Source organism: Janthinobacterium aquaticum (assembly GCF_009208565.1).
Lineage (GTDB): Bacteria > Pseudomonadota > Gammaproteobacteria > Burkholderiales > Burkholderiaceae_D > Janthinobacterium.
The window spans coordinates 173,015-214,414 of sequence record NZ_WFLK01000013.1; the positions used below are offsets into that span (position 1 = coordinate 173,015).

A 41,400-nucleotide genomic window follows, 5' to 3' on the forward strand; every position below is an offset into this window, starting at 1 on the left:
GAGAACGCCACGCTGTAGGAGATAAAGGTGGCAATCGACAACAGCAGCAGCGCGCGCACATAGCGTGACAGCAGCACGTCGAGGTCCTCGATAATCGCGCCCCACAGTTTCCTGTTCGGACGGTTCAGCAGCGACAGCAAGCCGTCGCGCATGTCCGGGCCTTCCTTGATCAGCAGAAAGCTCAGCACCGGCACCAGCACCAGATAGATCAGATTGCTGGCCGCATGCATGACCGTCAGGCCCAGTTCCTTGGCCAGCGGCATTGCCTGGCCCGAGCCGCTGCTCAGCTGGGTCTGCAGGAACGACAGCAGGCGCGCACGCAGCGGCTCCATGAATTCCGGCAGCGGAATGCGTTCGGCAAAGTTATTGCCGTGCAGTAGCGTTGGCAGCTGCTCGCTCAGCTTGGTTGCTTCCTCTTCGATGCGTGCGCCAAAAATTGATCCCAATATGGCCACCAGCAAGATCACCACCAGGAATACGATCCCGATATTGACGGTGCGCGGCAGGCGCTTGGGGCCATATTTTTCCAGCAGGCCGATCAGGGGATAAACCAGATAGCTGAAAAACACCGCAAACACCACCACGATCAAGGTCGACGACACCTTGTAGATAATGAACAGCAAGAAAGCGACAAGAAACGCCGTCCACACCATCTTGGCGACGCGCAAATTAAATCCGAACATAAAAGTTTCCTTGGACAAAAGGTCGCCCGGGCTTGGCAAGGCTGGGGCAAAGAGGTGCGCAGGGCAGGGGTTGGGCAGAGCAGCACGGATGGGAAATCATACCGTAGAATGTCAAAATACCATGTTCATTTGCGTAGCGGTAACAGATGACGCTTCAGCTAGCCGCCAGCTCATAGCGGTTCTTGCCATTTTTCTTGGCCAGATACAACGATGCATCGGCGCGCCGGTAGCTGTGTGCCAGATCCGTGCCCTTGACCAGTTCGGCTACACCGATGCTAATCGACACCTTGCGCTCGCCGGCAAAGGCCGCCTCGACAGTTTCGATCAGCTGCGTGGCAAGCAGGCAGGCACCATGCTTGTCGCCCTGGTAAATCACGGCAAACTCCTCGCCACCGAGCCGCCCGCACAGATGCTCGCCAGCTATCCCGGCAATCACCTCGGCCGTTTTGCGCAGGACCTCGTCGCCCACGTCATGGCCGTGTTCGTCGTTGATCTGCTTGAAGTCGTCGATATCGATCATCAGGAAATACGCCGGCGCCAGCGCGCTGCGATGCAGCTGGCGCGCGCTTTGCGTAAAGCGGCGCCGGTTGTTCAGGCCGGTCAGGCTGTCGGTATAGGCCATCGTGGCCAGCTCGCGCTGAGCCTGGTAATTGTGGATCCGCAGCACCAGGAAATACACATTCAGGGACAGCCCGATCAGCATGCTGACCACCACCGCCAGCATCGGCCAATACTGGTCGGCCTGCTGCGGATGCGCCGGAAACTGCTCCCAGCCCAGCATCACCCACACGCACAGCGACACGGCCAGATACCAGGCAATACCACTGAACAAGGGCGCAATCGTCAGCGTGATCAGCACGCCCAGCGGCAACACCCAGAATGAAGGATCGTCGGTAGCCGCAATCAGCACCTGAAAGCCATAGGTTACAAACAGCACGCTGGCCGACCCGCTGACGACAATCGCCAGCAAGCTCTTGCCCAGCGCCGTGATGGTCACGCCTGCCACCATGCCCACCAGCGCAAGGCTGGCGCTTTGTGTATCGAGCGCATGCCGGTGCTGCATCAGCGCCACCGTGACCAGCCAGCTGGCCACGCCAAAGCTCAGCGTCACGATCGAAATGAAATGCAGCTCCTTGAAGAAGCGCTGCTGCTGCTCCGGCTCCCCCAACAGGAACAGATAGGTCCAGATAGACGAGCTGCTGCGCGAAGTCGGCATGGCGTATGTCCCGGCTGGCAAGGCTAGACGACAGAGGTGCCGCCAGCTCACTGCCGGCGGCGCACAGATGCATGATGCTGCTTGCAAGTGTACTGGGTTCTTTCAGGAAAGAGGAGCGCAGATTCGACATTAGCCGTGCCCCACAGGTCAGATTAGCGTGGCAACGCCACGCGTAATCTGACAACGTTCGCCCCTGCGACGCGGCCCCCGATCTGCCACCAGGACGCCGCCACCTGCCAGCAGTTCAGCCTGTCGAACCGTGCTTTCCTGCAACCCCGGCAATATAGGCATCCATATCAATTTCACCATTAGCCCAGCGCAGGCCGTGCTGCCACTCTTCTTCGCTGATCTTGCCGCCCGACAGTTCAACATTGGCGCGCGCAAAGTCGAGCGCCTCATGGCGTTCCCGTTGCTCTGCACTCATCGACTGGCGTTCGATGTTCTTCTGCTTTTGCGCAGCGTCATAAGCCTGCATGTCGGCATCGTATTGCTCACGCAGGCGCGCAAACACGTCCGCCTTAGTGCTGGCGGCCAGACCAATATCTTCGCGTAGCTGCGCGGCAAGCGGGGATGATTCGTCTTGTATTTTGGTCATACGCTGTTATTCCTCATTAAGCCAGCTGGTGCAGCCGTGCATGATGAGGATAGTGACACCGTTTCGTAGTCCATGTCGGATGGTTGGTGCAGCGTGCCGCCAGCCGTGTAATTATTCCAAGCTAAATGTAACACTCATCGGACTACTGCCTGTATGGCTCACATAGCGTAGTGGCCCGTGATAAATAAAGGGGGCGCCCTTACCATTCTGAAGCTTAGCTTCACGCACAAAAAGGTGAATCGTCAGACCTTTTTGCTCATGTTCGATAATGTCTCGACCCTTTTTATTGGTCGGCGATGTGGAGTTCTGGCTTTGCCAATGGAAGGTGCTGTCATCGATCCAATGATCGAGGTAACGATGATCCGCCGCCTTGCCTTGTTTATTGAGCGTTACCAGTAACACTATCGCTCTCTTATTGGCGAGCGTCACATGCCCCACATTCCAGTTGCCAATACTGTACGTCTCGCCAAACAGTGGCGCAATCTCCTCGCGCATGAATGGTTGTCCCACGGCTAAATCTAGCGGATTGATAATGGCTTTGAAGCGCGCCAAGGTGTGCATGTCTTCGGTGGCAGCCATATCTTGGAAGTCCAGATTAGTAGCACGCAGCACATAACCACCGTCCGGCGTTTTGACGATGTGACGCAACAAATACTGAAAACCATCACCAGATTCATCTTGACGCTCAATGGCCATCACGGAGCCAGTAATCGAACCTGCATTGGTCGCTGTGATATGTTCCAGTAGCAGATAGTCGCCGTCCTGAATCGGGTGCTTTCCACCATTCATGGAGTTGCCCGAGGCGCGGGCGATGAAGTGCCGATGCGGATCGATATTTCCGTAGCTGGTAGGAAGATAACGGTATTCCTCGACATCCACCGTCCCGGTCTTAAAGTGTCCGCAAGCGATTTTCAAATTTGGAAAATAGGGTAGCGATGTGAGATTGTTGGCCTTTTCGCTGCGAACAAACGGAATCACGTTACTTGATGAGTCCGTCTGGTCGCGACGAACTTCATAGGCGGCCAAACGATAATCGATGATTTCCTGGGCCATCAGTTTGAACTTCTCAAGATGATCGTCAGCGGGTTTAAAGACGGCTTCAAATCGACCACTGTTGATGCGGAAATCGCTATTCTTACTTGTGCTATTACCGCCTATCCAAGCATTGATCGGATTGTTGGACCAGTAGCGTACCCATGCTTCCGACTGCCCATTTGCTGTGCGGATGGTATCAGGAAGATCTGCTAGCAGAGCAGGTCGACGTTGCAACACCTGCCATGAACGCTCAGCCAGTTCGGCGACGGTCGGTGGCGTACGCCAACCATCCAATTCCTGAAATGCCAAAAGTAGTACCATCTTGAAGCTCTTGGTCATTGAGGTTGTTTCTAGTTCGCGCAAGAAGCTGCGATGTCTGGCCGCGATAACTTGCTCATCTGAATCGAGGTCATCCATGGAATGGACGAGAGCATACCAATCGCCATATTCTTTGCGCATTGCTGGCATGCTGGCACCCCCCCGGTAAAACTCGGCCAAAGTCGGCCGTCGCCCAAAGCTGTCGCGCAAGGCTGTGTATTCGTTCTTTGTGCCCTCGCTATCCAAGGACTTGAGAAATTCGATCAGTTGCAAATCGTAGTTGACGAAGCAACCTTCCGGCAGCTCCAGTTGATTCGCTTCTGCTTTACGTGCGAAATCCGCTAATTTTTTGTAGCTAGGGTCGATCTCAAACAAAGCCTCTGGCTTATGTAGGAAGCTCTTGTGATTACCGATAAAGTCTAAGATGACCAAATGCTCTTTACCCTCGCTTTTACGCAAGCCTCGGCCCAATTGTTGGAGAAACAGGATTTTTGATTCGGTAGGGCGTAGCATCATGACGGTGTCGATGGCAGGAAGATCGACGCCTTCATTAAATAGATCGACAGAAAAAATCACCGAAAGGCGCCTGTCACGCAGGCGCTCCAACGCATCGGCCCGGCTCATTGACGAACCGGCGTACACCGCAGCGCAAGCGATATTCGCTTTGGAAAACTGTGCAGCCATAAATTCGGCATGAGCGACAGAAACACAAAACGCCAACGTGCGTTGCTGTTTATAGCGTTGCCACTCCGTCAATGCATGTCTGGCGCGAGCCAGTGTTGCCAGCTTGGTGCTGAGCTGATTGAGATCGAATCGCCCGCTGCGCCATGGTAGTTCAGCGTAGTCCACAGAACTATCGAAGATGCCATAGTAGTGAAACGGCACAAGCAGTTTGGCCGTAATGCCATCGAAAAGCCCACGCGTAAAGACGAGATTTTCATCGCATAGTGACAGAATGTCGGATTGGTCGGATCGATCTGGCGTTGCTGTTAGACCCAACAAAAATTTTGGCGAAAAATAAGCGAGCAGGCGACGATAGGTAGGCGCAGCTGCATGATGAAATTCGTCAACGACGATATAGTCAAAATGATCTGGCGCGTATTGCTCCAAGTGCTTTTCTTGCCCCAGCGTTTGAATAGAAGCGCAGAGTATTTCTGCCTCTATATCCTTGCTCTGGCCTGCATAAAAGCCCACGCGTGCACTCGGACGAATTCTCAGAAACGTCTCGGCCGCTTGATTCAAAATTTCTTCGCGATGTGCGACAAATAATACGCGGCGCGCGCCCAACTGCTTCGCATCGAAAGCAGCTAGCCAGGTTTTTCCAAGGCCGGTTGCCAATACTACTAAGCCACGCCGGAACCCTTCATCGCGCGTTGCTCGTAAGGCAAATAAAGCCTCGATTTGCACGCTTGACGGAGTAGGCGGCGCATCTTGTTCCAGGCTGCCCGGTGCTACGGCCATTGGCAGCGGAACTCGGCGCGCATCATACTGTTCGATCCATTCATCTGTTAGAACAACACAGCGAGGATGGACAAACAGTTCTTCAAATTTAGCCCGTGCTTCAAGATAGCCATTGTCGCCCGGATAGTTAATGCGGTAATTCCACTCTAAGCCATTGGTTAGTGCTTGCCTGCTGATATTGCTGGAACCGATAAATGCCGTGCCGCTCAGAACGCTCTGGTCGGTAAGTTGTGCGAACAAATAGGCTTTCAGATGAAAACTGCTGCCGGCAGACTGGTATACTTTTACCTCTGCTCCTTGCGCTTGCAGTAGCATTAGTAAGCGCAAAGCCTCTGTATCGGTCACATCTAAATAGTCGCTTGTCAGGACGCGTACCCGCGCCGGGGCGCGTTGTAATTCACCGTCGCCTTTCAGTGCACTGTGCAAGTCTGGCAGCAGCAGCCTCAGCCCAGTCGTCTTAACAAAAGCGACAGCTAAATCAATCTCTGACGCTTGATTGATTGAACTACTCAGGTGCGGCAAAAACGGATCGCTGCCGCCGGTAATCAGATGATTTTGCGGCGTGGCTACGCGGTGCACCATAGCATTAAGCCATTGCTCTGTGCGGCCTGGCCGTTGATCGATCGATTGCCAGCACTCGATCCTGTCAATATCTGGCAAGTGGGCAAACCACTGGCGCAACTGTGGTTCTTCAACGTCCGTGAAGTGGCGCCCATCTTGAACGCGTTCAGTCGTTCCCAGTTTAAAACTAAGATAAAACGCACCGCCCGGCTTCAGTGCATTCCATAAGCATGCCAGCGTGGCTGGCAATTCTGCTACTGGAACATGCAACAAGCTAGCGCAGGCCCAAATGCCGTCGTAGCATGACTGCTCTTTCACTTCGGTAAAAGTACGCAGCTGAACTTCAAGGCCGGTATGCTCTTTTGCTAATTGTACTAGCTCATGCGATGCGTCAAAAGCAGTAACCCGATAGCCCTTGTCGAGAAAAACTTTGGCATCGCGTCCTGAACCACAACCTGCATCTAATATGCTCCCGCTAGTACCCACCGCTGACAGAAATCGATGATGCAAGACAGACATATCAACATTGGCAGTATTGTTAAAGAAATGACTAGCGTTTTGGTTGTAGTAGTTCAGAGTTGATGTCATCGCGCGTATTAATATGCTCAAAAAAAAGGCGACACACAGTGTCGCCCAATCTATCCAAAATATTGCTTAAACGTCGATATTCCCCGCCCTTAACGCATTCGACTCAATAAAGTTCCTGCGCGGTTCCACGTCGTCGCCCATCAGGGTGGTAAAGATCTGGTCGGCGGCAATCGCGTCTTCGATCTGTACCTTCAGCAGGCGGCGCACGGTTGGGTCCATGGTGGTTTCCCACAGTTGTTCCGGGTTCATTTCGCCCAGACCTTTGTAGCGCTGTTTCGAGACGGTGCGTTCGGCTTCGTCGCGCAGCCATTGCATGGCCTGGTGGAAGTCGTTGACGGCGATTTCCTTAGTGCGCTCGCCTTCGCCGCGGCGCACGAACGCGCCGGGGCCCATCAGGCCGGCGAAGGTGGCGGCGCCGCTGGACAGCACGGCGTAGTCGGGGCCTTGCACGAAGTCGGCGTCGATGGCGGTGACTTTGACGTTGCCGTGGTGCATGCGTTCGATGCGCAGGTGGTGTTTCTCGGCCAGGTCGTCGGAGCGTACGTGGACGGTGACGGCGCTGTCGTTGATGTTGTCCTGCAGGGCGCGGGCCGAGGCTTCGGTGGTTTCCAGGGTCGACAGGTCGAGCTGGACGCCGGTCATGATGGCGGTCAGGGCGGCGCGGTCGATCACTCGGGTCAGGCGCGTCATGATGCTGTTCGACAGGTTGAACTTGCGCACCAGTTCGGCCAGCGTGTCGCCGGAGATGCCGTCGGCGCCTTCTTTGGGCACCAGCACGGCGGTGTTCAGGGCCACCGTCATCATGTAGCTGGCTTCTTCGGCGTCATCTTTCAGGTAGCGCTCGTCGCGGCCGGCCTTGACTTTGTACAGCGGCGGTTGCGCGATGTAGATGTGGCCGCGCTCGACCAGTTGCGGCATCTGGCGGTAGAACAGCGTCAGCAGCAGGGTGCGGATGTGGGCGCCGTCGACGTCGGCATCGGTCATGATGATGATGCGGTGGTAGCGCAGTTTCTCGACGTTGAATTCGTCCGGTCCGATCGAGGTGCCCAGGGTGGCGATCAGGGTGGTGATCTGCTCCGAGGACAGCATTTTTTCAAAGCGCGCCTTTTCCACGTTCAGCACCTTGCCGCGCAGCGGCAGGATGGCCTGGAACTTGCGGTCGCGGCCCTGCTTGGCCGAGCCGCCTGCGGAGTCACCCTCGACGATGTACAGTTCGGACAGGGCCGGGTCTTTTTCCTGGCAGTCGGCCAGCTTGGCCGACAGGCCCAGGCCGTCCATCACGCCTTTGCGGCGGGTCAGGTCGCGTGCCTTGCGGGCCGCTTCACGGGCGCGCGCCGCTTCGACGATCTTGCCGCAGATGATTTTGGCGTCGTTCGGTTTTTCCTGCAGGTAGTCGGCCAGGGTCTTGGCGACGATCTCTTCGACCGGGCCGCGCACTTCCGACGACACCAGCTTGTCCTTGGTTTGCGACGAGAACTTCGGCTCCGGCACTTTCACCGATAGTACGCAAGTCAGGCCTTCGCGCATGTCGTCGCCCGAGATTTCCACTTTCGCCTTCTTGGCGAACTCGTGCTCGTCGATATATTTGTTGATCACGCGCGTCATCGCGGCGCGCAGGCCGGTCAGATGGGTGCCGCCGTCGCGTTGCGGGATGTTATTGGTAAAGCACAGTACCTGTTCGTTGTAGGCATCGTTCCACTGCATCGACACGTCGACCGAGATATTCGTGCCCTGGTCCGACAGTCGCTCGCCGGTGGCCTGGAAAATGGTCGGGTGCAAGACCGTTTTGGCTTTGTTGATGTATTCCACAAAGCCGCGCGTGCCGCCTTCGAAGGCAAACACTTCTTCCTTGCCGGTGCGCTGGTCACTGAGCTTGATGTTGACGCCATTGTTCAGGAACGACAGTTCGCGGATGCGCTTGGCCAGGATTTCATAGTGGAATTCCACGTGCGTGAAAATCTCTTCGTCGGCCCAGAAGTGCACTTCGGTACCGCGCTTGTCGGTCTCGCCGATGACTTTGATGGGTGAGACGGCCACGCCGTCGCGCATTTCGATTTCACGGTGCTGCGGCACGCCGCGCACGAATTCCATGTAATGGACTTTGCCGTCGCGGCGGATGGTCAGTTTCAGCAGTTTGGACAGGCCGTTGACGCACGATACACCCACGCCATGCAGGCCGCCCGATACCTTGTACGAGTTCTGGTCGAACTTGCCGCCGGCATGCAGTTCGGTCATCACGATTTCAGCGGCGGAACGCTTCGGATCGTGCTTGTCGTCCATTTTCAGGCCGGTCGGTACGCCGCGGCCGTTGTCGGTGATCGAGATCGAATTGTCGCTATGGATCGTGACGTGGATTTCCGTGCAATAGCCGGCCAGCGACTCATCGATGGAATTGTCCAGCACTTCGAACACCAGATGGTGCAGGCCGGTGCCGTCCGAGGTGTCGCCGATATACATGCCCGGGCGTTTGCGTACGGCTTCCAGGCCTTCCAGGATCTGGATGGAGGAGGCGCCGTATTCTTCCGTTTTGGCCTGGATCGGGGTGTCTTGTGGATTCTCGGACATGGACTGCTTTCTCAAATAGCGATTACTGATTGATTCGGGGCTGCTGGCGGATGGGCGTGGGTCGGGTTGGATGGAGCGGTGTAGCTAAGTGTGTCGGATTACGCTGCGCTAATCCGACCTACGCGACCTGCCCGACCTACCCGACGTAACTCATTGCCGGGTCTTTAGATGCGCATCGGCATGACAACGTACTTGAAGTCGGCGTTGTCCGGGATGGAGATCAGCGCCGACGAGTTCGAGTCGCCGAGTGCGATGTTGACTTGTTCGCACTTCAGGTTGTTGAGCACGTCGAGCAGGTAGGTGACGTTGAAGCCGATATCGACCGAATCGCCGCCGTAGTCGATTTCCAGTTCTTCCACGGCCTCTTCCTGGTCGGCATTGGTCGAGCTGATCTTCATGCTGCCTGGCGTGATAATGCAGCGCACGCCCTTGAACTTGTCGCTGGTCATGATGGCAGCGCGTTGCAGCGAGCGCAGCAGTTCATCACGGCCGATGGTGAAGTCGTTCTTGTAGCCTTTTGGAATCACGCGCGTGTAGTCGGGGAACTTGCCTTCGACCAGCTTCGAGATCAGCTCGATGTCGGCAAAGGTCAGCTTGACCTGGTTGGCGGCGATGTCGAGCTGTACCGGCTCGTCGTTTTCTTCCAGCAGGCGCTGCAGTTCGATAATCGTCTTGCGCGGAATGATCACTTCCTGGCGGGCAAAGGTCTGCTCGGTAGCAACCTGGCAGAAAGCCAGGCGGTGTCCGTCGGTGGCCACGGCAATCACATTGTTGCCATCCAATACCAGCAGCAGGCCGTTCAGGTAGTAGCGGATGTCTTGCTGCGCCATCGAGAAATGCACCATGTTGAACAGGTGTTTCAGCGTTTTCTGGGGCAGGGTGACGGTGGCGTTGTAGCTGTCGGCCTGTTGCACGGTCGGAAACTCTTCGGCAGCCAGCGTCTGCAGCGCGAAGCGCGACTTGCCGGTTTGCACCGTGAGGCGCTTGTTGAGCAGCGTCATGGTCACGTCGCCCGATTCAGGCAGCGCGCGCAGAATGTCGAGCAGCTTGCGCGCGGCCACGGTCGTGCCGGTCACATCGGCGCCCGAACCGATCTGGGCGTGCGTGGTGATCTGCACTTCGGTGTCGGTCGACAGGAAAGAAACGTGTTCACCGTCTTTGCGGATGAGGATATTGGCCAGAATCGGCATAGTGTGCCGACGCTCGACAATACCGCTCACGATCTGCAGTGGCCGGAGAAGCGTATCTCGGGTGGTTTTGACCAATTGCATAGTTATCCTCAGGTTGGGTATGAAGTTGAAGGTAATAATTTAACAATCATTGCAAGGTTGGCTTCCGGCAGGCCAGCTGCGGCGCGCCCCCAGATAATAAGGGTAAAGCACGATTTGAGCCAGCCTTGCCAAGATGCCGTGTTTAACCTTTCAAGGTTTGTTCCAGCACATGCAACTCGTGGTTGCATTCCGGGTTTTTGGTGCGGTCCAGCGCGATCTTGCGTACCGCATGCAGTACGGTGGTATGGTCGCGTCCGCCAAACAGTTCGCCGATTTCCGGCAGGCTCTTCTGTGTCAGTTCCTTTGCCAGGTACATGGCGATCTGGCGCGGCCGGGCAATATTGGCGGGGCGGCGCTTGGAATACATGTCGGCCACCTTGATATTGAAGAAATCAGCCACCGTTTTCTGGATGTTTTCTACCGAAATTTGCCGATTCTGTACCGACAGCAAGTCTTTCAGCGCTTCTTTCACGATATCGATCGTGATGTCCTTGCCGTGGAAACGCGAGTAGGCCAGGATCTTGCGCAGTGCGCCTTCGAGCTCGCGCACGTTCGAGCGCAGGTGCTTGGCGACAAAAAACGCCACGTCGTCCGAGAAAGATACGCCTTCCTGCTTGGCTTTCTTGAGCAGAATGGCCACGCGCATTTCCAGCTCGGGCGGCTCGATGGCCACCGTCAGGCCGGAATCGAAGCGCGAGATCAGGCGGTCGTCCATGCCGGTAATTTCCTTCGGATAGGTATCCGAAGTGATGATGATCTGCTTCTTGGCCGCGATCAGCGCTTCAAACGCATAGAAAAACTCTTCCTGCGTGCGGCTTTTGCCGCCGAAGAACTGAATATCATCGATCAGCAGCATGTCGAGCGAATGATAGTAGTGCTTGAAGTCGTCAAAACCCTTGCGCTGGTAAGCGGTCACTACGTCGCGCACATATTGCTCGGCGTGGATGTAGCGGATCTTGGCGCCGGGATTGTCGGCCATCACCTGGTTGCCGATCGCATGAATCAAGTGGGTCTTGCCCAGGCCCACGCCGCCGTAGAAAAACAGCGGGTTGTACGACACGCCCGGGTTGTTGGCCACTTGGATCGCCGCGGCGCGCGCCAGCTGGTTGGCTTTACCGGTCACGAAGCTGTCGAACGTCAGGTCGGTATTGATGCGGCTCTGTTCGCGCCGTGGCGCGGCACCGATGCCCAGTTCGGGCACGCTCGGCGGCGGCTCGGCCGGGCGCGCGCTGGGCGCGCCACCGTTCGGGTCGCTGGCCGGGGTGCTGACGGCAACCGGTTTTTTGGGCGCGGACAGACGCGGGTCGAGAATGAACTGAACCTCGGTGGGCGCTTCGAAATACTGAATTGCAAGAGCGGTAATGCGGCTGGCGAACTGGGTTTTGACCCAATCGAGCTTGAATCGATTGGGCGCAGCAATGCGCAGCTTGCCCTCTTCGTAGTCGACAGGGAAAAGCGGTTTGATCCACGCACTGAATTGTTGCGGTGTCAGCTCCAGTTCCAATTGCGCGGAACAGGCCTGCCAGAAATTGTCCATGTATGTCTATGTGAAAAGGTGTGGGAGGGCGTATCACTCTGCCCTGCGTTCACCGTGTTGCAAGGCCGGCGTCGCGCGAGGGCTCGCCACACGTAACACGCTATTCTACTCCCGACCGCCAAAGTTATCCACAGGCGCTTGCTTTATTTTTGCGTCGGGGCGCTACGCGCGCCTGTGCATAAGATTGGAGTTATCCTTATGCCTTCCGCGCGCCAGGGCCATTCCAGCCATATGGGGCCGTGTGCGCAAAATGCCAGTCAAGATGCTGGCCGACCACGGCAATCCTTGACAGCAGGGGGGTATATGCTGAATAATTCAGGGTTCCCCGCCCGTATTCCGTGTTTATTCATTTGGACGACAATATGGACTAAGCGTGGATTAAGCGGGCGATGAGATTGGCCCTTGTGCCTTGGCATAAGTGCGCGATTGTCATTGGCACCAAAAACTGACGGGACGTCAGACCCGATTTTGCATCTTTTTTGTTTTTAGCGAGACCAACATGAAACGTACTTACCAACCTTCCGTCGTTCGCCGCAAGCGTACGCACGGCTTCCGCGCTCGTATGGCTACCCGTGGTGGCCGTGATGTGCTCAACGCACGTCGCGCAAAAGGCCGTAAACGTCTGGCCGTCTAGGCTTGTCGTTGACCGCTGTTCGCGTGGCTAGCTGTACTCCAGTCGGCACTGATCGCGAAGGTTCACACGACTTCGCGCGCGTACGGCGTATCGTTAAAACGGATGAATTTTCATCCGTTTTTCGTTTGCGTCCTACGCAAAAAACAGCGCATTTCGTGCTGTATACCCGACACAATCAATTGCCGCATGCGCGGCTGGGCGTCGTGGTGGCCAAGCGTTTCGCGCCACGTGCGGCGACCCGCAATACCATCAAGCGCGTCGCGCGCGAGCTGTTTCGCACCAGCGCGCTGCCGCCCATCGATTGTGTGGTGCGCCTGTCGCGCGCCGTCAACAGCAAGGATGGTCCGGCGACCACGATGCGGCTGAAAGCCGAATTGCGTGTCGAACTGAGTCGTTTATTTGCGGCCCAGGTTGCCGCCCAGGCGCGCTCCGTTGCGCCGCCGCCACCATCCTCGCCATGAAAACCCTGCTGCTGTTCCTGCTGCGTGCCTATCAGTTACTGATCAGCCCGATGCTGGGACAGAATTGCCGTTTCTATCCAAGTTGTTCGCATTACGCGATGGAAGCGTTGCGCGTGCACGGCGCCGCCCGTGGCAGCTTGCTCGCTGCCAAACGGCTGTGCCGTTGCCACCCCTGGAATGACGGGGGCTTTGACCCGGTGCCGCCGGCCGATGGCAAACAATCTTCAACGACCGCTTGCGGTTGCAACCACTCCTGATCAATACCCTAATGGATATCAATAAACGTACCATCCTGTGGATCGTGTTCTCCGTCTCGCTGGTCATCCTGTGGAACGAATGGATGATTTCGACGGGCCGCCCGTCGATGTTCTCGTCGAACACCACCCAGACCGTCAAGGCGCCAGCCGCTGCTGCTCCTGCTGCCCTGGCAGCTTCCGGTGCGGCAGCTTTGCCTGGCGCGAGCGCTGATCCTGCCGCTTTCAAGAGCGAGCGCATCACCATTACCACCGATGTCATCAAGGTCGATATCGACACGCTCGGTGGCCAGGTCAAGCGTCTGGAATTGCTGAAATTCAAAGGCGCGGGCAATCCGGGCTGGTTCGGTGGTTGCTTCGGCCTGTTCAAGTGGTGCCAGCCTGATGAAGGCAAGCAAAATGAAGTGCTGTTCGACGAAGGCGCCAACCACGCCTATCTGGCGCAGACCGGCCTGGTCGGCGGTCCCTTCCCGACCCACAATACCGGCTTTACGGTCCAGCCTGGCGTACGCACGCTGGGCGACGGCAAGCAGATCCAGCTGGTAATGGAAGCGGTGCAGGGCGGCGTCAAGCTGACCAAGACGTTCACCTTCAAGCGCGGCGACTATGTGATCGATGTGCGCCACGACGTGGCCAACGTGGGTACCGAAAAAGTCACGCCGCAGCTGTACATGCAGCTGGTTCACGATGGCAACAAGCCGGTCGGCGACTCGTTCTTCAACAGCAGCTATACCGGTCCGACGCTGTACACGCCGCAGGACAAGTACCAGAAGCTGACGTTTGAAAAAGTTGAAAAAGCAGCAGCAGAAGATGAGCGCAAAGGCAACGATGCGGCCAGTAAGGCACTGCATCCGCAACGCGCTGACGGCGGCTGGTTCGCCATCTCACAGCACTTCTTTGTGTCGGCCTTCGTGCCGCCAGCCAATATTGCACGCGATATCTTCACCAAGAAGCTGTCGCCCAATATGTATGCCATCGGCAACCTCATGACGCTGCCATCGCTGGCGCCTGGTGCTTCGGCCGCCATCGACAGCAAGCTGTACTCGGGTCCGCAGATCGCGCATCTGCTGGAAAATGTGTCGCCTGGCCTGGAACTGGTCAAGGATTATGGCTGGCTGACGATTATTGCCAAGCCGATCTTCTGGGTGATGGAACAGATCCACAGCGTACTGGGTAACTGGGGCTGGACGATTATTGCCTTTACCATCCTGATCAAGCTGGCGTTCTTCCCGCTGTCGGCTGCCGGTTATCGCAGCATGGCCAAGATGAAACTGGTCACGCCAAAAATGACCGCCATCCGCGAGCGCTACAAAGGCGACCCGCAAAAGATGAACCAGGCCACCATGGAGCTGTACAAGACCGAGAAGATCAACCCGCTGGGCGGCTGCCTGCCGATCCTGATCCAGATGCCGGTCTTTATCGCGCTGTACTGGGTGCTGAACGCGTCGGTGGAAATCCGCGGCGCGCCATGGATCGGCTGGATTACCGACCTGGCCCAGCATGACCCATGGTGCATCCTGCCGGTGCTGTACGCGATCTCGATGTTCATCACCACCAAGCTGAACCCGGCGCCAGCCGATCCGATGCAAGCGAAGATGATGCTGTTTATGCCGCTGGCATTCTCGGTGATGTTCTTCTTCTTCCCGTCGGGCCTGGTACTGTACTGGGTCGTCAACAACGTGCTGTCGATCGGACAGCAGTGGGTGATTACCAAGAAATACGCACCGTCCACGGTGTAAAACCAAAAAGCCCGCCTAGTGCGGGCTTTTTTTTTGCTCTCGTAGGTCGGATTAGGCCGCAGGCCGTAATCCGACAACACCGCGGACTGCGGCAACACTTGCGTCATCCAACAACGCCGTCGGCTTGCCGATATGTCGGCTTACGCGCTGCGCGCTAAGCCGACCTACGTCGCTAAGCCGACCTACATTGCTACACCGTCCCTCACGCACCTATTACAATACCCCCCATGAAACTCGACTCTTCCCCCATCGCAGCCATCGCCACCGCACCCGGTCGCGGCGGCATCGGCGTCGTGCGCGCCTCCGGCAAGAATCTTGCCCCTTTGATGACGGCGCTGTTCGGCGCGCAGGCGCTCAAGCCGCGCCACGCCAGCTATGTGCCGTTTACGGCCGCCGACGGCAGCATTATCGACCAGGGCATCGCGATTTATTTCAAGGGACCGCACTCGTATACCGGCGAAGAAGTGCTGGAGCTGCAGGGCCATGGCGGCCCGGTGGTGCTGCAGATGCTGCTGGCGCGCGTGCTTGAAGCGGGCCGCGACAGCGGCTTGCGCCTGGCCGAGCCCGGCGAATTCACACGCCGCGCGTTTCTCAATGACAAGCTCGATCTGGCGCAGGCCGAAGCGGTAGCCGACCTGATCGACGCCTCGACCGAAGCGGCCGCCAAGTCGGCCTCGCAGTCGCTGTCGGGAGCGTTTTCGCAGACCATCCATGCGCTGGTGGAACAAGTCACGGGCCTGCGCATGCTGGTCGAGGCGACGCTGGATTTCCCGGAAGAAGAAATCGACTTCCTGGAAAAATCCAATGCGCGCGGCCAGCTCAAGTCGGTGATCGAGGCGCTCAACAAGGTGTTTGCCCAGGCCGCGCAAGGCGCGCTGCTGCGCGAGGGGCTGAACGTGGTGCTGGCCGGCCAGCCGAATGTAGGCAAGTCGTCGTTGCTGAATGCACTGGCCGGCGCCGATGTGGCGATCGTTACGCCGATTGCCGGCACCACGCGCGACAAGGTCAGCGAGACCATCCAGATCGAAGGCATCCCGCTCAATATCATCGATACGGCCGGCATCCGCAATGCCGACGAAAATATCGACGCGGTCGAGCGTATCGGCATCGAGCGCACCTGGGGCGAAATCGGCAAGGCCGATGTGATTTTGCATCTGCTCGACGCCGACCACGGCCCCACGCTGGCCGACGAAACCATCGTCGCGGCCTTCCCCGAAGGCGTGCCGGTGGTGCGCGTGTGGAACAAGATCGATTTGTCGGGCCATAAGCCCAGCGTCGATGCGCTGCCCGACGCGACCCATGTCTACCTGTCGGCGCACGAACATATCGGCATCGACCTGCTGCGCACCGAGCTGCTGCGTATCGCCGGCTGGCAACAGACGGGCGAGTCGCTGTACCTGGCGCGCGAACGCCACCTGATCGCCCTCAAATCAGCCGGCAAGCACCTCGATATTGCCGCCCAGCATGCAGCGCAGGACGACCAGTCGCTTGACCTGTTTGCCGAAGAACTGCGCCTGGCGCAGGTTCAGCTGTCGAGCATTACCGGTGAATTTTCTCCCGACGATCTGCTGGGAGTGATTTTCAGCCGCTTCTGTATCGGCAAATAAGGCAACAGCGATGAAAACGATCCTGGTATTGCTGGCCAGCTGCTTGCCGCTGCTGAGCATGGCGCAGAGCAAGCTGCCGCCCGACGTCGCTCGGTTTGTCAGCAACGCCGAGACCTGCGAGCATTTTGCCGGCGAATGGGATGACAACGACAAGGCGCGCCAGCAGGAAATCATCGCTGCCGTCGACCGCTATTGCGGCCAGGCGCAGCGCCAGTGGCGGCACCTGGCCGCCAGGTATGCCGGCCAGCCGGCCTTGAAAAAGCTGATCGACGAGCATGCCAATGATGCTGTCAGGAGTTACCGCAAGCCGCATCCCTGATGCCATCGCGCTTTGCGTATTGTCATGAACGACCGATGGCGCTGACGTAACCTTGCTGAACGGCACTGATGTGCCGCTTGGAAAGGGGCTACGCATGGATAGCAAACAGTCGGTGGTCATGCCGGAACAGGGCGGCGTGGCGCCAGTCACGTCGTTACCGCCGGTCATACTGGCCGCGTTGCCGCCGAAAGGCGCGTGCTGGTATTGCGACAAGCCGCTCGATGCGGTGCGCCGCTTTTGCTGCAAGGGCTGCGGTATTGCCTATCTGGAAGAGGCGCAATACGGCACGTGAAGCCAATAGCGCACGCTAGCGGCGCCGCAGCAGCGCTTCGAGTGCACCTTCAAAATCATATTCATGGGCGCAGGCCGCCACTTCCTGGTAGACATGCACGCCCAGGCTGGCGGCCAGCAGGGTGGCGCAGTGCTCCAGCATATCGATGGCTGCGTCGTCGCCTTCGCGCAGGTGGCCGGCCAGGCGCGCCAGCAGCAGCTGGATGGCCGGCGCGGCCGGGTCGGGCGCCACATCCTGCGCGCTGTGCGTATCTTCAGGGGCGCCGAGCAGGTCGCTGACGGCGCCCAGCAGCCGGTCCTGCGCCAGTTCCAGCTGCTGCAACTGCTGTTGCAACTCGGGCGCCTGGGCCCGCAAGGCCATTTCCAGCGCCGCCGTCAGCTGGTAGACCTGCTGTGCGCCGATCATGCCTGCCGCGCCCTTGAGCGTATGGGTTTTCAGGCGCGCACCAGCATAGTTGCCGGCCTGGAAGTCGGCCAGCACCTGGCGCGGCGTGGCGCCGTGGTCATGCAGGAAACGGCGCAGGATCTTCAGGTACAGCGGGCGGTCGCCCATCAGGCGGCCCAGCCCGTTGTCAATATCGAGGATGGCGGCTGGTGCAGACATGCCGGCCTAGCGCGTGCTGAACGACCAGTTGCGGCTCACCGCAGCGCCGTTCAGCGTGCCGCTGAAGTTGACGTCATAGGTGGTGTTGGCCGCCAGCGGCGCCAAGGGAATAATCGAAGCGGCCCATTGCGGCGTTTGCGCGTCGCTGTCGTTTTTCAGCTGGCGCACCGTCAGGTCGCTGGTCGCGCCGCGCTGGCGTACGGTAAAGCTGGTCACGCTGAGCATGCTGTGGATATTGGCATGTACGCTGATCGGATAGCCGACGATATCCTGGTTGGGCACCGGATCGGGCATTTCGTTATCGCTGGAAAAACTGGTGGCGACTTTGGCCTGGCCGCTGACCGGGTAGGTGACGATCTGGCCGGCTGGCAAGCCGGGACCAAAGCCGTTGTTGGCGGCAAAGTCGGCCGTGAAATAGCTGTAGCCGCCGGCGCCCACCACGGCGCCGGTGCCGATTTCCTTGAAGACCGGTTCAAAGATCACAAAGCGGTGGTAGATGGCGGTAATCAGTTCTTCGGCCAGGTAGAAGCCGGAATTGTTGGCCGCGCCGGCAATGACTTCACCGTAGGCATAGGAATTTCGCTCGTTGATGACATAGCCGGCCTGCGCCAGCCGCTCCCCCAGCCTGGCGCCGGTAAAGCCGGGCTTGCCCGCCACCTGGTCGTGGGACACGGTATTGTTGAGCCGCAGGTATTCGGAATGGCCGAGCGCTGCCTGGTCGATCACGCTGTTGCGCGCCAGGCTGGCCAGGCCGACCTGGCTGCGCCGGTAGTTGATCCAGTTAAAGCCGTCGGCAGCGATATTGCCGCTGAGGCCGGGCGCACCCGGCTCCTGCGTCAATTGCGGCAGCGGCGTTGCCGTCGACAGCGACGTTTTCTCGCCGGTGCCGCCACCACCGCCACAGGCGCTGAGCAGGGCGGCCAGCGCCACCACGGGAAAGGTCGATTTACACTGCTGGGCAAAGGCGGACAAGGCAATCAAGGTGACTCCTCAGACGGACATGGCGTGATTCGATTTTAAGTTATTTTGTATGCCGTACAGAATCATCGTGAATCGTGCATGACGCACTGTGGCACTGTGGCACTGTGGCGCCGTGCCGCCAGGCGTGCGCAGGGTAGAATGACTATCGTGCATGGTATGGCCGTGACAGCGCTTTTTTTCACCGATTTCTTTGGAATACCGACAATTTGAATACTCCGCCCAAGTCGCGCCTGCAGCGCGCCAAGTATGCCTTGCCCAGCATGGTGACTTTGCTTTCGATAGCCTGTGGCTTTGCCAGCATCGTTATTTCGGTCGATAACGCGCGTGTCGGCAATCCGGACGACTACCGTCTGGCCGCTGCGCTGCTGGTGCTGGGCGGCGTGTTCGACGCACTCGACGGCTTTGTGGCGCGCGCCACCGGCACCGGTTCGCAGTTCGGCATGCAGCTCGATTCGATTGCCGACGTGATGAATTTCGGCTGCGCGCCGGCGGTGCTGCTGTATTGCTATGGCTTCGTGCAGATGGGCATCCATGATCCGCTGCTGCTGCGCTTTGGCGGCATGGCCAGTTTCTTCTTTGTTGCCTGCGGCGCCATGCGCCTGGCGCGTTTCAACGTCAATGTCGGGCGTACCGATCCCATGTATTTTGTCGGTATGCCCATTACCGCCGGCGCCGCCTGCGTGGCGGCCGTGGTGGTGGCCTGGCCGGCGCCGATCGAATCGCAGTGGCACAGCTATCTGCTGATGCTGCTCTTGGTGGGCGTGGGCAGCCTGATGGTGTCGACGCTGCGCTTTCCCAGCTCCAAGCAAAAGAAAAGCGTGGCCGCGCTGCTGGTGCTGGCAGTGGCCATCGGCTTGCTGGTGTGGCTGAAAACGGCTTTCTTTGCGCTGTTCTTTGCCGTGTATATCGGCGTGACGCTGGCGCTGAACCTGGCCTGGCACTGGGGCTGGCGCGGCATTGCGCTGCCGCTCAAGTTCGATGATGCCGATGAGATTGATTGAGGTTGATTAAGGCGGCGAGGGGAATCGCCGCCTGTCGGGCTGCTGCGCTGACTAGCGCGACAGTTCTGCACGCACGATGGCGGCGCCGGCGCTCAGGGCGTTAAGCTTGCCCCTGGCGACGTTGCGCGGCAGGGGCGCCATGCCGCAGTTGGTCGACGGATAAAGCTTGTCGGCATCGACAAACTGCAGCGCTTTCCTGAGCGTACTGGCCACTTCTTCCGGCGTTTCAATCGCATGGCTGGCCACATCGATGGCGCCGACCATCACCTTCTTGCCGCGGATCAGTTCGATCAGGTCAATCGGCACGTGCGAGTTCTGGCACTCGAGCGAGATGATGTCGATATTCGACTGCTGCAGCTTGGGAAACGACTTTTCGTATTGCAGCCATTCCGAGCCCAGCGTCTTTTTCCAGTCGGTATTGGCCTTGATGCCGTAGCCGTAGCAGATATGCACGGCCGTTTCGCATTTCAGGCCTTCAATTGCGCGCTCCAGCGTGGCCACGCCCCAGTCGTTGACTTCATCGAAGAACACATTGAAGGCCGGTTCATCGAATTGGATGATGTCGACCCCGGCAGCTTCGAGTTCGCGCGCTTCCTGATTGAGGATTTTGGCAAATTCCCAGGCCAGTTTCTCGCGGCTCTTGTAGTGCGCGTCATAGAGCGTGTCGATCATCGTCATCGGGCCGGGCAGCGCCCATTTGATCGGCTGGCGGGTTTGCTGGCGCAAAAATTTGGCGTCTTCCACAAACACCGGCTTCTGGCGCGACACGGCGCCCACCACGGTTGGCACGCTGGCATCGTAGCGGTCGCGGATACGCACCGTTTCGCGCTTTGCAAAATCCACGCCGTCCAGATGCTCGATAAAGGTGGTGACGAAATGCTGGCGCGTCTGCTCGCCGTCGCTGACGATATCGATACCGGCGTGCTGCTGTTCCTGCAGCGACAGGCGCAAGGCGTCATGTTTGCCTTCGACTAGGGCCTCGTCCTGCAGCTTCCACGGCGACCACAGGGTTTCAGGCTGCGCCAGCCAGGAAGGTTTGGGCAGGCTGCCGGCGGTGGAGGTAGGAAGTAATATGTTCATGATAAAGGTTCGGCTAATGAGTTAATTAATGGGCGCAATCGGCAACCCATTGTTCCAGTATGGCTTTATAGGGCTGGATAAAATGTTCGTCGGTAAATTGCCCCTGCTTGACGGCCAGCTGGCTGCGCTCTTCGCGGTCATAAACAATTTTTGTCAGCGAATTATCGGGATTTTTCAGGCTCGGCTGATAGCATTTGCCTGCTGTCGAATTCGCGTTATAAATCTCGGGCCGATAGATTTTCTGGAATGTTTCCATCGTGCTGATGGCGCTGATCAGTTCCAGATTGGTATAGTCGGCCAGCAGATCGCCGTAAAAATAAAAGGCCAGCGGTGCGACGCTGTCGGGCGGCATGAAAAAGCGTGCCTTCATGCCCATTTTCTCGAAATACTGATCGGTCGAAGAAAACTCATTTTGACGGTATTCAACGCCCAGAATCGGATGCCGGTTTTCCGTGCGATGGTAGGTCTTGCTGCTGGCGACACTGAGGCAGATCACGGGCAGCTTGCTGAAATGGGCACGGTAGGCGTCCGATTTCAGGAAGGACTGGAACAGCTTGCCATGCAGGTGGCCGAAATTGTCGGGCAAGCTGAAGCTGGCCTGGTCCTTGTTGTGTTCTGGCAGCAGCACGCTGAAATCATAATCGCGCACATACGACGAAAAATTATTGCCGACCATGCCTTCGATGCGCTTGTTGTCTTTTTTGTCCACCACCGTGGTTTTCAATATCTCGATCATCGGAAAGGTATTGCCCTTGCCTTCGACATCGATATCCACCGAGATAATTTCCATTTCGACGCAATAACGATCCGCTGCAGGATTATCCCAGTGCGCGAGGTTGTTGAAACGATTGTTAATCATGCGCAGGGTGTTGCGCAAATTCTCCTGGCGGCTCTCTCCCCTGGCCAGATTGGCAAAGTTGGTGGTAATGCGCGTGTGGTCTGAAGGTTGATAGTTTTCATCAAACTCCATGCTTTTAATGCCAAATGCAAAAATGTTATTCATGATAATCCGCTGCTGTCCGAGACCAAAATTGAACTGAATTTTATGCGGCACAGTGCTGTGAGTAAAATGAATTAACTTTATTGATGCATTAGTTTTGCTCACTATGGGCTTGTACGCCTGCGCGCGCGGTCGCGCTGGCAGAAATCTGGCCGAAAAAAACCCGCGCAGGCGGGTTTTTTCATAAGGCAAACTGGCTTATTTCATCCACAAACGCAAGCGGGAACGCGGGGTCGGTTCCGCCATTTGGACACAGGCTGAGCCATAGCATGCCCACCCTGGCGATCAAGCTGCTCATGTTTTATACAGATGAGGTTGTGTCCGATTGGCGGAACTGACCCCGAGGTTCCGCGCGGCGTAATTCGGCAGTCAGATGGCGGATATCTGTCGGATTACGCCGTGCCGGCTAATCCGACCTACTCGAAAAAAAAGCCCGCATCGGCGGGCTTTCTTCATGAGTGAGGCTGGCTTATTTCATCCACAAACGCATCGAATCCCAGGCGCGGCCAAAGATCGACGCTTCGGTCACGGTTTCCAGTGCGACCACCGGCAGTTCCAGCAGGGTCTTGCCATCGACTACCATTTTCAGCTTGCCGACCGGTGCATTTTCCGGCAACGGGGCGACCAGCGGGTCTTTGCGCTCGAGCACCGGCTTCATCTTGGCGGCGGTGCCTTTCGGTACGGTCACCAGCACGTCGCGCGCAAAGCCGATCTTCACGGTGCTCTTCGAGCCTTTCCACACTTCCGGCGTGGCCACGGCCTGGCCTTTCGAGTACAGCTTGACGGTGTCGAAGTTCTGGAAGCCCCAGTTGAGCAGCTTCTGGCTTTCCTGGGTGCGCGCCTGGTCGGACGAGGTGCCCATCATCACCGAAATCAGGCGGCGTTCGCCCGAAGCGCTCGGACGGCGTGCCGAAGCGATCATGCAGTAGCCGGCCGCTTCGGTGTGGCCGGTTTTCATGCCGTCAACGGTCGGATCGAGCCACAGCAGACGGTTGCGATTCGGCTGGGTGATCTTGTTGTAGGTGAAGCTTTTCATGGAATCGATTTTGTAGAATTCCGGGTAGTCAGCAATCACGCGCTTGGCCAGCACCGACAGGTCTTGTGCGGTGGTGTAGTTTTCCGGGCTTGGCAAGCCATGCGGATTGGCAAAATGGGAATTCTTCATGCCCATGCGCTGCGCTTCGCGGTTCATCAGCACCACGAACGTGGCTTCGTCGCCGGCAACGGCTTCGGCCAGCGCCACGGCGGCGTCGTTACCCGATTGAATCATCAGGCCGTGCAGCAGGTCGTCGATCGAAACCGGTGTGGCCGGATCGATAAACATTTTCGAGCTGCTCGCGTCGACCTTCCAGGCGCGCGTGGACACGTTGACTTTCTGGTCGAGCGTCAGTTTCTTTTCCTTGATGGCGGCAAACACCAGGTACGCCGTCATGACCTTGGTCAGCGAGGCCGGTTCGACGCGCGCGTCCGGATCTTGCGAAGCAATGATCTGGCCACTGGTGGCGTCAAGCAGCAGCCAGGATTTGGCGGCGATGGTCGGGGCGGGAACGGTTTGCGCTACAGCGGCGGAGAAGAAAAGTACACTGGAAGCCAGTGCCGCAAGGAGTTTTTTCATGAAGGCTGGTCTGTGAAAAAAAGAGAAGGCAGAGGACCATGCTGGTTAAGCTGCATGGCCGCGTGGAAAAAACAGTTAATTATAGCCGCGTAAGTGTGTGCTCGCCCACACTTCAGGCCTCTTCTTCCGTCGTGGCCGGCTTGTCGCCATGCCACAATGCAATCACTAGTTGCTTGATGTGATTGAGCTTGCGATGGAAGAAATGGTCGGCGCCCGGAATCACGATAACCGGGATATCCTGCGGCCGCGCCCAGTCGAACACGGCCGACAGGGGAATGGTGTCGTCGAGTTCGCCATGGATCAGAATGGTGTCGGCGGGAATCGTGGGCATCGCCCATTTGCCGGCCGCGCTGCCGATCAGCGCCAGGCGTTCGGCCGGCGCGCCGGCGGCAATCAGGCGTTCCTGCAGTTTCGATTGCACGAAAGTGCCGAAAGAAAAGCCCGACAGCGCGATGGGCAGGCCCGGATACAGGCCTTGCATGTGTTCATAGAGCAATTGCATGTCGTCGGTTTCGCCTGCGCCGTGGTCATGCACGCCTTCCGAGGCGCCCACGCCGCGAAAATTGATGCGCGCCACTACGTAGCCGAGCGCCACAAAGGCGCGCGCCAGCGTTTGCGTGACCTTGTTGTCCATCGTGCCACCATACAGCGGATGCGGATGGGCCACCAGCGCCACGCCGCGCGGCGTATCGGCCGGGAAGTCGAGCAGGCCTTCCATGCTGCCTGCGTGGCCGGCCAAGGTAAATTTTTCTGAATTGCGGTTCATCAGACTCATGTTGGAGAGTTTCCCTTAAGGAAGCATTAAATTTTTAAACGATCCACGACTTTGCCGCCCACCAAGTGGGTATCGATAATGTCATCGATATCGCTGTTGTCGACATAGGTGTACCAGGTGCCTTCCGGGTAAACCACCAGCAGCGGGCCTTCTTCGCAGCGGTCCATGCAGCCGGCCTGGTTGATGCGGATCTTGCCGGCGCCGTTCATGTTCAGGTCCTTGATGCGGCGCTTGCAATGTTTCTGGGCCTGCTCGGCGCCATGGTCGCCGCAGCTGTTGCGGCCGTCTTCACGCTTGTTCATGCAGAAAAAAACGTGGCGTTCAAAATAGGGGGTGTCGCTCATGCTGTACTCCTGCGTTGCGTTGATGCGCCATGATAGCGCTTATTGAATGGAATGATCTTCGCGGCGCTGGCGCTGGTCTTCCTGGCGGTTCAGCTTGTGCGCCGGCAGCCACAGGAACCACAGTGCCATGAACGGCCACAGCAGCGCCAGGAAATGCGCGGCGCCGTTGAAGTTCAAAAATTTGCCTTGCACCCAGCCTTGCAGGGTGGACATGAAGTAGGGATTGACCGGGGTGGTGTTGACCATCACCAGGCTGAGCAGCAGGCAGGCTATGGCAATCCTGCGCTGCGCCAGGTGCGGCGCAAACGCCAGCCCACCCAGCATGATCAGGCCGATCAAAAAGCCGCCTTGCGCACCGGGAGTAATCCAGACAAACGCATTCTGCGGCGAAAACAGCAGTGCGCTGGCCATCGAGCGCACCATCAGTGCCACCACGATCAGCGTGATGATCAGCATGGTGCGCGGCGCCGAGCGGCGCAGCAGGCACAGCAAGGTGAGCACGGCGCCGGTCATGCCGCAGGCGGTAATAATCGTTTCGGACAGCCAGTATTGCTCGACCGTCAGCACCGTATCGGGGCGCAGCATGGCCGCCAGGTCGATCGGCACGCCGGCCAGCTTGGACAGCCAGTTCGACAGGATCGGCAGCAATTGCCCCAGGCCGAACAGATAGCCCTGCGGGTAGATTTGCGCCAGCGGCCACAGGGCGACCAGCACCAACCCCTGGCTGGCATGCTGCACGAACCAGCGCTGGCGCAGGCGGTACAGATGGCTATGGTCGAGCAGCTTGCGTGCCGACACGGCGCCGATAATGGCGCCCAGCAGGCAGCCGCCCGAGTTGGTATAAAAGTCCAGGTTCGACGACACGCGGGTCGGCAGATACGACTGCACCGCTTCCATGGTGCCCGAGATCAGCATGCCGCACAGGCCGGCGATCAGCACGGCAAAAAAGCCGGTCAGGCGCGGATAGACCGCATACACGATCAGCGTGCCCAGCGGGATATAGCCGACGATATTGACGCCGACGTCAAAGCCGGTCCAGTAGCGTGGCATGCGCGTGTTTTCCAGGAACGTCAGCGGCGACAGCCCGTTGCTGTGCCAGCCGCTGAATGGAAACCAGCTGGCGTACACAATCAGGAACAGATAGGCGAGCAGGGTGGCGCGCGCCACCGGCGAGGGGCGCGACTGGTATGGTTGCGGGCCGTGCTGCGGGGCTGCGTGTGCTGCAGGAGCGGTCATTGTTGTGGAATATCGAGCGTACCCAGCCATCCCAGCAGGTCGGCGGCGATGGCGTCGGTGGCCGAGGCCAGCGCCTGTGCGCCGCCCTGGGCGTCGGCGCTGGCGGTCTGGCCGCTGCGGCTGAAGGTGCGCTGGTCGATCAGGCGGTGGCCGCGAAACAGCGAGGCGCGCAGCGACACCTGGCCGATGCTTTGCGTCTGGCTGTTGAAGTTCTGCGAAAAATCATCGACATCGATGCGCAGCAGCGGCACGCCGCCAGCCGCGTCGGTGGTGGCCAGCACCTTGACGCCGCTTTGCGCAATGCGCGTTTTCAGGCGCTGGCTCAGCAGCTGCAGCGGCGGCGTATTCCAGCGGTTGTAGGCGTAAGGGCGCGACTGCTGCGCGTCGGCATACAGCAGCCGGTAATACATGCGCTGGCTGTCGAGCCAGGCCGGGCCGTTGGCGTCGGCGATGACCAGCATCGGCAGTGCCGGCTTGGCCGGGGCAGCCTGGGCCAGCGGCGGCGTGGGGCCGAAGTCGTAATAAGTCGATACCGGATTGCGGCTGGCGCAGCCGCCCAGCAACAGGGCGGCGCCCAGGGTGGCCAGCGCGGCGCAGCGCGACAAAGTGGTCGAAGTCATGGTGGATTCTCCTTATTTGGCCGGCGCGGAAAAGCCAGGCTCGCCCGGACCGGGCGGAATATCGGGGGCGCCAAACAGGATGCTCTGCGGCTGCTCGTTCAGCGTGCTCATGGTGGTTTTCAGGGCGCGCATCGACGAGCGCGCCTCGGCGCTCAAATCGATCACCTGCGGCAGGACCTCGAGCGAGACGCCATCGGCCACCGTTTCAACCGAGCGGCCCACGCGCGCCACCGTGCCGTTGACGTTGTCGAGCATGCCGCCCGGCGCCTGCAGGTCGGTCCCCAGCTTTTTCCAGGTCTGCGACAGTTGCGTGACATTGCTGCTTGCTTCCTTGACGGCGGCTATGCTCTTGCGCGTTTCATCGGTCAGCTGCGGCAATTGTTCCAGCGTCGGCTGCAGCTGTTTCGGGATTTCGCCAAAGGCCTTGGCGGTCTTGCCCACTTCCGTAAAGGCGGCCAGCATGGCAGCCTGGTTATTGTCGCTGAGCAGGTTGTTGACCTTGCTGGTGATCTGTTCTGCCTGGTCCAGTATGCGCTTGCCGCGTTTTTCCAATTGATCGAGCAGGCCTGCGCGCAGCGGGATTTGCGACGGGTTGTCGGCATTGGTGCCCAGCAGTTTGGAGCCGACCTGTTCATCGTCAAGCTGGATATAGGCGATGCCCGTCACGCCCTGGTAGCCGAGGGTGGCAAAGGTGGTATTGGTAACCGGGGTGTCGGGCGCCACGCTGATATGCACGAGGATCTGGCCGGCCTTTTTTGTATCGAAATCGATGGCGTCGACCTTGCCCACTTCCAGCCCGCGATAGCGCACGGTGGCCTGCGGGTTCAGCCCCGGCACCGACAGCGTGGTGGCCAGCAGATACGGCACGCGTTCGACCCGGTCGCGGTTGAACCAGACGCCGAACAGGATGGCGGCCACCAGCAGGGTCAGGGTAAAGAATCCCGTCAGCAGGGCGTGTGATCTGTTTTCCATTACTTCTCCGTTTCCTTCTCCGCTTTGCTCTCGTCAAGCACAGCCAATGCGCGCTTGCCGCGGTCGCCGAGGAAAAATTGTTTGATAAACGGGTGATCGACCTTGATCACCTCGCTGGTGGGGCCGAGGGCGATCACGTGTTTTTCCGCCAGCACGGCGATGCGCGTGGACAGTGCAAACAGCGTGTCGAGGTCATGCGTGACCATCACCACCGTCAGGCCCAGCTCGCGGTGCAGCGACTGGATCAGCGAGACAAAGCTTTCCGACAAGTCCGGGTCCAGCCCGGCAGTGGGCTCGTCGAGGAATAATAGCTTGGGTTCGAGCGCCAGGGCGCGCGCCAGCGCCACCCGCTTGACCATGCCGCCCGACAAATCCGACGGCATCTTGAGCGCATGCTCGGGCCCGAGCCCCACCATATTCATTTTCAGCAGCACCGTGTCGCGGATCAGCTCTTCGGGCAGCACGCGCAGTTCGCGCATGGGCTGGGCCACGTTGTCGAATACGTTCAGCGCCGAATACAGCGCGCCTTCCTGGAACAGCATGCCCCAGTGATTGCGCAACTGCTGCAGTTGTGCCGAACTGGCCTGGTTGATGTCTTCGCCAAACACCTTCACGCAGCCGCGCGCCGGATGCTCGAGTCCCAGCATCTGGCGCAGCAGCACCGTCTTGCCGGTGCCCGAACCGCCGACAATCGACAGGATCTCGCCACGCTCGATTTCCAGGTTCAGGTCCTGGTGCACCACGGTGCGGCCGAACTTGGTCCACAGATTGCTGATCTCGACCACCGGCGCCTGGCCGTGCAGGTCGAACTGGCCGTCGCCGCTGCCTGCGGCGCACGATGGCGCGCTGTCTTCCTTCATGTCGTTGTCTGCATTCATCGGTAGCCCACTCCATTGAAGACAATCGCAAACACGGCGTCAGCCAGGATCACCACGGTAATGGCGGTGACCACGGCGGTGGTGGTGCCGCGCCCCAGGCTTTCGGTATTGGCCTTGATGCGCAGGCCGAAGTGGCATGAAATCAGGGCGATCAGCATGCCGAACACCACGCCCTTGCCCAGGCCGATCATGTAGTTGGCCAGCGGCACGGCGTCCGGCAGCTTCTGGATAAAGTAGCGCGCCGACAGGTTCAGTTCCGTCTTGGCCGCCACCATGCCGCCGATCAGCGCGGCCGTATCGGTCCAGATGACGAGCAGCGGCATGCAGATGGCCAGCGCCACCACCTTGGGCATAATCAGGCGAAAACCGTGCGAGATGCCCATCACCAGCATGGCGTCGAGTTCTTCGGTCACGCGCATTACGCCCAGCTGCGCCGTAATCGACGAGCCCGAGCGGCCGGCCACCAGGATCGCCGCCAGCAGCGGCCCCAGTTCGCGGATCACGCTCATGCCCAAGAGGTTGACCAGGTAAATGTCGCCGCCAAAGGCGCGCAGCTGCTGCGCCGACAGGTACGATAGCACCACGCCAATCAGAAAGCCGACCAGCGCCGTAATGCCCAGCGCCTGGAAGCCGGCATGGAAGATATTGGCGGAAATCTCGCGCCACGGCCCGCGCAGCGGATGGCGCGCAAAGCGGAAAACGTCCTGCATGACCTGGCCGACCAGCGCGATAAAGCCTTTCAGGTGCTCGAGGAACAGCAGCACCGCCATGCCCAGTTTCATCACCAGCGTCAGGCGGTTGGCGCGGGTGGAAGGCAGTTCCAGCGTGCCGGCCGCTTCGATGCGGCGGAAAAACTCCTCCTGGCCGGCCGACAGCGTCAGCTGCTGCGGGCGCGTCTTGCCCCAGGCATTCCAGAACAGTTGGGCGCCGATATGGTCCAGGCTGTCGATCTGCGACAAGTCCCAGTGCACGCCGGTGTCGCCCTGCAGGGGCTTCAACTGGGCGGTGATGGCCTTGATGGCGTTGTCGTGCGCCAGCGCATGCACCTGCCAGGTGCCGCTGGCAACCACGCCGGCCCCCTGTCGGGAGGCGGCCTGGGTAACGGTCAGTGTCGGAGTATGGCTAGTGGGCATCGCGCCAGTTTAAGGGAGAATGGCGCAGACCGCCACCGATGTTGGCCAGGCCGTGTGCGCTTGTGTTGGCTGGTTCTCTTTACTGCTGGCGCTCAAGCGGCCAGATGGCGCGCCTGGCGCTGCGGCAGCGTGACCTCGGGACGCAGCCTGCCGGCCTCGTTTTTGGGTGCAGGCGCATGGCCGGCGCCCTGCGCGCCGCCGGCATAGTCGCTGGCCAGCAGTGCCTGTGCTTTCGTTGCGCTCATGCCGCGCGTTTGCAGCCACTGCGCCACCAGCTTGGCCAGCTTTTCCATGGCAATGCGGTGGGTAGCGTCGGTATGGGCGTACAGCCAGTTGGAAAAATCCATAAAGTTTTCAAACGGTGCGTCACCGAGCATCCACGGCAGCGTATTGGCAAAACGGCCAGAATTGGCCACCAGATCCCAGTAGCGGGCAAAGCGCACCAGGCGCTGCATGGTCAGGAAATCAAGCTGCTTGTTGGCCAGGATGGTGTAGGGCGGATGCGGGTCGAACACCATGCCGAAGTTTTCTGTATGGCGGATGATGGGCGTGCCGCGCAGGCGCTTCAGGATGCCGAACTGGATTTCATGCGGTTTCAGGGCCACCAGCTGGTTGAAGCCGGCTGCAAAACTCGCTTCGTCTTCGCCCGGCAGGCCGGCGATCAGGTCGACGTGCAAGTGGGCGTTCGACTCTTCGCACAGCCAGCGGATATTGTCGGCCGCCTTCTGGTTGTCCTGCCGGCGGCTGACCAGCGACTGCACTTCCGGATTGAAGCTCTGGATGCCGATCTCGAACTGCAGCGCGCCGGGCGGAAATTTGCGGATGCCTTCCTTGAGCGCTTCGGGCAGGTGGTCGGGCACCAGTTCGAAGTGGGCGTAGATCGGATCGTCGGGAAACGCTTCGATCTTGTCGAGGAAGAACTGCATGATCTTCAGGCTGGTCTTGATATTGAGGTTGAAAGTGCGGTCGACAAACTTGAACAGCCGCGCGCCGCGCGCATACAGCAACTCCATCTCGGCCAGGAAGTTATCGAGCGCAAACGGCCAGGCCGTCTTGTCGAGCGCCGACAGGCAAAATTCGCACTTGAACGGGCAGCCGCGCGACGCTTCCACATAGATGGTGCGGTGGGCGATATCGGCGTCGCTGTAGAGCGAATACGGCAGTTGCAGTTCAGGCAATGGCGCCTGCACGCCCACATGGATTTTCATCAGCGGCTTGGGACCGTTGAGGATTTCACCGCACAGTTTGGGGAAAGTCACATCGCCCCAGCCGGTGATCAGGTAGTCTGCCAGCCTGACGATTTCCTGTTCTCCCGCCTCATGCGACACCTCCGGTCCACCCAGCACGATCACGATCTCGGGCGCCACGCGCTTGAGCATGGCCACCAGCCGGGTGGTTTCTTCCACGTTCCAGATATACACGCCAAAACCGATAATGCGCGGCTTGTTCTGCAAGATGCGCTCGACCAGTTCGGTGGTCTTGGCGCCGATCACGAATTCCTGCAGGCGCGTCTGTTCCTGCAGCGGCCCCATGTTGGCCAGCAGGTAGCGCAGACCCAGCGAGGCGTGGGTGTAGCGGGCGTTCAGGGTGGAGAGCAGGATCGACATGGCGGGCGCAAAAACGGGAAAACGCCATTTTACGCTGCTCCGTTTCAATCTCGCGCCGGTGTTGTGGGATCGCATGTTAGGATTTGGCAACACTTACCAACTTAACAATGTTCGCATTGAGGATCGCATTGGGGATGACTTGTGCTCAATAAAAAAATCCTGATCGGCTCTGTGGCCGGCGTGGCCGTGGTCGCCGCCGCCGTGGCCGGCTACCGCATCTTTGGCTGGAATCAGATGGGGCCGGTCAACGGTCTCAAGCTCGACCTGGCGCACCCGGACGCCCTGGTGCGTACGCAAAGCCTGTCGACGCTGCCGCGCGACCTGCTGACGGTGCCGCTGGCGCGCGACGTGCTGCGCGAGGAATTCCTGTTCTATTACGAGCAGAGCGAAGACCGGCTGGGCCTGAAGGGCAGCCTGCGCCGCATCGCCTATGAACATCAGCTGAACTGGGGCGACCAGTTGCTGCGCATGGTGCTCGACCAGCCGGCCGAGGTGGCACTGTGGCGCGACGCCGACGGCTCGCTCAAGCACTTTGCGATTGCCGTGTCGCGCAACCAGCTTACACGCGTACTCGAGGAAGCCGGCAAGGTCGCGCTCAAGGATACGCAGATGAGCGTGGCCGGCAGCCTGCGCGTCGATGGCGACACGGTGCCGGTGTATGCGCTCAATTACGCCTACGGACGCACGCTGCTGTTTGCTGCCCACGGCGAGCGGCTGGTGATTTTGTCGCACCCGGGCATGCTGTATGGCGGCGCCGATGGCAAGGCCGCCGACGGTACGGCTGAAAAGACCGTTACCAGCCTGTTGGCCAAGGACACCGGCAAACAGCAGCTGTTCCACCCGCAATTCCATCTCGACCAGGCTGCACCGAACGGCCACAGCATCGCCGTCAAGGCCGACTTCCTGTCGTTCGGCTACCAGCCGTTCTTCGGCGCGCTGGAAGCGCTGCGCTTTGATTTTTCCAAAGGCGCGTGGCAATCGGCCGTGCTGCTCGACGCGGCCAAGCTGAAAAAAAGCAGCTATGACAGCAGCGCCTTGTGGTCGCAGCTGCCGCATGCGCCGAGCGCCTGCTTTACCGTGCCGGTCGACTGGTCGTCGCTGCAGCCGGTACTGAAGCGCCTGGACGGCAAGGCGGGCGCACCGGTGGCGCCGCTGGCCGAACACCTGCAAGGGCCGGCTGCTGCCTGCTGGTACGGCAACTCGCGCCTGCATACGCCGGTGTTCGTGGCCACCCGCAAGGCCGGCGCCAATGATGACGCCCTGTACGCCAGCCTGTTCGAGGCGGGCATCGGCGGCAAGGATGCGGTGCGCAAGAGTGCTGGCAAGGGTGACAAGGGTGACACTATCCGCTGGGAGCGCACGGTGGCCACGCCCGCCGGCCAGCTCAAGCCGGCGCTGGCAGTGGCCGGCAATACGGTGGTGTTTTCGCCCGACGGCAAGCTGGTCGACCAGGTGCTGGCGGTGCACCGCAAGCAGGCGCCGGCGTCCAGCGACCTGCTGCCCGATGCTGCCCGCACGGTGGGCCTGATTGCGCCGGCCTCGCTGGCGCAGCTGATCCAGCGCGAAACCTTCGACACGCTGCCGGCCAAAAACGAACCGGTGCTGCGCGCGGCGGCAGACGCGCATCTGGTGCCGCGCCTGGACGCACTGAAAAAATATCCACCGATGCGCATGGTGCTGCAAAAACTGCCACAGGACGGCAAGGATGATGGTGCGGCGTGGGTGGGCCTGGACTGGCAGGCGGTCAAGCCATGACGTCGCGCCGTAGCTGTCTGCGCCTGCTGGCTGCCGGCGCGGCGCTGGCCGTCATGCCGCAGGCCTGGGCCTTGCGCGCCGCCGTCGATACACCAGGGCCGCAGCTGTCGCAAACGCAAAGCCGCGCCTTCCAGGCGTGGATGCTGCGCATCGTCAATGCCCAGATCGAGCGCGGCCCGTCGCCGCGCTGGACGCACCGCGATTGCGCCGGCCTGGTGCGCTTTGCCGTCAATGAAGCGCTGGCCGTGCACGATGCGAAATGGCTGCGTGCCAACGGCATTGCCAGCGACCGCCGCCTGCCGCCCGAGGTGGAGCTCGATGCCGCCCAGGCGGGGCTGCGCAACCGCTGGGTGCAGCTTGATGGCAGCGTCGGCCATTTCGTGACGGCGCTGGCGCTGGTGCAAAACAACAGCCGCCTGGTGGCGCGTGAAATCAGCCAGGCGCTGCCTGGCGACCTGCTGTTCTACGACCAGGGCGACGAACAGCATCTGATGGTCTGGATGGGGGCGCGTATCGCCTACCACACCGGTACCGTGACTCCCGACGACACTGGCCTGCGGGCCGTCGATATCAAACAACTCATGAACTGGAAGGATACGCGGTGGCAACCTGCGCCCAACAATCCCAATTTCGCCGGCGTGTACCGGCTGTCGTTTCTGTCATGAAGGCGCTGTTGGCCAGTGTGCTGGCGATGGTGCTGCTGACGTTGCTGGCTGCGGGCGGCGCTTCGGCGCAGCAGCAGCCGAGCAACTACGCCACCTTCAAGGGCGAACCGTTCTTCCTGCTCTCGGACGCCAGTTATGGTAGTGCCGACGAGGCCAAGGTGCGCCTGGAGGTGCCCGGGCGCGACATGGGCCGCATGAACCTGGAAGCCTATTCGGGCGCCGACATCGTGCTCTACCGCGTACCCGAGCCGATGGAGTTTTTGAAAAAGCAGCGCAATCTGCACCGCATCCAGGTCGAAGGCAATTACCGTGGCGAAGGCCTGGCCAATACGCTCAGCTACCTGTGGGACAACTGGTGGAAGCAGTCGCGCCTGGCCTGGCGCAAGCTGTTCTCAGGCGAGGCGCGCCGCTCGGTGACCAAGGAGCAGCCTGGCCTGGCCACCAATGACGCGATCCGCCGCCCGACCGTGTTTGCCAACCATCCGCAATACCAGGCGATCAAGGGCATGGACATGGTCGACAGCTTCCGCTATCCGATCTGGCAGGCCAAGGCCATCGAGCCGCCGGCAGGCGTCAAGCTCGACGGTTCCAGCAGCGAATTTATCGCCCAAGGCGCCGGCAATGTCATGATCCCGCTGGGCAAACGCAAGCCTGGCCTGTATCTGGTTGAAGCGATTATCGGCGAACATCGCGCCACCACGCTGGTGTTCGTGTCCGACACGGTGGCCGTCACCAAAGTGTCGTCCGGCCAGATGCTGGTGTGGACCGCGCGGCGCGACAACAGCGCAGCGGTGGCTGGCGCCAGCCTGGCCTGGACCGACGGCACCGGCGTGCTGCAATCGGCCACCACCGGTGCCGACGGCGTGGCTTCGATGGAGCGCGGCAGTCCCGAGCATACCTATGTGCTGGGCCAGGATCGCAATGGCGGCGTGTTCGTGTCCGAGAACTTCTACTATGACAGCGAGATCTACGACACCAAGATCTACGCCGTGACCGACCGTCCTTTGTACCGCCCTGGTGACGAAGTCAATGTGAAATTCTTCGGCCGTGAATTTACCTCCGCACGCGCTTCGCAGGCGGCGGCCAGCGCGCCGCTGGGCCTGACCGTGTTCGATCCGAACGGCACGCCGCTGCTGACGCAGTCCTTGCAACTGACCGGTGAAACCGGCGCCGAGACGCGTTTCCGCCTGCCGCCGCAGGCCAGCGCCGGTGGCTACGAGCTGCGCTTTAACTACCGCGATGGCAGCTATGGCGCCGCCTTCCGCGTGGCCGAATATGTCAAGCCGCACTTTGAAATCAACGTGCAGCCGGCCAAGCCCGAGTTCAAGACCGGTGAAGCGGTCAAGGGCAGCATTGCGCTGCGCTACCCTGATGGCAAGCCGGTCAAGAACGCCAGGATGACGCTGTCGCTGCGCAGCCAGAAAAACTCGATGGTTGACGGTGAGCTGCGCTACAGCGGGCTGTTCCCCGTGTCGCTGAAAACCGAGGAAGTGGTCAGCGACAGCAGCGGCAATGTGGAATTCAACCTGCCGCCGGCCAGCGATCCATCGCGCTATATCCTGACGGTGTTTGCCACCGATGGCGCGGCCTACCGCGTGAAAGTCACGCGCGAGCTGATGATCGAGCGCTCCATTACGACCTATCAGCTGAAGGCCGCGCGCCAGTTTTCCGATCCTGGACAAAGCGTACACTTTGACCTGGTGGCCGATGGCCAGGGTGCGGCGCGTCCGGTGAAGTGGGAGCTGGTACAGCTGGAAAAACAAAGCAAGACCGAAGGCGCTTTCGATCCGAATGCCAAGGGATGGGATGTGGCGTTCCCTGCATCCGGTTCCTACCAGCTGGCGCTGCGCGACGAACGCGGCAACCTGCTCGCTGCGGCCAGCCACTGGGTGACCGGCGACGGCGTGCAAAGTACGCCGGGCAGCATTGAAATCGTGCTGGACCGCGCCCGTTATCGTCCGGGCGAGACGGCCGAAGCGCTGATCACGTTTTCCGACAAGGTGGACCAGGCGCTGTTTACGCTGGAGCGCGACAAAGTGGAACAGTACGGCCTGATGGCCGGCGGCGCCAATTGGTACCAGGCGCAGCGCGTGGCGCCCAAACAATGGCGCGTGCGCATCCCGGTGAAGGAAGAGCATGGCCCGAACATGACGTTCTCGGTGGCCTACACCCGCAACGGCGACTTCGTGTTTGAAAACGCCGGCCTGCAGATCATCGAGCCGCGCATCGCATTGCAGTTCAAGCCAGGCAAGGAGGTCTACCAGCCGGGCGAGCAGGTCACGCTGGACGTGAAGGCCACGCTCGACGGCAAGCCGGTCAGCACCATGGTGGCGCTGGGCGTGGTCGATGAAATGATCTATGTGCTGCAGCCGGAAATCGCGCCCGAGATCGGCGACTTTTTCTATCATCCGCGCCGCAACAATGTGCGCACCACGGCCAGCCTGTCGTTTATCAGCTATGACATGGCGCAAGGCAGGAGCGCCGGCGCGCCGGCCCGCCACAACTACAACGAGCGTGGCGTGAAGGTGCTGGAACGGCCACGGCGCGACAATATCGACACGGCCTTCTGGGCGCCTTCGCTAATGACGGACGCCAACGGCAATGCGCGTGTGACCTTCACCATGCCCGATGCGCTGACGCGCTGGCGCATTACCGGGCGCGCCATGGACGGCCAGGGTCGCGTGGGCCAGCGTACCGCCTATGTGCGTTCGGACAAGCAGTTCTACGCCAAGTGGACGGCGCCTGACTGGATGCGCGCCGGCGATGCACCGCGCGCCTCGGTAGCGGTATTCAACCAGACCGGCGCCGAGCAGGCGCTGGAAGTGACGCTGTCGGGCGGCGCACAGCCTAAAACGGAAAAGCTGGCGGCCAAGCCGGGCGTCAATTATGTCGAGTTTGCGCTGGCATCAAGCGTTGCCGGTCCGCTGCGCCTGGAAGTCAAACAGAACGGCAAGCTGGTCGATGCGCTGGACACGAATGTACAGACCCTGCCGGCCGCCTGGAGCAGCCCGCGCACGCTGGTCGTACCGCTCGGCGCTGGCACCGAAGAGCTGGCGCTGAAGCTGCCGGCCGACGCGCGCAATATCCGCCTGTCGTTTGCGCAGGGCGCCACCAGCCATTTCTCGCGCATTGCCGATGATTTGATCGACTACCCGTACGGCTGCGTCGAGCAGACGGCCAGCCGATTGATTCCGCTGGCGCTGGCCACGCAAAGCCTGGGCCCGGACGCCGGCGCGCTGCGTGAACGGCTGCAGGCCACCTTGACGGCGCAGCGCCTGCGCCTGGTGTCGATGGCCGGTCCGAACGCGGTGTTCGGCTGGTGGGGCAACGCCACTGCCGGCAACGCGCTGATGACGGCGTACGCCTACTATGCCGACTGGTATGCCGCGCGCGCGCTGCGCATCGAGCTGCCGCCCGAACACTGGAACCGACTGCTGGCCGTCTACAGCGAACATGGCCTGAAAGACGCGCTGGCCGACCGCGCCCTGGTGCTGTGGATGGCGCATGACATGGGCCTGCCGACCAAAACGCTGGCCGCCGGCCTGGTCGACGATCATGCCGGCGCGACCCTGAGTGGCAAGGCGCACCAGGCGGGCGACAGCCTGTTGCTCGGTGCGCGCGACGACCGCGAGTCGCAGGCGATGGCGCTGGGCCTGCTGGCGCTGGTGGCCAGCCAGAACCAGGTGGCCGTGCCGGCGGCGCTACAGCAGCAGATCGCCAGCGCCTGGACGGTGCTGCGCGAAGCGAAGGCGCCGGTCGCGCAGGCATTGCTGATGCTGGCTGGCGAAGCGTCAATGTCGCCCGATGCTGTGCTGGCCGGCGTGCGCGCGGACATGCCGACGCTGGACCGCGCCATGACGCTGCTGTGGGTGCAGAAAAAACTCGGCGGTGCGGCCTTTGGCAAGGCCCCAGCCGTGGCGCCCGACGGCGCCTGGCAAAAACAGGAAAGCCGCAGTGGCCAGCCGCTCTGGCGCTGGAACGAGGCCAAGGGTGTGCCGGCGACGCTGCGCCTGGCGGCCGGTTCTACAGCACCGGCCGATACGGTGGCCGTGCTGCAGTATGAAAGCCGCGCTGCCGAAGCGCAGGCGCTGCCGGTCACCATCGAGCGTCGCATCCTGAAAATGGTGCAGGGCAAAGCCGGCTACACGACGGAGCTGGTCAAGGCTGGCGAGGCGCTCAGCACCGACGCGCTGTATCTCGATGAAATCACCTTGAAAGCCGCGCCGGGTGCCAAACACCGCTTTGGTCTGCTGGAAGTGGCGCTGCCGCCGGGCGCCATGGTGGAGTCCACCACCTGGGGCATGACCATGGCGGGCGACAAGCCGGTGGCGCTCGAACGTGCGCGCCATACGGAGCGCCGTGACGGCTATGCCGTGCCGATCGAGCCACTGGAAGGCGAGGTGACGGTACGCCATCTGCTGCGCTTTGCGCAGAAAGGCAGTTATGTCCTGCCACCGGCGCGCTTCCATCGCATGTACCAGCCCGAGCAAAAAGCGTTTGAAGGTGGTGGCAAAACCACGCGCGCGCTGAAGGTCGAGTAATGCGCGCGATGGCCTTGTCCTTTGCTTTGCTCGCTGCGCCGTCATGGGCGGCCACGCTCGATATGGCGTGGTGGCGCGACGGCAAGGTCGACGTGCGCCAGTTGGAGCAGGGAGGCACCGCGCCGGCGTCATTTGACGCGTCGCGCCAGGTGCCATTGGCCAGCCTGTGGAAGCTGTTTATGTATGTGTATGCGGCCGACAGCAAGCTGGCCATGCCCGACTACCGCTGCGGCGGACGCGATCCGGAAGAAGTGTATTGCTGCGACGCCGGCCAGAGTGTCAGCGCCGACGCGGCGCTGGCGCAGTCGTGCGGCCTGTTTTTTTCGCCCAAACGATTGAAGATTGCACCGGCTGCCTGGCGAAAATATTGGAGCGGCCTGCTGGGCGCGGCGCCATCGGGCGAGCTGGCCTGGCTGGCCGACCCGGCGCAGCTGAAACCGGAAAAGCTGGTGCGCCTTGGCAGCCTGCTGCGTGCACTGGGCAGCATCCCAGCTGCCAGCCGGGCGGGCGCCGAAGCGGCCCTGCTGCGCGTGGTGCTCGACGGGCGCGGCGCCGGCACGGCGCGCTGGTTCGGCGGCCAGTTGCGCGTCAAGACGTATTCATGGCATCAAGAGGGCAAGCCGACCGAGCGCATCGGCGGCGCGGCCGGCTGGCTCGCTGACGGCACGCCGCTCTGGCTGGGCGGCAGCGGCACCAGCAGCAGCGTGCTGCAGCAGTGGGCGCCGCGCATCGCCGCCGCCCTGCCGCCACTGCGTGAAGTGGACGATGGCGGCTGCGTGGTGGTCGATTACTTCAAGCGCTATCCGATACGCAGCGTGCGCGGTGAAGGCGGCGCGGCACCGGCAGGGCCGATGAACGGGCGCTATCATGTGCAGTTCAAGAATGGCCAGAACCTGGCCTTGCGCAGCACGGGTGAGATGATGCTGACCAACGACGCCGGTGGCCAGATCCAGCTGCGCGGACGCATGGGCGTCAATGAATATGTGGCGCGGGTGCTCGACCGGGAAGCCTCCACGCAGGAACCGGAAGCGGCCAAGGCGCTGGCGGTTGCCGCGCGCACCTATCTGAACCAGAATGCGGTCAATGTGGCCGGCTGCCAGCAGATTGCCGACAGCAGCGCCACCCAGCGCGTCAGCCCCAGCCCGGCCACGCCGGCGGCGCTCAGCATCGCGCGCTGGACCGATCAGTTGATTGTCGATGGCGTCACGGTGCGCTATCACGCCAACCGGCCGTCGGAGAACACGCTGTCGTGGAGCCACGCGGTGCAGCAGGCAAAACAGGGCAGGCGTTACGACGAACTGCTGGCCGAGGCTTATCCGGGCGGCGCGCTGGCCACGGCCAGCAATACCGGTGCCCTCTGCCAGCGCTTGAGCGCCAATGAAGCCTGGCTGGCCAGTGCCGTGCCGCGCTGGCAGCGCGTGCTGCTGCGCGAAGCCGGATATGAAGCGCCCGAGCAGGCGCCGCTGATCTGCGCGCTGTCGATCGGTGCGCCGTATTCCGAGCAGTCGCGCAACCGCATCTATATGCGCCCGCTGGCCACGCGCGAGGACCGCATTACGCTGGCACATGAATATTTGCACCTGGGCCTGCGCCGCCATCCGCGCGGCCAGGATGAAGCCTATGTCGAACAGCTGGCACGTCGGCTGGTCGATCTGAATCTGGAGGCGATGTGAAATTGCTCATGATATGGAGTGCAGCCTTGCTGGCGCTGGCCGGCAGTGTGCAGGCGGCCGACAAGAGCATGGCCACGCCCGTCGGTGGCTGGAACCGCGCCGGCCTGACCGACCGCTCGCAGGAACTGGCGGTCAATTATCCGTATGCGCTGGTCGACCGTGGCGCGCAGCGCGGCCGGCGCATGATCCAGGGCGAACTGGCGAAGGCTGGCAAGGAGCGCGGCGTGCACAAGCTGGTGGTCAATGGCAATCCGACCCCGCTCTATACCGACGACACTGGCCGCTATGCACGCGCCTACTCGTTCGGCTCCGGCTCGAACAGCGTCGAGATCCGCTCGCCCGACGGCAAGGCGGTCAAGCGCGTGCAGTTCTATGAGGCAGATAAAAGCCGCCCGCAGCCGGTCATCCGCGTGATCGCCGCCTGGGACGACAGCCAGGCCGAAGTTGACCTGCACGTGGTCACGCCAGACGGCCAGCATGCGTTCTGGTCGCATCCGGCACTGAGCAATGGCGGCGGGCTCGATGCCGATACCGTCGATGGCCCGGGGCCGGAAAACTTCGTGATGACTTCACCCATGCGCGGCCTGTACCAGGTATGGATCAATTACTGGGGCAATTTCGGCGCCAGTGGCTATCACTTCGATGAAACCACGCGCCAGCGGCCCGTCATTACCAGCCGCGTGACGCTGGTGTTCAATGAAAATACAGCGCGTGAACGGCGCGAAGAGTTTGTGGTGCCGCTGCGCGCCATAGGCGAACTGACCCTGGTCAAGACTTTCAAGTTTTAAGACGATGAAGATACTCTCCCTTTCCCTGTTGCTGTTGCCGCTGTGGGCGCAAGCCCAGGTCACCATCGATTCCCCCAAGGGCGGCTGGCGCAATTCGGCCGGCGCGCGCGAGGACTATACGCAGCCGGTCAACTATCCCGCCTCGTCGGTCAGCCTGCAGCCTGGCCAGAGCGAAACGGCGCAGATACGCGGTCGTATCGCCGGCGCCGGCAAGGGCAAGCCGGCCACGCTGGTGGTCAATGGCGTGGCCATGCCGATGGAAGTAGGCGAAGACGGCAGCTTTGGCCGTCCGTACGGTTTCGGCAGCGGCTCAAACAGCGTGGAAGTGCGCTCGCCCGATGGCAAAAGCCGCAAGCGCACCCAGTTTGTCGACAGCTACCAGGGCAAGACGCAGGCGCGCTTGCGCGTGGTGCTGTCGTGGGACAGCGCCGGCACCGACCTCGATCTGCATGTGGTGGCGCCCAATGGCGGCCACGCCTGGTACGGTAACCGCGTGCTGCCCGATGGCAGCGCGCTCGATGTCGATGTGACCACCGGCTACGGCCCGGAAATCTTTTCCAGCGCCGCGCCACAGAAGGGCAACTACCATGTGTATGTCAATTACTACGGCAGCGGCGAGAACACCGCCACGCTGACCGTTGCCACCATCTCCATCATCACCAATGAAGGTACGCCGCGCGAAAAGCTGCAGACTTTCAAGGTGCCGATGCGCGCCGCCGGCGAACTGACACTGGTGAAATCGTTCGTGTTTCCGTAAATGGCCCTTGCAGAGCTGCTGCGGCTTGGCTATAATTCGCCTCCTCGCAAAACGGTGCACACAAAACAAGGTGTTGCGCAGTAGAGTGAGGTAAAAAAGAAGGTTGACGAAATAAGCGAAACGCTTCATACTCTTCCTTCTTCGCAGCTGACAAACACAACGCTTTGTCGATAGCGCGAAACAAGCTTTACCGAATACAGTTCTTTAACAATTAACAGTCGATAAGTGTGGGCATTTGAT

The 41,400-nt window shown here is 60.5% G+C and carries 34 protein-coding genes (1 of these 34 running past the window's edge); 14 read left to right on the forward strand and 20 right to left on the reverse strand.

What is annotated here, in order from left to right:
- The 7 genes from GCM43_RS19735 to dnaA all read right to left on the reverse strand — a co-directional run.
- Window positions 1-683, reverse strand: the 5' portion of a protein-coding gene (locus tag GCM43_RS19735; protein WP_152247455.1) for an AI-2E family transporter. The gene continues 469 nt to the left of window position 1, outside the view; 683 of the gene's 1,152 nt are visible here — the first part of the coding sequence; it begins with the start codon at window positions 681-683; its stop codon lies off the left edge, out of view.
- 154 nt (window positions 684-837) lie between these two features.
- Window positions 838-1,899, reverse strand: a complete 1,062-nt coding sequence (locus GCM43_RS19740) for a GGDEF domain-containing protein (RefSeq protein ID WP_152247457.1) — start codon at window positions 1,897-1,899, stop codon at window positions 838-840.
- A 244-nt stretch (window positions 1,900-2,143) separates the two neighbouring features.
- Window positions 2,144-2,494, reverse strand: a complete 351-nt coding sequence (locus tag GCM43_RS19745; RefSeq protein ID WP_152247459.1) for an antitoxin VbhA family protein — start codon at window positions 2,492-2,494, stop codon at window positions 2,144-2,146.
- Between the two features lie 111 nt (window positions 2,495-2,605).
- Complete coding sequence (locus GCM43_RS26630) at window positions 2,606-6,457, reverse strand: DUF3427 domain-containing protein (RefSeq protein WP_152247461.1); 3,852 nt, start codon at window positions 6,455-6,457, stop codon at window positions 2,606-2,608.
- Between the two features lie 66 nt (window positions 6,458-6,523).
- A complete protein-coding gene (gyrB, locus tag GCM43_RS19755) occupies window positions 6,524-9,022 on the reverse strand; it encodes a DNA topoisomerase (ATP-hydrolyzing) subunit B (RefSeq protein ID WP_152247463.1) in 2,499 nt (832 codons plus the stop codon).
- Between the two features lie 164 nt (window positions 9,023-9,186).
- Window positions 9,187-10,293, reverse strand: a complete 1,107-nt coding sequence (gene dnaN, locus GCM43_RS19760; protein ID WP_152247465.1) for a DNA polymerase III subunit beta — start codon at window positions 10,291-10,293, stop codon at window positions 9,187-9,189.
- A 142-nt stretch (window positions 10,294-10,435) separates the two neighbouring features.
- Complete coding sequence (dnaA, locus tag GCM43_RS19765) at window positions 10,436-11,830, reverse strand: chromosomal replication initiator protein DnaA (RefSeq protein ID WP_152247467.1); 1,395 nt, start codon at window positions 11,828-11,830, stop codon at window positions 10,436-10,438.
- 499 nt (window positions 11,831-12,329) lie between these two features.
- Here dnaA and rpmH point away from each other — a divergent pair, with 499 nt between their 5' ends.
- The 7 genes from rpmH (at window position 12,330) to GCM43_RS19800 (ending at window position 17,136) form a co-directional block, all read left to right on the forward strand.
- Window positions 12,330-12,464, forward strand: coding sequence for a 50S ribosomal protein L34 (gene rpmH / locus GCM43_RS19770; RefSeq protein ID WP_010401996.1), 135 nt, complete (start codon window positions 12,330-12,332; stop codon window positions 12,462-12,464).
- A 125-nt stretch (window positions 12,465-12,589) separates the two neighbouring features.
- A complete protein-coding gene (locus tag GCM43_RS19775; RefSeq protein ID WP_413770972.1) occupies window positions 12,590-12,925 on the forward strand; it encodes a ribonuclease P protein component in 336 nt (111 codons plus the stop codon).
- Entirely contained in the window at window positions 12,922-13,182 is a 261-nt protein-coding gene (yidD, locus tag GCM43_RS19780; RefSeq protein ID WP_152247469.1) for a membrane protein insertion efficiency factor YidD, read from the forward strand. Before GCM43_RS19775 ends, yidD begins: the two co-directional genes overlap by 4 nt.
- Window positions 13,183-13,193: 11 nt before the next feature.
- A complete protein-coding gene (yidC, locus tag GCM43_RS19785; RefSeq protein WP_152247471.1) occupies window positions 13,194-14,918 on the forward strand; it encodes a membrane protein insertase YidC in 1,725 nt (574 codons plus the stop codon).
- Window positions 14,919-15,145: 227 nt separating this feature from the next.
- Complete coding sequence (gene mnmE / locus GCM43_RS19790; RefSeq protein ID WP_152247473.1) at window positions 15,146-16,525, forward strand: tRNA uridine-5-carboxymethylaminomethyl(34) synthesis GTPase MnmE; 1,380 nt, start codon at window positions 15,146-15,148, stop codon at window positions 16,523-16,525.
- Between the two features lie 10 nt (window positions 16,526-16,535).
- Window positions 16,536-16,844, forward strand: a complete 309-nt coding sequence (locus tag GCM43_RS19795; RefSeq protein ID WP_152247475.1) for a hypothetical protein — start codon at window positions 16,536-16,538, stop codon at window positions 16,842-16,844.
- A gap of 94 nt (window positions 16,845-16,938) precedes the next feature.
- The gene (locus GCM43_RS19800) at window positions 16,939-17,136 is read left to right on the forward strand and encodes a hypothetical protein (protein ID WP_152247477.1); all 198 of its coding nucleotides are present in this window, start codon (window positions 16,939-16,941) and stop codon (window positions 17,134-17,136) included.
- 15 nt (window positions 17,137-17,151) lie between these two features.
- Here GCM43_RS19800 and GCM43_RS19805 read toward each other — a convergent pair whose 3' ends face one another.
- Both GCM43_RS19805 and GCM43_RS19810 read right to left on the reverse strand, forming a co-directional pair.
- Window positions 17,152-17,739 carry an Hpt domain-containing protein gene (locus GCM43_RS19805; protein WP_152247479.1) on the reverse strand — a complete coding sequence of 196 codons (588 nt, stop codon included), beginning with the start codon at window positions 17,737-17,739 and terminating at the stop codon, window positions 17,152-17,154.
- A gap of 6 nt (window positions 17,740-17,745) precedes the next feature.
- Window positions 17,746-18,720: a CAP domain-containing protein gene (locus GCM43_RS19810; protein WP_319636965.1), complete on the reverse strand. Its 975-nt coding sequence runs from the start codon at window positions 18,718-18,720 to the stop codon at window positions 17,746-17,748.
- Window positions 18,721-18,926: 206 nt separating this feature from the next.
- Here GCM43_RS19810 and pssA point away from each other — a divergent pair, with 206 nt between their 5' ends.
- Complete coding sequence (pssA, locus tag GCM43_RS19815; RefSeq protein WP_413770969.1) at window positions 18,927-19,721, forward strand: CDP-diacylglycerol--serine O-phosphatidyltransferase; 795 nt, start codon at window positions 18,927-18,929, stop codon at window positions 19,719-19,721.
- Window positions 19,722-19,772: 51 nt separating this feature from the next.
- On the opposite strand, the gene GCM43_RS19820 is transcribed toward pssA, so the two are convergent.
- From GCM43_RS19820 to GCM43_RS19870, 11 genes are all read right to left on the reverse strand, one after another.
- Complete coding sequence (locus GCM43_RS19820; RefSeq protein WP_152247481.1) at window positions 19,773-20,801, reverse strand: methionine synthase; 1,029 nt, start codon at window positions 20,799-20,801, stop codon at window positions 19,773-19,775.
- Window positions 20,802-20,826: 25 nt separating this feature from the next.
- A complete protein-coding gene (locus GCM43_RS19825; RefSeq protein WP_152247541.1) occupies window positions 20,827-21,804 on the reverse strand; it encodes a DUF1852 domain-containing protein in 978 nt (325 codons plus the stop codon).
- Between the two features lie 466 nt (window positions 21,805-22,270).
- Window positions 22,271-23,416 (reverse strand): D-alanyl-D-alanine carboxypeptidase family protein, encoded by a 1,146-nt coding sequence (locus GCM43_RS19830; protein ID WP_152247483.1) that lies wholly within the window; start codon window positions 23,414-23,416, stop codon window positions 22,271-22,273.
- A gap of 112 nt (window positions 23,417-23,528) precedes the next feature.
- Window positions 23,529-24,182 carry an alpha/beta hydrolase gene (locus GCM43_RS19835; protein WP_152247485.1) on the reverse strand — a complete coding sequence of 218 codons (654 nt, stop codon included), beginning with the start codon at window positions 24,180-24,182 and terminating at the stop codon, window positions 23,529-23,531.
- A gap of 35 nt (window positions 24,183-24,217) precedes the next feature.
- Window positions 24,218-24,535 (reverse strand): (2Fe-2S) ferredoxin domain-containing protein, encoded by a 318-nt coding sequence (locus tag GCM43_RS19840; RefSeq protein WP_152247487.1) that lies wholly within the window; start codon window positions 24,533-24,535, stop codon window positions 24,218-24,220.
- A gap of 39 nt (window positions 24,536-24,574) precedes the next feature.
- Window positions 24,575-25,771 (reverse strand): VanZ family protein, encoded by a 1,197-nt coding sequence (locus GCM43_RS19845; protein WP_152247489.1) that lies wholly within the window; start codon window positions 25,769-25,771, stop codon window positions 24,575-24,577.
- Window positions 25,768-26,391 (reverse strand): ABC-type transport auxiliary lipoprotein family protein, encoded by a 624-nt coding sequence (locus GCM43_RS19850; protein WP_152247491.1) that lies wholly within the window; start codon window positions 26,389-26,391, stop codon window positions 25,768-25,770. The genes GCM43_RS19845 and GCM43_RS19850 overlap by 4 nt, the downstream gene beginning before the upstream one ends.
- Window positions 26,392-26,403: 12 nt before the next feature.
- Complete coding sequence (locus tag GCM43_RS19855; RefSeq protein ID WP_152247493.1) at window positions 26,404-27,363, reverse strand: MlaD family protein; 960 nt, start codon at window positions 27,361-27,363, stop codon at window positions 26,404-26,406.
- The gene (locus tag GCM43_RS19860; RefSeq protein ID WP_226929571.1) at window positions 27,363-28,241 is read right to left on the reverse strand and encodes an ABC transporter ATP-binding protein; all 879 of its coding nucleotides are present in this window, start codon (window positions 28,239-28,241) and stop codon (window positions 27,363-27,365) included. Before GCM43_RS19860 ends, GCM43_RS19855 begins: the two co-directional genes overlap by 1 nt.
- Window positions 28,238-29,374 carry an MlaE family ABC transporter permease gene (locus GCM43_RS19865; protein WP_152247495.1) on the reverse strand — a complete coding sequence of 379 codons (1,137 nt, stop codon included), beginning with the start codon at window positions 29,372-29,374 and terminating at the stop codon, window positions 28,238-28,240. Before GCM43_RS19865 ends, GCM43_RS19860 begins: the two co-directional genes overlap by 4 nt.
- A gap of 92 nt (window positions 29,375-29,466) precedes the next feature.
- Window positions 29,467-30,981, reverse strand: a complete 1,515-nt coding sequence (locus tag GCM43_RS19870) for a B12-binding domain-containing radical SAM protein (RefSeq protein WP_152247497.1) — start codon at window positions 30,979-30,981, stop codon at window positions 29,467-29,469.
- Between the two features lie 141 nt (window positions 30,982-31,122).
- Here GCM43_RS19870 and GCM43_RS19875 point away from each other — a divergent pair, with 141 nt between their 5' ends.
- Genes GCM43_RS19875 through GCM43_RS19900 form a run of 6 tightly spaced genes read left to right on the forward strand, consistent with a single transcriptional unit; the run spans window position 31,123 to window position 41,160 of the window.
- Window positions 31,123-32,736, forward strand: a complete 1,614-nt coding sequence (locus tag GCM43_RS19875) for a DUF2138 family protein (RefSeq protein ID WP_152247499.1) — start codon at window positions 31,123-31,125, stop codon at window positions 32,734-32,736.
- Complete coding sequence (locus GCM43_RS19880; RefSeq protein ID WP_152247501.1) at window positions 32,733-33,401, forward strand: DUF1175 domain-containing protein; 669 nt, start codon at window positions 32,733-32,735, stop codon at window positions 33,399-33,401. The genes GCM43_RS19875 and GCM43_RS19880 overlap by 4 nt, the downstream gene beginning before the upstream one ends.
- The gene (locus tag GCM43_RS19885) at window positions 33,398-37,942 is read left to right on the forward strand and encodes an alpha-2-macroglobulin family protein (protein WP_152247503.1); all 4,545 of its coding nucleotides are present in this window, start codon (window positions 33,398-33,400) and stop codon (window positions 37,940-37,942) included. The genes GCM43_RS19880 and GCM43_RS19885 overlap by 4 nt, the downstream gene beginning before the upstream one ends.
- Window positions 37,942-39,615, forward strand: a complete 1,674-nt coding sequence (locus tag GCM43_RS19890) for a DUF2300 domain-containing protein (protein ID WP_152247505.1) — start codon at window positions 37,942-37,944, stop codon at window positions 39,613-39,615. The genes GCM43_RS19885 and GCM43_RS19890 overlap by 1 nt, the downstream gene beginning before the upstream one ends.
- On the forward strand, window positions 39,612-40,403 hold the full coding sequence (locus tag GCM43_RS19895; RefSeq protein ID WP_226929572.1) for a YfaP family protein: 792 nt from the start codon (window positions 39,612-39,614) through the stop codon (window positions 40,401-40,403). The genes GCM43_RS19890 and GCM43_RS19895 overlap by 4 nt, the downstream gene beginning before the upstream one ends.
- A gap of 4 nt (window positions 40,404-40,407) precedes the next feature.
- Window positions 40,408-41,160 (forward strand): DUF2135 domain-containing protein, encoded by a 753-nt coding sequence (locus GCM43_RS19900; protein WP_152247507.1) that lies wholly within the window; start codon window positions 40,408-40,410, stop codon window positions 41,158-41,160.
- Window positions 41,161-41,400: the final 240 nt, after the last annotated feature.

Excerpts from the sequence above, each read along its gene's own strand:
- GCM43_RS19740 (WP_152247457.1), bottom strand. The coding sequence starts at position 1,899 with ATGCCGACTTCGCGCAGCAGCTCGTCTATCTGGACCTATCTGTTCCTG.
- GCM43_RS19745 (WP_152247459.1), bottom strand. The coding sequence starts at position 2,494 with ATGACCAAAATACAAGACGAATCATCCCCGCTTGCCGCGCAGCTACGC.
- GCM43_RS26630 (WP_152247461.1), bottom strand. The coding sequence starts at position 6,457 with ATGACATCAACTCTGAACTACTACAACCAAAACGCTAGTCATTTCTTT.
- gyrB (WP_152247463.1), bottom strand. The coding sequence starts at position 9,022 with ATGTCCGAGAATCCACAAGACACCCCGATCCAGGCCAAAACGGAAGAA.
- dnaN (WP_152247465.1), bottom strand. The coding sequence starts at position 10,293 with ATGCAATTGGTCAAAACCACCCGAGATACGCTTCTCCGGCCACTGCAG.
- dnaA (WP_152247467.1), bottom strand. The coding sequence starts at position 11,830 with ATGGACAATTTCTGGCAGGCCTGTTCCGCGCAATTGGAACTGGAGCTG.
- rpmH (WP_010401996.1), top strand. The coding sequence starts at position 12,330 with ATGAAACGTACTTACCAACCTTCCGTCGTTCGCCGCAAGCGTACGCAC.
- yidD (WP_152247469.1), top strand. The coding sequence starts at position 12,922 with ATGAAAACCCTGCTGCTGTTCCTGCTGCGTGCCTATCAGTTACTGATC.
- yidC (WP_152247471.1), top strand. The coding sequence starts at position 13,194 with ATGGATATCAATAAACGTACCATCCTGTGGATCGTGTTCTCCGTCTCG.
- mnmE (WP_152247473.1), top strand. The coding sequence starts at position 15,146 with ATGAAACTCGACTCTTCCCCCATCGCAGCCATCGCCACCGCACCCGGT.
- GCM43_RS19795 (WP_152247475.1), top strand. The coding sequence starts at position 16,536 with ATGAAAACGATCCTGGTATTGCTGGCCAGCTGCTTGCCGCTGCTGAGC.
- GCM43_RS19800 (WP_152247477.1), top strand. The coding sequence starts at position 16,939 with ATGGATAGCAAACAGTCGGTGGTCATGCCGGAACAGGGCGGCGTGGCG.
- GCM43_RS19805 (WP_152247479.1), bottom strand. The coding sequence starts at position 17,739 with ATGTCTGCACCAGCCGCCATCCTCGATATTGACAACGGGCTGGGCCGC.
- GCM43_RS19820 (WP_152247481.1), bottom strand. The coding sequence starts at position 20,801 with ATGAACATATTACTTCCTACCTCCACCGCCGGCAGCCTGCCCAAACCT.
- GCM43_RS19825 (WP_152247541.1), bottom strand. The coding sequence starts at position 21,804 with ATGAATAACATTTTTGCATTTGGCATTAAAAGCATGGAGTTTGATGAA.
- GCM43_RS19830 (WP_152247483.1), bottom strand. The coding sequence starts at position 23,416 with ATGAAAAAACTCCTTGCGGCACTGGCTTCCAGTGTACTTTTCTTCTCC.
- GCM43_RS19835 (WP_152247485.1), bottom strand. The coding sequence starts at position 24,182 with ATGAACCGCAATTCAGAAAAATTTACCTTGGCCGGCCACGCAGGCAGC.
- GCM43_RS19840 (WP_152247487.1), bottom strand. The coding sequence starts at position 24,535 with ATGAGCGACACCCCCTATTTTGAACGCCACGTTTTTTTCTGCATGAAC.
- GCM43_RS19845 (WP_152247489.1), bottom strand. The coding sequence starts at position 25,771 with ATGACCGCTCCTGCAGCACACGCAGCCCCGCAGCACGGCCCGCAACCA.
- GCM43_RS19850 (WP_152247491.1), bottom strand. The coding sequence starts at position 26,391 with ATGACTTCGACCACTTTGTCGCGCTGCGCCGCGCTGGCCACCCTGGGC.
- GCM43_RS19855 (WP_152247493.1), bottom strand. The coding sequence starts at position 27,363 with ATGGAAAACAGATCACACGCCCTGCTGACGGGATTCTTTACCCTGACC.
- GCM43_RS19860 (WP_226929571.1), bottom strand. The coding sequence starts at position 28,241 with ATGAATGCAGACAACGACATGAAGGAAGACAGCGCGCCATCGTGCGCC.
- GCM43_RS19865 (WP_152247495.1), bottom strand. The coding sequence starts at position 29,374 with ATGCCCACTAGCCATACTCCGACACTGACCGTTACCCAGGCCGCCTCC.
- GCM43_RS19870 (WP_152247497.1), bottom strand. The coding sequence starts at position 30,981 with ATGTCGATCCTGCTCTCCACCCTGAACGCCCGCTACACCCACGCCTCG.
- GCM43_RS19880 (WP_152247501.1), top strand. The coding sequence starts at position 32,733 with ATGACGTCGCGCCGTAGCTGTCTGCGCCTGCTGGCTGCCGGCGCGGCG.
- GCM43_RS19885 (WP_152247503.1), top strand. The coding sequence starts at position 33,398 with ATGAAGGCGCTGTTGGCCAGTGTGCTGGCGATGGTGCTGCTGACGTTG.
- GCM43_RS19890 (WP_152247505.1), top strand. The coding sequence starts at position 37,942 with ATGCGCGCGATGGCCTTGTCCTTTGCTTTGCTCGCTGCGCCGTCATGG.
- GCM43_RS19900 (WP_152247507.1), top strand. The coding sequence starts at position 40,408 with ATGAAGATACTCTCCCTTTCCCTGTTGCTGTTGCCGCTGTGGGCGCAA.